Source organism: Streptococcus sp. HMSC056C01, from assembly GCF_001811305.1.
In the GTDB taxonomy this organism is placed as follows: Bacteria; Bacillota; Bacilli; order Lactobacillales; family Streptococcaceae; genus Streptococcus.
Window position 1 is genome coordinate 73,420 of record NZ_KV804214.1, and the last position, 57,671, is coordinate 131,090.

General features: G+C 38.7%; 54 protein-coding genes, 1 tRNA gene and 1 pseudogene. 50 read left to right on the plus strand and 6 right to left on the minus strand.

Going from position 1 to position 57,671, the window contains the following annotated elements:
- The first annotated feature begins 193 nt into the window (after window positions 1–193).
- From rpsA to HMPREF2795_RS08960, 10 genes are all read left to right on the plus strand, one after another.
- Window positions 194–1,396 (plus strand): 30S ribosomal protein S1, encoded by a 1,203-nt coding sequence (gene rpsA, locus HMPREF2795_RS08915; protein WP_001001618.1) that lies wholly within the window; start codon window positions 194–196, stop codon window positions 1,394–1,396.
- A gap of 85 nt (window positions 1,397–1,481) precedes the next feature.
- A complete protein-coding gene (locus tag HMPREF2795_RS08920) occupies window positions 1,482–1,979 on the plus strand; it encodes a GAF domain-containing protein (protein WP_075228679.1) in 498 nt (165 codons plus the stop codon).
- Window positions 1,979–3,643 carry a DNA polymerase III subunit gamma/tau gene (dnaX, locus tag HMPREF2795_RS08925; RefSeq protein WP_075228680.1) on the plus strand — a complete coding sequence of 555 codons (1,665 nt, stop codon included), beginning with the start codon at window positions 1,979–1,981 and terminating at the stop codon, window positions 3,641–3,643. Before HMPREF2795_RS08920 ends, dnaX begins: the two co-directional genes overlap by 1 nt.
- 22 nt (window positions 3,644–3,665) lie before the next feature.
- Entirely contained in the window at window positions 3,666–3,860 is a 195-nt protein-coding gene (locus HMPREF2795_RS08930) for a DUF3272 family protein (protein ID WP_049503772.1), read from the plus strand.
- Between the two features lie 152 nt (window positions 3,861–4,012).
- Window positions 4,013–4,783 carry a Fe-S cluster assembly ATPase SufC gene (sufC, locus tag HMPREF2795_RS08935; protein WP_075228681.1) on the plus strand — a complete coding sequence of 257 codons (771 nt, stop codon included), beginning with the start codon at window positions 4,013–4,015 and terminating at the stop codon, window positions 4,781–4,783.
- Between the two features lie 27 nt (window positions 4,784–4,810).
- Window positions 4,811–6,073, plus strand: a complete 1,263-nt coding sequence (sufD, locus tag HMPREF2795_RS08940; protein WP_075228682.1) for a Fe-S cluster assembly protein SufD — start codon at window positions 4,811–4,813, stop codon at window positions 6,071–6,073.
- Between the two features lie 10 nt (window positions 6,074–6,083).
- A complete protein-coding gene (locus HMPREF2795_RS08945; protein ID WP_075228683.1) occupies window positions 6,084–7,310 on the plus strand; it encodes a cysteine desulfurase in 1,227 nt (408 codons plus the stop codon).
- Complete coding sequence (gene sufU / locus HMPREF2795_RS08950) at window positions 7,297–7,737, plus strand: Fe-S cluster assembly sulfur transfer protein SufU (RefSeq protein ID WP_061863206.1); 441 nt, start codon at window positions 7,297–7,299, stop codon at window positions 7,735–7,737. Before HMPREF2795_RS08945 ends, sufU begins: the two co-directional genes overlap by 14 nt.
- 57 nt (window positions 7,738–7,794) lie before the next feature.
- Entirely contained in the window at window positions 7,795–9,207 is a 1,413-nt protein-coding gene (gene sufB / locus HMPREF2795_RS08955) for a Fe-S cluster assembly protein SufB (protein WP_061863205.1), read from the plus strand.
- A 282-nt stretch (window positions 9,208–9,489) separates the two neighbouring features.
- On the plus strand, window positions 9,490–10,887 hold the full coding sequence (locus tag HMPREF2795_RS08960; RefSeq protein ID WP_061863204.1) for an APC family permease: 1,398 nt from the start codon (window positions 9,490–9,492) through the stop codon (window positions 10,885–10,887).
- Window positions 10,888–11,118: 231 nt separating this feature from the next.
- Here HMPREF2795_RS08960 and pbp3 read toward each other — a convergent pair whose 3' ends face one another.
- Window positions 11,119–12,360, minus strand: coding sequence for a D-alanyl-D-alanine carboxypeptidase PBP3 (gene pbp3 / locus HMPREF2795_RS08965; protein ID WP_075228684.1), 1,242 nt, complete (start codon window positions 12,358–12,360; stop codon window positions 11,119–11,121).
- A gap of 105 nt (window positions 12,361–12,465) precedes the next feature.
- On the opposite strand from pbp3, the gene HMPREF2795_RS08970 reads away from it, so the two are divergent.
- From HMPREF2795_RS08970 to HMPREF2795_RS09040, 15 genes are all read left to right on the plus strand, one after another.
- Window positions 12,466–13,575 (plus strand): AI-2E family transporter, encoded by a 1,110-nt coding sequence (locus tag HMPREF2795_RS08970; RefSeq protein WP_075228685.1) that lies wholly within the window; start codon window positions 12,466–12,468, stop codon window positions 13,573–13,575.
- Between the two features lie 413 nt (window positions 13,576–13,988).
- Window positions 13,989–15,185 (plus strand): elongation factor Tu, encoded by a 1,197-nt coding sequence (tuf, locus tag HMPREF2795_RS08975; RefSeq protein WP_001040718.1) that lies wholly within the window; start codon window positions 13,989–13,991, stop codon window positions 15,183–15,185.
- A gap of 156 nt (window positions 15,186–15,341) precedes the next feature.
- Complete coding sequence (gene proB, locus HMPREF2795_RS08980; RefSeq protein WP_075228686.1) at window positions 15,342–16,451, plus strand: glutamate 5-kinase; 1,110 nt, start codon at window positions 15,342–15,344, stop codon at window positions 16,449–16,451.
- A gap of 8 nt (window positions 16,452–16,459) precedes the next feature.
- Window positions 16,460–17,722 carry a glutamate-5-semialdehyde dehydrogenase gene (locus HMPREF2795_RS08985; RefSeq protein WP_075228687.1) on the plus strand — a complete coding sequence of 421 codons (1,263 nt, stop codon included), beginning with the start codon at window positions 16,460–16,462 and terminating at the stop codon, window positions 17,720–17,722.
- Between the two features lie 3 nt (window positions 17,723–17,725).
- Window positions 17,726–18,523 carry a pyrroline-5-carboxylate reductase gene (gene proC, locus HMPREF2795_RS08990; protein WP_075228688.1) on the plus strand — a complete coding sequence of 266 codons (798 nt, stop codon included), beginning with the start codon at window positions 17,726–17,728 and terminating at the stop codon, window positions 18,521–18,523.
- Between the two features lie 118 nt (window positions 18,524–18,641).
- On the plus strand, window positions 18,642–19,280 hold the full coding sequence (tmk, locus tag HMPREF2795_RS08995) for a dTMP kinase (RefSeq protein ID WP_075228689.1): 639 nt from the start codon (window positions 18,642–18,644) through the stop codon (window positions 19,278–19,280).
- Complete coding sequence (locus HMPREF2795_RS09000; RefSeq protein WP_075228690.1) at window positions 19,277–20,167, plus strand: DNA polymerase III subunit delta'; 891 nt, start codon at window positions 19,277–19,279, stop codon at window positions 20,165–20,167. The genes tmk and HMPREF2795_RS09000 overlap by 4 nt, the downstream gene beginning before the upstream one ends.
- Before the next feature lie 29 nt (window positions 20,168–20,196).
- On the plus strand, window positions 20,197–20,514 hold the full coding sequence (yabA, locus tag HMPREF2795_RS09005; protein WP_001034369.1) for a DNA replication initiation control protein YabA: 318 nt from the start codon (window positions 20,197–20,199) through the stop codon (window positions 20,512–20,514).
- 2 nt (window positions 20,515–20,516) lie between these two features.
- Window positions 20,517–21,395, plus strand: a complete 879-nt coding sequence (rsmI, locus tag HMPREF2795_RS09010; RefSeq protein WP_075228691.1) for a 16S rRNA (cytidine(1402)-2'-O)-methyltransferase — start codon at window positions 20,517–20,519, stop codon at window positions 21,393–21,395.
- 235 nt (window positions 21,396–21,630) lie between these two features.
- Window positions 21,631–22,965, plus strand: coding sequence for a methylenetetrahydrofolate--tRNA-(uracil(54)-C(5))-methyltransferase (FADH(2)-oxidizing) TrmFO (trmFO, locus tag HMPREF2795_RS09015; RefSeq protein WP_075228692.1), 1,335 nt, complete (start codon window positions 21,631–21,633; stop codon window positions 22,963–22,965).
- Between the two features lie 86 nt (window positions 22,966–23,051).
- Window positions 23,052–23,786 carry a UMP kinase gene (gene pyrH, locus HMPREF2795_RS09020; RefSeq protein WP_000433488.1) on the plus strand — a complete coding sequence of 245 codons (735 nt, stop codon included), beginning with the start codon at window positions 23,052–23,054 and terminating at the stop codon, window positions 23,784–23,786.
- 9 nt (window positions 23,787–23,795) lie between these two features.
- Window positions 23,796–24,353, plus strand: a complete 558-nt coding sequence (gene frr, locus HMPREF2795_RS09025) for a ribosome recycling factor (protein WP_001262232.1) — start codon at window positions 23,796–23,798, stop codon at window positions 24,351–24,353.
- A gap of 60 nt (window positions 24,354–24,413) precedes the next feature.
- Window positions 24,414–25,268 carry an RNA-binding virulence regulatory protein CvfB gene (cvfB, locus tag HMPREF2795_RS09030; protein WP_075228693.1) on the plus strand — a complete coding sequence of 285 codons (855 nt, stop codon included), beginning with the start codon at window positions 24,414–24,416 and terminating at the stop codon, window positions 25,266–25,268.
- 8 nt (window positions 25,269–25,276) lie between these two features.
- Window positions 25,277–25,492, plus strand: a complete 216-nt coding sequence (locus HMPREF2795_RS09035) for a YozE family protein (RefSeq protein ID WP_001232087.1) — start codon at window positions 25,277–25,279, stop codon at window positions 25,490–25,492.
- A gap of 154 nt (window positions 25,493–25,646) precedes the next feature.
- Window positions 25,647–26,633, plus strand: coding sequence for a PhoH family protein (locus HMPREF2795_RS09040; protein ID WP_075228694.1), 987 nt, complete (start codon window positions 25,647–25,649; stop codon window positions 26,631–26,633).
- Here HMPREF2795_RS09040 and HMPREF2795_RS10415 read toward each other — a convergent pair.
- A pseudogene (locus HMPREF2795_RS10415) lies at window positions 26,532–27,516 on the minus strand (transposase). The gene HMPREF2795_RS09040 and the pseudogene HMPREF2795_RS10415 sit on opposite strands and share 102 nt — an antisense overlap.
- Window positions 27,517–27,984: 468 nt before the next feature.
- Here HMPREF2795_RS10415 and HMPREF2795_RS09055 point away from each other — a divergent pair.
- Window positions 27,985–34,560, plus strand: a complete 6,576-nt coding sequence (locus HMPREF2795_RS09055) for a S8 family peptidase (RefSeq protein ID WP_075228697.1) — start codon at window positions 27,985–27,987, stop codon at window positions 34,558–34,560.
- A 349-nt stretch (window positions 34,561–34,909) separates the two neighbouring features.
- On the opposite strand, the gene ald is transcribed toward HMPREF2795_RS09055, so the two are convergent.
- Window positions 34,910–36,022, minus strand: coding sequence for an alanine dehydrogenase (gene ald, locus HMPREF2795_RS09060; protein WP_049528166.1), 1,113 nt, complete (start codon window positions 36,020–36,022; stop codon window positions 34,910–34,912).
- Between the two features lie 168 nt (window positions 36,023–36,190).
- Between ald and HMPREF2795_RS09065 the strand changes: the two genes are divergently transcribed.
- The 13 genes from HMPREF2795_RS09065 (at window position 36,191) to HMPREF2795_RS09120 (ending at window position 47,966) form a co-directional block, all read left to right on the plus strand.
- Window positions 36,191–36,760 (plus strand): GNAT family N-acetyltransferase, encoded by a 570-nt coding sequence (locus HMPREF2795_RS09065; protein ID WP_049528167.1) that lies wholly within the window; start codon window positions 36,191–36,193, stop codon window positions 36,758–36,760.
- Window positions 36,761–36,825: 65 nt separating this feature from the next.
- Window positions 36,826–37,467, plus strand: coding sequence for a helix-hairpin-helix domain-containing protein (locus HMPREF2795_RS09070; protein WP_075228698.1), 642 nt, complete (start codon window positions 36,826–36,828; stop codon window positions 37,465–37,467).
- The gene (locus HMPREF2795_RS09075) at window positions 37,451–39,670 is read left to right on the plus strand and encodes a ComEC/Rec2 family competence protein (RefSeq protein WP_075228699.1); all 2,220 of its coding nucleotides are present in this window, start codon (window positions 37,451–37,453) and stop codon (window positions 39,668–39,670) included. The genes HMPREF2795_RS09070 and HMPREF2795_RS09075 overlap by 17 nt, the downstream gene beginning before the upstream one ends.
- 125 nt (window positions 39,671–39,795) lie before the next feature.
- Window positions 39,796–41,082 carry a peptidase U32 family protein gene (locus HMPREF2795_RS09080; RefSeq protein ID WP_075228700.1) on the plus strand — a complete coding sequence of 429 codons (1,287 nt, stop codon included), beginning with the start codon at window positions 39,796–39,798 and terminating at the stop codon, window positions 41,080–41,082.
- Window positions 41,083–41,095: 13 nt separating this feature from the next.
- On the plus strand, window positions 41,096–41,407 hold the full coding sequence (locus HMPREF2795_RS10425) for a CHY zinc finger protein (protein WP_083303357.1): 312 nt from the start codon (window positions 41,096–41,098) through the stop codon (window positions 41,405–41,407).
- Between the two features lie 228 nt (window positions 41,408–41,635).
- Window positions 41,636–41,836, plus strand: a complete 201-nt coding sequence (locus HMPREF2795_RS09085) for a F0F1 ATP synthase subunit C (protein WP_001054551.1) — start codon at window positions 41,636–41,638, stop codon at window positions 41,834–41,836.
- 32 nt (window positions 41,837–41,868) lie between these two features.
- Window positions 41,869–42,585, plus strand: a complete 717-nt coding sequence (atpB, locus tag HMPREF2795_RS09090) for a F0F1 ATP synthase subunit A (RefSeq protein ID WP_075228701.1) — start codon at window positions 41,869–41,871, stop codon at window positions 42,583–42,585.
- Between the two features lie 18 nt (window positions 42,586–42,603).
- Window positions 42,604–43,098, plus strand: a complete 495-nt coding sequence (gene atpF, locus HMPREF2795_RS09095) for a F0F1 ATP synthase subunit B (RefSeq protein ID WP_070461027.1) — start codon at window positions 42,604–42,606, stop codon at window positions 43,096–43,098.
- Window positions 43,098–43,634: a F0F1 ATP synthase subunit delta gene (locus tag HMPREF2795_RS09100; RefSeq protein ID WP_060955847.1), complete on the plus strand. Its 537-nt coding sequence runs from the start codon at window positions 43,098–43,100 to the stop codon at window positions 43,632–43,634. The genes atpF and HMPREF2795_RS09100 overlap by 1 nt, the downstream gene beginning before the upstream one ends.
- Before the next feature lie 14 nt (window positions 43,635–43,648).
- Window positions 43,649–45,154, plus strand: a complete 1,506-nt coding sequence (atpA, locus tag HMPREF2795_RS09105) for a F0F1 ATP synthase subunit alpha (RefSeq protein WP_000996628.1) — start codon at window positions 43,649–43,651, stop codon at window positions 45,152–45,154.
- Between the two features lie 15 nt (window positions 45,155–45,169).
- The gene (locus HMPREF2795_RS09110) at window positions 45,170–46,048 is read left to right on the plus strand and encodes a F0F1 ATP synthase subunit gamma (RefSeq protein ID WP_075228702.1); all 879 of its coding nucleotides are present in this window, start codon (window positions 45,170–45,172) and stop codon (window positions 46,046–46,048) included.
- A gap of 81 nt (window positions 46,049–46,129) precedes the next feature.
- Complete coding sequence (gene atpD, locus HMPREF2795_RS09115) at window positions 46,130–47,536, plus strand: F0F1 ATP synthase subunit beta (RefSeq protein WP_000094353.1); 1,407 nt, start codon at window positions 46,130–46,132, stop codon at window positions 47,534–47,536.
- A 10-nt stretch (window positions 47,537–47,546) separates the two neighbouring features.
- The gene (locus HMPREF2795_RS09120) at window positions 47,547–47,966 is read left to right on the plus strand and encodes a F0F1 ATP synthase subunit epsilon (protein WP_049503620.1); all 420 of its coding nucleotides are present in this window, start codon (window positions 47,547–47,549) and stop codon (window positions 47,964–47,966) included.
- A gap of 189 nt (window positions 47,967–48,155) precedes the next feature.
- On the opposite strand, the gene HMPREF2795_RS09125 is transcribed toward HMPREF2795_RS09120, so the two are convergent.
- Window positions 48,156–49,163, minus strand: a complete 1,008-nt coding sequence (locus tag HMPREF2795_RS09125) for a lactonase family protein (RefSeq protein ID WP_075228703.1) — start codon at window positions 49,161–49,163, stop codon at window positions 48,156–48,158.
- Between the two features lie 208 nt (window positions 49,164–49,371).
- On the opposite strand from HMPREF2795_RS09125, the gene HMPREF2795_RS09130 reads away from it, so the two are divergent.
- The 5 genes from HMPREF2795_RS09130 (at window position 49,372) to HMPREF2795_RS09155 (ending at window position 53,809) form a co-directional block, all read left to right on the plus strand.
- Window positions 49,372–50,535 carry an AI-2E family transporter gene (locus HMPREF2795_RS09130; RefSeq protein WP_000435438.1) on the plus strand — a complete coding sequence of 388 codons (1,164 nt, stop codon included), beginning with the start codon at window positions 49,372–49,374 and terminating at the stop codon, window positions 50,533–50,535.
- Complete coding sequence (locus tag HMPREF2795_RS09135; protein WP_000071915.1) at window positions 50,525–51,757, plus strand: tetratricopeptide repeat protein; 1,233 nt, start codon at window positions 50,525–50,527, stop codon at window positions 51,755–51,757. The genes HMPREF2795_RS09130 and HMPREF2795_RS09135 overlap by 11 nt, the downstream gene beginning before the upstream one ends.
- A 170-nt stretch (window positions 51,758–51,927) precedes the next feature.
- A complete protein-coding gene (locus tag HMPREF2795_RS09140; RefSeq protein ID WP_000195454.1) occupies window positions 51,928–52,764 on the plus strand; it encodes a DegV family protein in 837 nt (278 codons plus the stop codon).
- A gap of 106 nt (window positions 52,765–52,870) precedes the next feature.
- Window positions 52,871–53,146, plus strand: coding sequence for an HU family DNA-binding protein (locus HMPREF2795_RS09145; RefSeq protein ID WP_001284633.1), 276 nt, complete (start codon window positions 52,871–52,873; stop codon window positions 53,144–53,146).
- Between the two features lie 342 nt (window positions 53,147–53,488).
- Complete coding sequence (locus HMPREF2795_RS09155) at window positions 53,489–53,809, plus strand: heavy metal-binding domain-containing protein (RefSeq protein WP_075228704.1); 321 nt, start codon at window positions 53,489–53,491, stop codon at window positions 53,807–53,809.
- 45 nt (window positions 53,810–53,854) lie between these two features.
- Here the strand turns inward: HMPREF2795_RS09155 and HMPREF2795_RS09160 are convergent, their stop codons facing one another.
- Both HMPREF2795_RS09160 and HMPREF2795_RS09165 read right to left on the minus strand, forming a co-directional pair.
- On the minus strand, window positions 53,855–54,097 hold the full coding sequence (locus HMPREF2795_RS09160) for a type B 50S ribosomal protein L31 (protein ID WP_000710764.1): 243 nt from the start codon (window positions 54,095–54,097) through the stop codon (window positions 53,855–53,857).
- Window positions 54,098–54,193: 96 nt separating this feature from the next.
- The gene (locus HMPREF2795_RS09165; protein WP_000401747.1) at window positions 54,194–55,129 is read right to left on the minus strand and encodes a DHH family phosphoesterase; all 936 of its coding nucleotides are present in this window, start codon (window positions 55,127–55,129) and stop codon (window positions 54,194–54,196) included.
- A gap of 103 nt (window positions 55,130–55,232) precedes the next feature.
- On the opposite strand from HMPREF2795_RS09165, the gene HMPREF2795_RS09170 reads away from it, so the two are divergent.
- The 6 genes from HMPREF2795_RS09170 (at window position 55,233) to HMPREF2795_RS09195 (ending at window position 57,333) form a co-directional block, all read left to right on the plus strand.
- Window positions 55,233–55,676 carry a flavodoxin gene (locus HMPREF2795_RS09170; protein ID WP_001162134.1) on the plus strand — a complete coding sequence of 148 codons (444 nt, stop codon included), beginning with the start codon at window positions 55,233–55,235 and terminating at the stop codon, window positions 55,674–55,676.
- A gap of 116 nt (window positions 55,677–55,792) precedes the next feature.
- Window positions 55,793–56,059 (plus strand): chorismate mutase, encoded by a 267-nt coding sequence (locus HMPREF2795_RS09175; RefSeq protein ID WP_000362432.1) that lies wholly within the window; start codon window positions 55,793–55,795, stop codon window positions 56,057–56,059.
- Window positions 56,056–56,430 carry a fluoride efflux transporter CrcB gene (gene crcB / locus HMPREF2795_RS09180; RefSeq protein ID WP_000712088.1) on the plus strand — a complete coding sequence of 125 codons (375 nt, stop codon included), beginning with the start codon at window positions 56,056–56,058 and terminating at the stop codon, window positions 56,428–56,430. The genes HMPREF2795_RS09175 and crcB (HMPREF2795_RS09180) overlap by 4 nt, the downstream gene beginning before the upstream one ends.
- Complete coding sequence (gene crcB / locus HMPREF2795_RS09185) at window positions 56,424–56,753, plus strand: fluoride efflux transporter CrcB (protein WP_000236254.1); 330 nt, start codon at window positions 56,424–56,426, stop codon at window positions 56,751–56,753. Before crcB (HMPREF2795_RS09180) ends, crcB (HMPREF2795_RS09185) begins: the two co-directional genes overlap by 7 nt.
- 118 nt (window positions 56,754–56,871) lie before the next feature.
- Window positions 56,872–57,219: a 50S ribosomal protein L19 gene (rplS, locus tag HMPREF2795_RS09190; RefSeq protein ID WP_001068670.1), complete on the plus strand. Its 348-nt coding sequence runs from the start codon at window positions 56,872–56,874 to the stop codon at window positions 57,217–57,219.
- A gap of 42 nt (window positions 57,220–57,261) precedes the next feature.
- Window positions 57,262–57,333: transfer RNA gene (locus tag HMPREF2795_RS09195), tRNA-Arg, on the plus strand.
- Window positions 57,334–57,671: the final 338 nt, after the last annotated feature.

The window sequence follows — 57,671 nt, forward strand, 5'->3', positions numbered from 1 at the left end:
CTCATGCGTTGGTTCGAATCCAGCTACCCCAGTTCTTAGGTAATAAATTCAAGATAAAAAGAAAAATATCTTAGGGTATTTTATTTTTATAATTGAAGGACGTGAACGATATAACATGTCTTTGCGGGTGCTTAGGAAAAAATTATAAGTATGTCAAGTTTAAGAAAAACTTGATTGTTGGAGGATTTTTTAGATGAACGAATTTGAAGATTTGCTAAATAGCGTTAGCCAAGTTGAGCCAGGTGATGTTGTTAGTGCTGAAGTATTGACAGTTGATGCTACTCAAGCTAATGTTGCAATCTCTGGAACTGGTGTTGAAGGTGTCTTGACTCTTCGCGAATTGACAAACGATCGCGATGCAGATATCAATGACTTTGTAAAAGTAGGTGAAGTATTGGATGTTCTTGTACTTCGTCAAGTAGTTGGTAAAGATACTGATACAGTAACATACCTTGTATCTAAAAAACGCCTTGAAGCTCGCAAAGCATGGGACAAACTTGTAGGACGTGAAGAAGAAGTTGTTACAGTTAAAGGAACTCGCGCTGTTAAGGGTGGACTTTCAGTAGAATTTGAAGGTGTACGTGGATTTATCCCAGCTTCAATGTTGGATACTCGTTTTGTACGTAACACTGAGCGTTTTGTAGGTCAAGAGTTTGATGCTAAAATCAAAGAAGTTGATCCTAAAGAAAACCGCTTCATCCTTTCACGTCGTGAAGTTGTAGAAGCAGCTACTGCAGCAGCTCGTGCTGAAGTATTCGGTAAATTGGCTGTTGGTGATGTTGTAACTGGTAAAGTTGCACGTATCACAAGCTTCGGTGCTTTCATCGACCTTGGTGGTGTTGATGGATTGGTTCACTTGACTGAATTGTCACACGAACGTAACGTTTCACCAAAATCAGTTGTAACTGTTGGTGAAGAAGTTGAAGTGAAAATCCTTGATCTTAACGAAGAAGAAGGACGTGTATCACTTTCACTTAAAGCTACAACACCTGGACCATGGGATGGCGTTGAGCAAAAATTGGCTAAAGGTGATGTTGTAGAAGGTACAGTTAAACGTTTGACTGACTTCGGTGCATTTGTTGAAGTATTGCCAGGTATCGATGGACTTGTTCACGTATCACAAATTTCACACAAACGTATTGAAAATCCAAAAGAAGCTCTTAAAGTTGGTCAAGAAGTTACTGTTAAAGTTCTTGAAGTTAACGCTGATGCAGAACGTGTATCTCTTTCTATCAAAGCTCTTGAAGAACGTCCAGCTCAAGAAGAAGGACAAAAAGAAGAAAAACGCGCTCCACGTCCACGTCGTCCAAAACGTCAAGAAAAACGTGATTTTGAACTTCCTGAAACTCAAACAGGATTCTCAATGGCTGACTTGTTCGGAGACATCGAACTTTAATCCATTCGAATTTGTATAAAATCCTTTGTTTTTAAAACAAGGGATTTTTCTTTTTTCTACTAGCATTTTTTGATATAATGGTCTTATGTTATATTCAGAAAAAGAATCACTTTATCAAACAACAATTGAACAGCTCTCTTATCTTTTAGAAGGAGAGCCCAATGTGTTGGCTAATCTATCAAATGCCAGTGCTCTGCTAAAAACAAGTTTTCCCAATACTGTTTTTGCAGGTTTCTATCTATTTGATGGGAATGAACTGATCTTGGGACCCTTTCAAGGTGGAGTTTCATGTGTACGAATCGCTCTTGGAAAAGGTGTTTGTGGAGAGTCTGCAGCTAGTCGTCAAACAGTGATTGTTGGTGATGTTAAAACCTACCCAAACTATATTTCTTGTGATAGTAGTGCTCGTAGTGAAATTGTTGTGCCGATGGTTAAAGAGGGACGTCTTCTGGGCGTTCTAGATTTAGATTCATCTCTTGTTGATGATTATGATGACTTGGATCTGAAATATCTAGAAGAGTTTGTTGCTATTTTGTTAGAGAAAACCGAATGGAATTTTTCAATGTTTGAGGAGAAAGCGTAATGTATCAGGCCCTTTATCGAAAATATAGAAGTCAAACATTTTCACAGTTAGTAGGCCAGGAAATTGTTGCAAAAACTCTGAAACAAGCCGTAGAGCAGGAAAAGATTAGCCATGCCTATCTATTTTCAGGGCCTCGTGGAACTGGAAAAACCAGTGTAGCCAAAATTTTTGCCAAGGCTATGAACTGCCCTAATCAAGAGGGAGGAGAACCTTGCAATAACTGTTATATCTGTCAAGCTGTAACAGATGGTAGCTTGGAAGACGTTATCGAAATGGACGCGGCATCTAACAATGGGGTGGATGAAATTCGTGATATCCGTGACAAATCAACCTATGCTCCAAGTATAGCTCAGTATAAGGTCTATATCATTGATGAGGTTCATATGCTTTCAACAGGAGCCTTCAATGCCCTTTTGAAAACTCTTGAAGAACCAACTCCTAATGTTGTTTTTATCCTAGCAACAACAGAGCTTCATAAGATTCCTGCAACCATTTTGTCTCGTGTTCAACGCTTCGAGTTCAAATCTATTAGAACTCAGGATATTCGAGATCATATTTTCCATATTTTAGAGAAGGAAGGGATTGCTTATGAGTCTGAAGCTGTCGAGATTATTGCTCGTCGAGCCGAAGGTGGTATGCGGGATGCTTTGTCCATTTTAGACCAAGCATTGAGTTTGACTCAAGATGCTAGATTAACAACAGCAGTTTCTGAGGAAATTACTGGGACTATTAGTTTAAGTGCTTTGGATAATTATGTGGCTGCCTTGGCACAAAAAGATGTGACTCGTGCTTTGGAAAATCTTAATTTGATTTTTGATAACGGAAAGAGCATGACACGATTTGTAACGGATTTGTTGCAATACTTGCGAGATATTTTGATCGTCCAAACTGGTGGGGAGAATACTCACTATAGTGATCTCTTTAAGGATAACTTAGGTCTTTCACAGGCTGTTTTGTTCGAGATGATTGGAATTGCAACAAGTAGTTTAGCTGATATTAAGGCTAGCTTACAGCCTAAGATTTATGCGGAAATGATGACCATTCGTTTGACAGAACTTGATTCCCAACCAGGACTTTCAGGTGATGTGGCTGAGGAATTATCTTCTCTTAGAGAAGAAGTTACTCGATTGAAACAGGCTCTGGCAAATGTTAACACAAGTCCCAAACAGACTACACCAACACCGAGTCGTCCAGTTAACAGCAAGTCAATTTATCGCGTAGATCGCAATAAGGTTCAGTCTATTCTTCAAGAAGCTGTTGAAAATCCTGATTTAGCCCGTCAAAATCTAATCCGTCTCCAAAATGCTTGGGGAGAAGTTATTGAAAGCTTATCAGGTCCAGATAAGGCGCTTTTAGTAGGTTCTCAACCTGTTGCGGCTAATGAGCATCACGCGATTCTTGCTTTTGAATCTAACTTCAATGCTGGCCAAACCATGAAACGTGATAATCTGAACACCATGTTTGGCAATATACTCAGTCAAGCAGCGGGATTTTCACCAGAGATTCTTGCTATTTCCATGGAAGAATGGAAAGAAGTCAGGGCTGATTTCTCAGCTAAGGCTAAATCGTCACAAGGTCAACCAGTTAAGGAAGAAGTGGAAGAATCTGTCCTTCCTCAAGGATTTGAATTTCTAGCGGATAAAGTGACCATAGAAGAAGATTAAAAGGATATTGTGACATAATACGATGAACAGACAACAATTTATAATCATGGCCTTATTTACTGCTGCTGAGACCTATTTCCTTAATGAATCCATCATGGAGCAACGGTATATTATGGCCTTGCTTTGGGCTATTTTAATCCTAAGAAATTTTAGAGTCAGCTATATTATGGGTAAAATTGTCAACGCTATTGATGACCATTTTCGAGGAAAGAAGTAACCCTCAGCTTCTAGACAAAATTAAAGCCTTTTAGGCTTTTTTTTGTTATACTATTAAAGTATATTTATTGACATTTTATCGTTTTTTACTAGAAAAATAAGGACAATTTTCTAGCGAAAATGGTAAAACGGATTGAAAAGAAAGGAATTATCATGTCAGTATTAGAGATCAAAGATCTTCACGTTGAAATTGAAGGAAAAGAAATTTTAAAAGGGGTTAACCTGACCCTGAAAACAGGCGAAATCGCCGCTATCATGGGGCCAAATGGAACTGGGAAATCAACTCTTTCTGCCGCTATCATGGGAAATCCTAACTATGAAGTAACCAAGGGTGAGGTTCTACTTGACGGCGTAAACATCCTTGAATTGGAAGTGGATGAGCGTGCGCGTATGGGGCTTTTCCTGGCTATGCAATACCCATCAGAAATTCCAGGAATTACCAATGCAGAATTCCTTCGTGCAGCTATAAATGCTGGTAAAGAAGATGATGAGAAGATTTCAGTGCGTGAGTTTATCACTAAGCTAGACGAAAAAATGGAATTGCTCAACATGAAAGAAGAAATGGCAGAGCGTTACCTCAACGAAGGTTTCTCAGGTGGTGAGAAAAAACGTAACGAAATTCTTCAACTCTTGATGTTGGAACCAACTTTCGCTCTTCTTGATGAGATTGACTCAGGTCTTGATATTGACGCTCTTAAAGTTGTTTCTAAAGGTGTTAATGCTATGCGTGGTGAAGGCTTTGGTGCTATGATTATTACTCACTACCAACGTCTTTTGAACTATATCACGCCAGACGTGGTACACGTTATGATGGAAGGTCGTGTTGTTCTTTCTGGTGGTCCAGAATTGGCGGCACGTTTGGAACGTGAAGGATACGCAAAATTAGCTGAAGAACTTGGCTATGACTACAAGGAAGAATTGTAATTCCCTCGTATCTTTTAGGAGAAGTAAATGACTAAAGAAACTATTAAACTTTTTTCAGAAATGCACGCTGAACCAAGCTGGTTGTCTGAACTCCGTCAAAAAGCTTTTGACAAAATTGAAAGCCTAGAATTACCAGTCATTGAGCGTGTTAAATTTCACCGTTGGAATCTTGGTGACGGAACTATCACAGAAAGCGAACCCTCAGCAAATGTTCCTGACTTCACAGCTTTAGATAATCATTTAAAGTTGGTGCAAGTTGGAACCCAAACTGTTTTTGAGCAAATTCCAGTTGAGTTGGCTGAACAGGGTGTTGTCTTCACAGACTTTCATTCAGCTTTAGAAGAAATTCCAGAGCTGATCGAAGAATTCTTCATGTCATCTGTTAAGTATGACGATGATAAATTAGCAGCCTACCACACAGCTTATTTCAATAGTGGTGCTGTTCTCTACATTCCTGATAATGTTGAGATTGCAGAACCAATCGAAGGAATTTTCTACCAAGATAGTGATAGCGATGTGCCGTTTAACAAGCATATTATGATTATCGCTGGTAAAAATTCTAAGATTAGTTATCTGGAACGTTTAGAGTCACGCGGTGAAGGAAGTGCCAGAGCAACTGCTAATATCACAGTAGAAGTAATTGCACGTTCTGGTGCTCAAGTAAAGTTTGCTGCGATTGACCGTCTAGGTGAAAACGTCACTGCTTACATTAGCCGTCGTGGTAAATTAGGCAACGATGCAAGTATTGACTGGGCTATCGGTGTCATGAACGAAGGAAATGTTGTTGCTGACTTTGATAGTGACCTATTTGGAAATGGTAGCCATGCAGACCTCAAGGTCGTAGCTCTTTCAAGCGGTCGTCAGGTGCAAGGGATTGATACTCGAGTAACTAACTATGGTTGCAACTCTATCGGTAATATCCTTCAACATGGAGTAATTCTTGAAAAAGCAACTTTGACCTTCAATGGTATTGGTCACATCATCAAGGGTGCTAAGGGAGCAGATGCCCAACAAGAAAGTCGTGTTCTCATGCTTTCAGATCAGGCTCGTTCAGACGCCAACCCAATTCTTTTGATTGATGAAAATGATGTCACTGCAGGACACGCAGCGTCTATCGGACAAGTTGATCCAGAAGACATGTATTACCTCATGAGTCGTGGATTGGATAAGGCAACTGCAGAACGTTTGGTTGTTCGTGGTTTCCTTGGATCAGTAATCGTTGAGATCCCAGTCAAGGAAGTTCGTGATGAAATGATTGCGACAATTGAAGAAAAATTGTCAAAACGCTAAGGGGAAGCCTATGTTAGATGTAGAAGCGATTCGCAAGGATTTTCCGATTTTAGATCAGATTGTCAATGACGAACCTCTGGTTTATTTGGATAATGCTGCGACGACACAAAAACCACTAGCTGTTCTTGAAGCGATTAATCACTACTATGAGCAGGACAATGCCAATGTTCACCGTGGGGTTCATACCTTGGCTGAAAGGGCGACAGCATCTTATGAAGCCGCTCGTGAAACCATTCGGAAGTTTATCAATGCAGACTCCACAAAGGAAGTTCTCTTTACCAGAGGTACGACAACTAGTCTTAATTGGGTAGCACGTTATGCTGAAGAAATCTTGACTGAGGGAGATCAGGTCTTGATTTCTGTCATGGAACATCACTCCAATATTATCCCATGGCAGGAAGCTTGCCGAAAGACTGGGGCAGAGCTTGTCTATGTCTATCTCAAGGATGGAGCTCTGGATATGGATGATTTGCGAGTTAAATTGACTGATAGAGTCAAGTTTTTCTCCCTAGCTCACGCCTCAAACGTTCTTGGAGTGGTTAATCCTATCAAAGAAATCACACAAATGGCTCACGAAGTTGGAGCCATCATGGTGGTAGATGGTGCTCAATCTACGCCTCATATGAAGATTGATGTCCAGGATTTGGATGTGGACTTCTTTGCCTTTTCAGGTCACAAGATGGCTGGTCCGACAGGCATCGGTGTTCTTTATGGCAAAGAAAAGTATTTGGAACAAATGTCACCAGTTGAATTTGGTGGCGAGATGATTGATTTTGTTTATGAACAATCTGCAAGCTGGAAGGAATTGCCTTGGAAATTTGAGGCTGGAACTCCCAATATGGCAGGTGCGATTGGCCTTGCGGCTGCAGTCGATTACCTAGAAAACATTGGTATGGATGCCATTGAAGCTCATGAACAAGAATTGATTGCATATGTCTTTCCAAAATTGCAGGCAATTGAGGGATTGACCATTTATGGTTCGCAAGATTTGGCTCAGCGTTCAGGAGTCATTGCCTTTAATCTAGGTGATCTTCATCCTCACGACCTTGCGACAGCTCTGGATTATGAAGGAGTAGCGGTTCGTGCCGGTCACCATTGCGCTCAACCTTTGCTCCAGTATTTAGAAGTTCCAGCAACAGCTCGTGCAAGTTTTTATATTTACAATACCAAGGCAGATTGCGACAAGTTAGTCGATGCTTTACAAAAGACAAAGGAGTTTTTCAATGGCACTTTCTAAACTAGATAGCCTCTATATGGCAGTGGTAGCAGACCATTCGAAAAATCCTCATCACCAAGGAAAGTTGGAAGACGCTGAGCAAATCAGTCTCAACAATCCAACCTGTGGAGATGTCATCAATCTCTCTGTCAAGTTTGATGCAGAGGATCGTTTAGAAAATATCGCTTTTCTAAATTCAGGCTGTACCATCTCAACTGCCTCTGCAAGTATGATGACAGATGCCGTTTTAGGAAAAACCAAACAAGAAATCTTAGAACTTGCGACTATCTTTTCTGAAATGGTCCAAGGACAAAAAGATGAGCGTCAAGACGAGCTTGGAGACGCAGCTTTCTTATCAGGTGTTGCTAAGTTCCCTCAACGGATCAAGTGCGCAACCCTCGCTTGGAACGCCCTTAAGAAAACAATAGAAAATCAAGAAAATAAATAAGACAAGTTTCTTTTGTCTTATGAATCGTTAGAATTAAAGAATGAAAGAAAGGATATTATGGCTGAAGAAAGAGTAGAACCAAAACCAATTGACCTTGGTGAATATAAATTTGGTTTCCATGACGATGTAGAGCCTGTCCTATCGACAGGAAAAGGATTGAATGAAGATGTCATTCGTGAACTATCAGCTGCCAAGGGAGAACCTGAGTGGATGTTAGAATTCCGTTTGAAGTCTTATGAAACCTTCAAAAAAATGCCCATGCAAACTTGGGGAGCAGACTTGTCAGAGATTGACTTTGATGACTTGATCTATTACCAAAAACCATCTGATAAACCAGCCCGTTCTTGGGATGAAGTTCCTGAAAAGATTAAAGAAACCTTTGAACGTATCGGGATTCCGGAAGCTGAGCGTGCTTATCTAGCAGGTGCCTCTGCCCAGTATGAGTCAGAAGTAGTTTACCATAACATGAAGGAAGAATTTGAGAAGTTAGGAATTATCTTTACAGATACAGATTCTGCCCTCAAAGAATACCCAGACTTGTTTAAACAATACTTTGCGAAGTTGGTTCCGCCGACAGATAACAAGTTGGCAGCCCTCAACTCAGCAGTGTGGTCAGGTGGAACCTTTATCTACGTACCAAAAGGTATCAAGGTTGATATTCCACTTCAAACTTACTTCCGTATCAACAACGAAAATACTGGTCAGTTTGAACGTACCTTAATTATCGTTGATGAGGGAGCAAGTGTCCACTACGTTGAAGGATGTACAGCACCAACTTATTCAAGCAACAGCCTGCATGCTGCTATTGTCGAAATCTTTGCTTTGGATGGAGCTTACATGCGTTATACAACCATCCAAAACTGGTCTGATAACGTCTATAACTTGGTAACAAAACGTGCTAAAGCTTTGAAAGATGCGACAGTTGAGTGGATTGATGGGAACTTGGGTGCCAAAACAACTATGAAATATCCATCTGTTTACCTTGATGGAGAAGGGGCGCGTGGAACCATGCTTTCTATTGCCTTTGCTAATGCAGGGCAACATCAGGATACTGGTGCCAAGATGATCCACAACGCTCCACATACCAGTTCGTCTATCGTGTCTAAGTCTATTGCAAAAGGTGGAGGTAAGGTAGACTACCGTGGACAAGTAACCTTTAATAAAAACTCTAAGAAATCTGTTTCTCACATCGAGTGTGACACCATTATCATGGATGACTTGTCAGCATCAGATACTATTCCGTTTAATGAAATCCACAACTCGCAAGTAGCTTTGGAACACGAAGCTAAGGTTTCTAAGATTTCAGAAGAACAATTGTATTACCTCATGAGTCGTGGATTGTCAGAATCCGAGGCAACAGAGATGATTGTCATGGGATTTGTGGAGCCCTTCACCAAAGAACTTCCAATGGAATATGCAGTTGAGCTGAACCGCTTGATTAGCTACGAAATGGAAGGATCAGTTGGATAATTTTTATAAAGAAAAACTGAGGCTGGGACAAAAGTCCTAGCCTCTTAATTGGCTTTGGATTGTCGAGCAAGACGCAGTGGTTGAGTGGGCTCTACTACGCTTATTTCATCAGCTTTTACATCCTTACTCAACTGTGCGGAGGTGGGACGACGAAATCGTATTCTAACGAATTACCGATTTCTGTCCCACTCTCAGTTTTTTTGGTTTATGAGGCTAATAAATATTCACAAAAATCCTTATATATGATAAAATAATACAATCTTATAAATTTGGAGATGAATGATGAATATTTTTAGAACCAAGGACGTTAGTCTAGGTAAAACAGAAATGCATCGTCATTTAAAACTATGGGATTTAATTCTTTTGGGAATTGGTGCTATGGTGGGAACTGGTATTTTCACCATTACAGGAACAGCTGCAGCAACACTAGCAGGGCCTGCTCTTGTTGTATCTATCGTGATTTCTGCGATTTGTGTGTCCTTATCCGCCCTCTTTTTCGCAGAATTTGCCTCTCGTGTTCCTGCAACGGGTGGAGCATATAGTTATTTATATGCAATTTTGGGTGAATTTCCAGCTTGGATAGCTGGTTGGTTAACCATTATGGAATTTATGACAGCAGTTTCAGGTGTTGCCTCTGGTTGGGCAGCCTATTTTAAAGGTTTGCTAAGTCATTATGGAATTTCCTTGCCACAAGTCTTGAATGGAACTTTTAATCCTGAACATGGTACTTATATTGATTTTTTACCAATTTTAGTAATTCTACTTGTTACAGGTGTTGTACTTTTAAATTCGAAAGCAGCTCTTCGTTTTAATTCTATTCTTGTTGTTTTAAAATTTTCTGCTCTTGCCTTATTTATCCTGGTTGGTATTTGGTACATTAAACCTGAAAATTGGTCAGATTTTGCACCATTTGGTTTTGGTCAGATTTATGGAGGAAGCACTGGAATTATGGCAGGTGCTTCACTCATGTTCTTTGGATTCTTAGGTTTTGAGTCCATTTCTATGGCAGTTGATGAAATTCAAAGCCCACAAAAGAATATTCCACGTGGGATTGTTTTATCCTTAACCATTGTAACCATTCTGTATGCCTTGGTTACCTTGATATTGACAGGTATCGTTCACTATAGCAAGCTCAATGTTGATGATGCAGTGGCTTTTGCTCTTAGAAGTATTGGTATTGGTTGGGCAGCTAATTATGTTTCACTTGTTGCAATTTTTACCTTGATTACGGTATGTATTTCCATGACCTATGCCTTGTCACGAATGATTTATAGCTTGGCCCGAGATGGACTATTACCTCAAAGCTTCAAACAAGTAACCAAGACTAGTCGCGTTCCAAAGAATGCAACCATTTTGACAGGTGGAGTTTCAGCGATAGCAGCTGGGATCTTCCCTCTGGCAAGTATCGCAGCCTTTCTCAATATCTGTACTTTAGCCTATCTTATTCTCTTAGCCTATGGAATTATCAAATTGAGAAAAGATAAGGGTATGCCCAAAGAGGGAGAATTTAAAACTCCCCTGGTTCCTTTTTTACCAATCTTGTCTATTCTGATTTGCCTCTCATTCATGCTTCAGTATACCCTTGAAACATGGATGGCATTTGGCCTTGCTTTATTAATAGGAATTGTAATTTACTTTGTTTATGGATATAACCATTCGACTGTAGCTGAAAATGAATAAAGAAAAAATCTTGAATTGCCATGATTTAGAACGTAGATAACAGCCTATCTGTAATTGAAAAATTGTCCTTATAGGCTTATAGGATGGTTGGCTACCATATAGTGAAAACTCTTAGAAATGCTGAGAAAATGCTATTTTTAAGAGTTTTTTATTTTCCCTAATAAAAAAGATTGAAGAAAATTATCCAAAATGGACTTTTTCTTCAATCTGAACCTTGAATTCTAGTAATTTTTATAACTTTTCATTTACGAATTGAACAAATCGATTCCACCAAATCTTTAAGAAGAAAGCTTTTCCGACATTTTTTTCTGCGACCATATCAAAACTAGGTTTATCACTTGTAATGTATCCTTGACCAACTAGATCCTTGTCTTCGTAGGTCAGATGTCCAACGACAGTTCCGGCCTCAAGTGGAGCAGTGTGTTCAGTTGTGTCTGCTGTGTAAGTGATAGTTGATTGTGTACGACTACCAAGACGTTGAACGATTTTGATATCTTCTTTTGCAACAGCCGTAACAGTACCTTCCTTCCCATCTAATACAGGTGATTTACTATCTTCATAACTTTCTCCTTGCTTGACGATTGTCTGTAGAGAAAAGTTTGATGAGATGTAATCTAAAATAGAAGAAGTAGCTGTGAAGCGTGCATATGGATTAGTATCTTGGTTGTCAGCGTTTAAGACAACAGTGATAATACGCATTCCTTTTTCTACAGTCGTACCTACAAAGGATGCTCCAGCTTTATCAGTCGTACCAGTTTTAAGTCCATCAACACCACCACGATAGGCAGGCATTCCTTCCAACATATAGTTAGTAGAATGAATGGTCATCCCTGCAAAAGTAGAAGAAGGCTTCTTTGTGATTTCTAACACTTGAGGATACTTAAGGATGAGATTGCGAGCAACGACAGCAACATCATAAGCGCTCAATTTGTTTTCATCATCTTTTTTAGATCCTGGATAGATATTATTTCCAAGAGTTTCATTATTGAGTCCAGTTGTGTTGACAAGTGTAGCATCTTGAATCCTCCATTCTTGGAGTTTGGCCTTCATCATATCTACAAAGTCCTTCTCAGAACCAGCAATTTTTTCAGCTAAGGCAATAGCAGCACTGTTAGCGCTAGATACCAAAGTCACTTCTAGTAACTCTTCAACAGTGTAATTTCTAGCTTCCATGGGAACATTACTAGCTGCAGAATTAGTTGTCAACTGGTAGGGATAATCAGAAATTTCTACAGGAGTAGAAAGAGAGATTTTCCCCTGTTCCAAGGCTTCGTAAACTAGATAAACAGTTAGCAATTTGCTAATAGAAGCAATTTCAACAGGTTGAGTAGCATCCTTTTCATATAAAATCTTACCACTATTAGCTTCAACAGCAATAGCATGTTTTGCAGCTACATCAAAATCCTGGGCAGCAACAGTTGTTGCTGAAGCAAATGAAAAGAGCGTTATTAAGGTTAAAAATAATTTCTTCATAGTAACTTTATTCTATCATAAAGACAAAAGATATTCTTGTTTTTTTGATGAAAGTTATCAATCTTTTTTGAAATATGGTAAAATAGTGTAAAGAGGAGGTGGCCTATGTTTCGGAGAAACAAACTATTCTTCTGGACAACTGAAATTTTATTAATAACCTTAATTTTCTATCTATGGAAAGAAATGGGTGCTATTATTACACCCTTTGTTAGTGTTGCGAATACTATCATGATTCCTTTTTTATTGGGAGGATTTTTGTATTACCTAACCAATCCAATTGTTATTTTTTTAGAGAAGGAATGTAAAATCAATAGAATTATTGGAATTTTGTTAACCCTTTGTGCCTTAGTTTGTGCAATCGTACTTAGTTTTTTCTATTTGCTACCGATTTTGATTAATCAGTTGAGTAGCTTAATTTACTCGAGTCAAAACATTTATGGTCGTCTTCAGGATTTAGTCATTGAGTTATCAAAACATCCAGCACTTCAAAATTTAGATATCCAACAAACTATTCAGCAACTGAATCTCTCTTATGTTGATATTTTGCAAAATATCTTAAACAGTGTGACAAATAGTGTTGGGAGTGTTCTATCTGCACTCGTAAGTACTGTATTGATAATCATCATGACACCAGTTTTCTTGATTTACTTCCTACTTGATGGGCATAAATTTTTACCAATGCTAGAGAGGACTGTCCTAAAACGAGATAAACTGCATATATCTGGTTTATTAACAAATTTGAATACAACTATTTCTCGTTATATTAGCGGTGTTTCAATCGATGCAGTCATTATTGGATGTTTGGCTTTTATTGGCTATAGTGTGATTGGATTGAAGTATGCCTTGGTGTTCGCTATTTTTTCTGGTTTGGCTAATTTGATTCCATATGTTGGACCAAGTATTGGTTTGATCCCAATGATTATCTCAAATCTCTTTACAGATCCCCATAAAATGATTATTGCTGTCATTTATATGTTGATTATTCAGCAAGTTGATGGAAATATTTTATATCCACGTATCGTGGGTGGGGTTATGAAGGTTCACCCAATTACTATTTTAGTCTTACTTTTATTATCAAGTAATATTTATGGTGTGATTGGGATGATTGTTGCTGTTCCAACCTACTCAATTTTAAAAGAGATTGCTAAATTCTTAGCCAGATTGTATGAAAATCATAAGGAAGCACAAGAAGTTGAAAAGCACTTATCAGAATAAAGATGTCGGGATAAAAAATCCCGACCTTTTTTTGATCATTGTATCTTTGGCGCTGTAGTTGATCAACCTTTTTATTGGTTTTCAAACTCTCAAATCTCTTATAATGAAACTTTAATTTTTCTATACATAAATTTTTTACAAACAACTGAATGATTGAAGTCTTTCGGGGCTGGAAATAGGAGATTCAGACTTGGGTTATCAATTTATGGTCTATCGCCTTTTGCTAAAATAAGCCTATTTATAGATATTTTAAATAAATTGGTAGAGGAAGTAGAGCAAGAATAAGAATAATTCACAAAAACTTTGTAAAACACTTGCAATTTAGCTGAAATTTGATAAAATAGTAAGGAAAGTTAGACTGTATTGCCTACTGTCTATCTATAAAATATATTTTATTGGAGGCTTTTACTCAAATGGCAAAAGAAAAATACGATCGTAGTAAACCACACGTTAACATTGGTACTATCGGACACGTTGACCACGGTAAAACTACCCTAACTGCAGCTATCACAACTGTTTTGGCACGTCGCTTGCCTTCAGCAGTTAACCAACCTAAAGACTATGCGTCTATCGATGCTGCTCCAGAAGAACGCGAACGCGGTATCACAATCAACACTGCGCACGTTGAGTACGAAACTGAAAAACGTCACTACGCTCACATCGACGCTCCAGGACACGCGGACTACGTTAAAAACATGATCACTGGTGCCGCTCAAATGGACGGAGCTATCCTTGTAGTAGCTTCAACTGACGGACCAATGCCACAAACTCGTGAGCACATCCTTCTTTCACGTCAGGTTGGTGTTAAACACCTTATCGTCTTCATGAACAAGATCGACTTGGTTGACGACGAAGAATTGCTTGAATTGGTTGAAATGGAAATCCGTGACCTTCTTTCAGAATACGACTTCCCAGGTGATGATCTTCCAGTTATCCAAGGTTCAGCTCTTAAAGCTCTTGAAGGTGACTCTAAATACGAAGACATCATCATGGAATTGATGAACACTGTTGATGAGTACATTCCAGAACCAGAACGTGACACTGACAAACCATTGCTTCTTCCAGTCGAAGACGTATTCTCAATCACTGGACGTGGTACAGTTGCTTCAGGACGTATCGACCGTGGTACTGTTCGTGTCAACGACGAAATCGAAATCGTTGGTATCAAAGAAGAAACTAAAAAAGCTGTTGTTACTGGTGTTGAAATGTTCCGTAAACAACTTGACGAAGGTCTTGCAGGAGACAACGTAGGTGTCCTTCTTCGTGGTGTTCAACGTGACGAAATCGAACGTGGACAAGTTATCGCTAAACCAGGTTCAATCAACCCACACACTAAATTCAAAGGTGAAGTTTACATCCTTACTAAAGAAGAAGGTGGACGTCACACTCCATTCTTCAACAACTACCGTCCACAATTCTACTTCCGTACTACTGACGTTACAGGTTCAATCGAACTTCCAGCAGGTACTGAAATGGTAATGCCAGGTGATAACGTGACAATCGACGTTGAGTTGATCCACCCAATCGCCGTAGAACAAGGTACTACATTCTCTATCCGTGAGGGTGGACGTACTGTTGGTTCAGGTATGGTTACAGAAATCGAAGCTTAATTCGATTTAGTTCCCAGAAGAACAATTATTTAAGTCAGACACTAAAAGAATCTTGCTTTGCAAGGTTCTTTTTTTGCGGTCAGAGTGAGAGAGTTCCTTTTTTACAATTTCATAAAATCATGGTAAAATGGTTAAATATTAAATTTGGAGAAAAATATGAAGTACAAGCGTATCGTATTTAAAGTGGGGACTTCATCTTTGACTCATAAAGATGGAAGTTTATCTCGCAGTAAAGTAAAAGCAATTACACAGCAGCTTGCAATGCTACATGAAGCTGGTCATGAGCTGATTTTAGTATCTTCGGGGGCTGTTGCGGCAGGTTTTGGAGCCTTGGGATTTAAGAAACGACCGACAAAGATTGCGGATAAGCAGGCTTCAGCGGCGGTTGGTCAAGGATTGCTTCTGGAAGAATATACAACAAATTTGCTCTTAAGACAGATTGTTTCAGCGCAAATCTTGCTAACTCAGGATGATTTTGTCGATAAGCGACGTTATAAAAATGCCCATCAAGCTTTATCAGTCCTTCTTAATCGTGGTGCAATTCCTATTATCAATGAAAATGACAGTGTCGTTATTGATGAGCTCAAGGTCGGGGATAATGATACGCTCAGTGCTCAGGTAGCTGCAATGGTGCAGGCAGATCTTTTGGTTCTCTTAACAGATGTAGACGGTCTTTATACTGGTAATCCTAACTCGGATCCAAGAGCTAAACGCTTGGAGCGAATCGAGACCATCAATCGTGAAATTATCGATATGGCTGGCGGAGCAGGTTCATCTAATGGAACTGGAGGTATGCTGACTAAGATAAAGGCAGCGACCATTGCGACAGAGTCAGGAGTTCCTGTTTATATCTGCTCATCCTTGAAAGCTGATGCCATGATTGAGGCGGCTGAGGAGACCAAGGACGGTTCTTACTTTATTGCACAGGAGAAGGGGCTCCGTACCCAGAAACAATGGCTAGCCTTTTATGCCAAAAGTCAGGGAGCAATTTGGGTTGATAAAGGAGCTGCAGAAGCTCTCTCTCAACATGGTAAAAGTCTACTTTTATCAGGTGTTGTAGATGTTGAGAGCAACTTTTCTTATGGCGATATTGTTACGGTTTTTGATAAGGAGACTGGAAAATCACTCGGAAAAGGTAGAGTACAACTAGGTGCATCGGGGCTGAAAGATGTCCTTCGATCTCAAAAAGCCAAGGGGGTCTTGATCCACCGTGATGACTGGATTTCCATTACTCCTGAAATCCAACTACTCTTTACAGAATTTTGAGGTAAACTATGGTAAGTACACAAGAACAATTTGAACAGGTACAGGCTGTTAAAAAATCGATCAATACAGCTAGTGAAGAGGTGAAAAACCAAGCCTTGCTAGCCATGGCTGATCACTTATTAGCAGCTACTGAAGAGATTTTAACAGCTAATGCTAACGATATGGAAGCGGCCAAAGGTAAAATCTCAGATGTTATGCTGGATCGTCTTTATTTGGATGCAGGGCGTATAGAAGCTATGGCAACTGGGATTCGTGAAGTAGTTGCTTTACCAGATCCAATCGGTGAAGTTTTAGAAACTAGTCAGCTTGAAAACGGCCTGGCCATCACCAAGAAACGTGTAGCCATGGGGGTTATCGGTATTATCTATGAAAGCCGTCCAAATGTGACGTCTGATGCAGCTGCTTTGGCTCTTAAGAGTGGAAATGCGGTTGTTCTTCGTAGTGGTAAGGATGCCTATCAAACAGCTCATGCTATTGTCATAGCCTTGAAAAAGGGCTTGGAGACAACGACTATTCATCCAGATGTCATTCAATTAGTAGAAGATACTAGCCGTGAAAGTAGTTATGCCATGATGAAGGCCAAGGGCTATCTAGACCTCCTTATTCCTCGTGGGGGTGCTGGTTTGATCAATGCCGTGGTTGAAAATGCTATTGTACCTGTTATCGAGACAGGGACTGGGATTGTCCATGTCTATGTGGATAAGGATGCAGACGAAGACAAGGCTCTGTCTATCATCAACAATGCTAAAACTAGTCGTCCCTCTGTTTGCAATGCCATGGAGGTTCTACTTGTTCATGAAGACAAGGCAGCAAACTTCCTTCCTCGCTTGGAGCAAGTTCTGGTTGCTGATCGAAAAGAAGCTGGGTTGGAACCAATTCAATTCCGCTTGGATAGCAAAGCAAGCCAGTTTGTTTCAGGTCAAGCAGCTGAGGCCCAAGACTTTGACACGGAGTTTTTAGACTATGTCCTTGCTGTTAAGGTTGTGAGCAGTTTAGAAGAAGCGGTTGCCCATATTGAAGCCCACAGTACCCATCATTCGGATGCCGTTGTGACTGAAAATGCTGAGGCTGCAACTTACTTTACAGATCAAGTGGACTCGGCGGCGGTTTATGTCAATGCCTCAACACGTTTCACAGATGGAGGCCAATTTGGTCTTGGCTGTGAAATGGGGATTTCTACTCAGAAGTTGCATGCGCGTGGTCCAATGGGCTTGAAGGAATTGACCAGCTACAAATATGTAGTTACTGGTGATGGACAGATAAGGGAGTAAGAGATGAAGATTGGATTTATCGGCTTGGGGAATATGGGGTCCAGCTTGGCTAAAGCTGTCTTGCAAGCAAAAACTGGTCATCAGATTCTCTTTGCTAATCGTAGTCAAGCCAAGGTGGAGGCTTTTATTGCTAATTATGGTGGTCTGACTTCTAGCAATGACGAAATCTTTACAGAAGCAGATGTGATTTTTCTAGGAGTAAAGCCAGCTCAATTCTCTGAACTGCTTACTCAATATCAGACCATCCTTGAAAAAAGAGAAAGTCTTCTTTTGATTTCCATGGCCGCTGGTTTGACCTTGGAAAAACTCGCTAGTCTTCTTCCAAGTCAGCACCGGATTATTCGCATCATGCCTAATACTCCTGTTGCTATTGGGCAAGGAGTGATTAGCTATGCCTTGTCTGCAAATTGTAATCCAGAAGACAATGAACTTTTTTGTCAACTTTTATCCAAGGCTGGCCAGTTAGTTGAAATAAGTGATGGTTTAATAGATGCTGCGACAGGGCTTGCAGGTTGTGGGCCTGCCTTTGTCTATCTTTTTATCGAAGCATTGGCGGATGCAGGAGTTCAGACAGGATTGCCAAGAGAAATGGCTCTGAAAATGGCGGCTCAAACAGTAGTTGGTGCAGGTCAAATGGTACTAGAAAGTCAGCAACATCCTGGAGTCTTGAAAGATCAAGTTTGTAGCCCAGGTGGTTCGACCATTGCTGGTGTAGCAAGTCTAGAAGAACATGCTTTTAGGGGAACCGTTATGGACGCTGTCAACCAAGCCTACAAAAGAACTCAAGAATTAGGCAAATAAGAGGTGAGAGTTAAAACTCAACCTCTTTTTTATTACAAAGAGCGAAATGAAAAAAGCTTTTCACAAATCCCTATTTTTTTGATAGAATAGAAGAGAGAAAAATAGAAATGAGTCAGACATGTCAAAAGGATTTTTAGTCTCTCTTGAAGGACCAGAGGGAGCGGGGAAAACAAGCGTTCTTGAAGCCATAATCCCTATATTAGAGGATAAGGGAATAGAAGTTTTAAGCACCCGTGAACCAGGCGGGGTTTTGATTGGAGAGAAGATTCGTGAAGTGATTCTAGATCCTAGTCATACTGAAATGGATCCTAAGACGGAGCTTCTCCTCTATATTGCCAGTCGTCGACAACACTTGGTGGAAAAGGTCTTACCAGCACTTGCAGCTGGAAAACTGGTTATTATGGACCGCTTTATTGACAGTTCAGTTGCCTATCAGGGATTTGGGCGTGGTTTAGATATAGAAGCGATTGATTGGCTTAATGAGTTTGCGACAGATGGACTGAAACCTGATTTGACTCTTTATTTTGATATTGAGGTCGAAGAGGGACTGGCACGTATTGCTGCCAACAGTAATCGGGAGATCAATCGTTTGGACATGGAAGGTCTGGATCTACATCGAAAAGTTCGTCAGGGTTATCTATCTCTTTTGGAAAAGGAAGCAGACCGCATTGTAAAAATTGATGCTAGTCTACCACTTGATCAAGTGATTGCGAACACGCAGCAACTACTTTTTGATAGGATGGGATTAAGGAGATGAAACAAGATCAATTAAGAGCTTGTCAACCTTTACAATTTGAACGTTTTGTTCATATTTTGGAGCAAGGGCAACTTAATCATGCCTATCTCTTTTCAGGTAATTTTGGAAGTTTAGAGATGGCTCTTTTCTTGTCTAAAAGTCTCTTTTGTAGTGAGAAAACTGGTATTTTTCCTTGTGAAAAATGTCGGAATTGTAAATTGATTGAACAAGAAGAATTTCCTGATGTGACCATGATCAAACCTCAGAATCAAGTTATTAAGACGGAGCGTATTCGGGAATTAGTCGGTCAATTTTCACAGTCTGGTATTGAAAATCAACGTCAGGTTTTTATTATCGAACAAGCGGAAAAAATGCATGTGAATGCTGCAAATTCACTCTTGAAGGTTATTGAAGAACCACAGAGCGAAATCTACATATTCTTTTTGACTGACGATGAGGAACAGATGTTACCAACGATTCGAAGTCGGACACAGATTTTCCAATTTAAGAAGCATGTCTCTACTTTAATGTCACAGCTTGAAGAGGCTGGTTTAGTAAAAAATAAAGCTAAACTATTGGCTCAATTCAGTCAGTCTCAGACCGAGGCTGATAAGCTTGTCCATCAAGCAGGATTTTGGACACTAGTAGATGAAAGTGAACGCCTCTTTTCTTGGCTTTTAGCCTCAAAAAAGGAATCTTACTTGCAAGTTGCAAAATTAACGAGTTTGGCTGATGATAAAGAAAAGCAAGATCAAGTGCTCAGGATTTTAGAGGTATTAGCTGGCCAGGAGGTTCTCAATGTTTCTGCGCGGAACATCTTGAAAAATCTCGTTCAAACTCGAAAAATGTGGCGGGCCAATGTTAGCTTTCAAAACGCTTTGGAATACCTGGTTTTACAAAAAAATTAAAGTGAAGATAGATTATAGAAAGGGCTGTAATGAATAAAAAAGAATTATTTGATGCTTTAGATGACTTTTCACAGCAATTGTTGGTAACCTTGGCAGACGTCGAAGCTATCAAGAAAAATCTCAAGAGTTTGGTAGAGGAAAATACAGCTCTTCGTTTAGAAAATGATAAACTGAGAGAACGTTTGGGAGAGGTTGAGGAGACTGCTCCAGCCAAAACGAAACATGTAAGGGAAAATGTCCGTCGCATTTATGAGGACGGTTTTCATGTTTGCCGTGACTTTTATGGTCAACGTCGAGAGCAAGATGCAGAATGTATGTTTTGTGATGAGTTGTTATTTAGGGAGTAAGTATGCAGATTCAAAAGAGTTTTAAGGGACAATCTCCCTATGGCAAGCTTTATCTAGTAGCAACGCCAATCGGTAATCTAGATGACATGACTTTTCGCGCTATTCAGACCTTGAAGGAGGTCGACTGGATCGCGGCAGAAGATACTCGTAATACTGGACTTTTACTCAAGCATTTTGAAATCTCAACCAAGCAAATCAGTTTTCATGAGCATAATGCCAAGGAAAAAATTCCTGATTTGATTGAGTTGTTGAAGCAAGGTCAAAATCTTGCCCAAGTATCTGATGCAGGGATGCCTAGTATTTCTGACCCGGGGCATGATTTGGTCAAGGCTGCCATTGAAGAAGATATCGCAGTTGTCACGGTTCCAGGAGCTAGTGCAGGAATTTCTGCCTTGATTGCCAGCGGCTTGGCACCACAACCCCACATCTTTTATGGTTTTCTACCACGAAAATCTGGTCAGCAAAAGCAATTTTTCGAAGCGAAAAAAGCTTATCCAGAGACTCAGATTTTCTATGAGTCACCTCACCGTGTGGCAGATACGCTAGAAAATATGCTAGAAGTCTATGGTGATCGCTCGGTGGTCTTGGTTAGAGAATTGACTAAAATCTTTGAAGAATACCAACGTGGAAAAATTTCAGAATTACTGGAAAGCATCGCTGAAACACCTCTCAAAGGCGAGTGCCTTATAATCGTAGAAGGTGCTAGTCAAGATGTTGAGGATAAGGATGAAGAGGATTTATTTTCTGAAATTCAAGAGCGTATCCAGCGAGGTATTAAAAAAAATCAAGCCATTAAGGAAGTTGCGAAGATTTACCAATGGAACAAAAGCCAGCTCTATGCTGCCTACCACGAATGGGAAGAACATCAGGAAAACAACTAGACAGGGAAGTTTGCCTTCTTCCCTTTTTTTGTTATACTAGAAGAAGAAAAAAATAGAAAGATTTGTGGGAGTGAAAAAGTCCTGTGGACTTTTTCAGCCTGAGCCAAGAAATTCGAAAGCGAAGTAAGTCCTGTGGACTTTTTCAGCCTGAGCCAAGAAATTCGAAAGTGAAGTAAGTCTGTGGACTTTTTCAATGTGAATTTTATCTTCTCACTCCCAAAGAGGTATTAGTGTCATGTCTCAATCTTATATCAATGTTATCGGTGCGGGATTGGCAGGTTCTGAAGCAGCCTACCAAATCGCGGAGCGTGGTATTCCAGTTAAACTTTATGAAATGCGTGGTGTCAAGTCAACACCTCAGCATAAAACTGACAATTTTGCCGAGTTAGTTTGTTCGAACTCACTGCGTGGGGATGCTCTTACAAATGCCGTAGGTCTCCTCAAGGAGGAAATGCGTCGCCTAGGTTCTCTTATCTTGGAATCGGCAGAAGCAACACGTGTTCCTGCTGGTGGTGCTCTAGCGGTTGACCGTGACGGTTTTTCTCAAATGGTTACTGAAAAGATTGCCAACCATCCCTTGATTGAGGTCGTTCGTGACGAAATTACAGAATTGCCAACGGATGCTATTACAGTTGTAGCGACTGGACCTTTGACTAGTGATGCCCTTGCTGAGAAAATTCACGCTCTTAATGGCGGTGACGGTTTTTATTTCTACGATGCTGCAGCGCCTATTGTGGATGTTAATACGATTGATATGAACAAGGTTTATCTCAAATCTCGTTATGATAAGGGAGAAGCAGCCTATCTCAATGCTCCTATGACCAAACAAGAGTTTATGGATTTCCATGAAGCCTTGGTCAATGCGGAAGAAGCTCCGTTAAATTCTTTTGAAAAAGAAAAGTATTTTGAAGGATGCATGCCAATCGAAGTCATGGCTAAACGGGGTATCAAAACCATGCTCTATGGTCCTATGAAACCAGTTGGTTTGGAGTATCCAGACGATTACACAGGTCCTCGTGACGGAGAATTTAAGACACCATACGCTGTAGTTCAGCTTCGTCAGGATAATGCGGCAGGTAGTCTTTACAATATCGTTGGTTTTCAAACTCACCTTAAATGGGGCGAACAAAAACGTGTCTTCCAAATGATTCCAGGTCTTGAAAATGCAGAGTTCGTTCGCTATGGAGTCATGCACCGCAATTCTTACATGGATTCACCAAATCTTCTTGAACAGACATACCGTTCTAAGAAACAGCCAAATCTATTCTTTGCTGGTCAGATGACGGGTGTGGAAGGCTATGTTGAGTCAGCGGCATCAGGTCTAGTAGCTGGTATTAACGCAGCTCGTCTTTTCAAGGGCGAAAGCGAGGCTATTTTCCCAGAGACAACGGCAATTGGAAGTCTAGCTCATTACATCACACATGCTGACAGCAAACATTTCCAACCAATGAACGTCAATTTCGGAATTATCAAGGAATTGGAAGGCGACCGCATTCGTGATAAGAAGGCTCGTTATGAAAAAATTGCAGAGCGTGCCTTGGCTGATTTGGAAAACTTTTTATCCGTTTAAAATTTTCAAAAGAATAACTCATGAGACTATAAAATTCTCAAAAAATGTGATAAAATAGTTTGAATAAAATAAAGGAGCGAAGTCAGGTGGAACCCAAATATAAACGTATTTTGATTAAGTTATCAGGTGAGGCCCTTGCTGGCGAGCGTGGTGTCGGAATTGATATCAAAACTGTTCAAGCAATGGCTCAAGAAATTCAAGAAGTACATAACTTAGGAATTGAGATTGCTCTCGTAATCGGAGGAGGAAATCTCTGGCGTGGAGAACCTGCTGCAGAAGCTGGAATGGATCGTGTACAAGCAGACTATACAGGAATGCTTGGAACCGTTATGAATGCTCTTGTGATGGCAGATTCATTGCAACAAGTTGGTGTGGATACACGTGTTCAAACAGCCATTGCTATGCAACAAGTAGCAGAACCTTACGTTCGTGGTCGTGCCCTTCGTCATCTTGAAAAAGGACGCATTGTTATCTTTGGTGCGGGAATTGGTTCACCATACTTCTCAACAGATACAACAGCAGCCCTTCGTGCAGCTGAAATTGAAGCGGACGCTATCTTGATGGCTAAGAATGGGGTTGATGGTGTCTACAATGCTGATCCTAAAAAAGATAAGACAGCCGTTAAATTTGAAGAATTGACTCACCGTGATGTCATTAACAAAGGGCTTCGTATCATGGACTCAACAGCTTCTACACTTTCAATGGATAATGATATTGACTTGGTAGTTTTCAACATGAACCAACCAGGAAATATTAAACGTGTTGTATTTGGTGAAAATATCGGAACTACAGTTTCAAATAATATCGAAGAAAAGGAATAAGAAATCATTATGGCAAACGCAATCGTAGAAAAAGCAAAAGAGAGAATGACCCAATCTCACCACTCACTTGCTCGTGAGTTTGGAAGTATTCGTGCTGGCCGTGCTAATGCTAGCTTGCTTGACCGCATCCACGTTGAGTACTATGGTGTTGAAACACCACTTAACCAAATTGCTTCTATCACAATCCCAGAAGCGCGTGTTTTGTTGGTAACACCATTTGACAAATCATCTTTGAAAGATATCGAACGTGCTTTGAATGCTTCAGACCTAGGTATCACACCAGCTAACGATGGTTCTGTTATTCGTTTGGTAATCCCAGCTCTCACAGAAGAAACTCGTCGCGACCTCGCTAAAGAAGTGAAAAAAGTCGGTGAGAATGCTAAAGTTGCTATCCGTAATATCCGTCGTGATGCTATGGACGAGGCTAAGAAACAAGAAAAAGCTAAAGAAATTACTGAAGACGAATTGAAGACTCTTGAAAAAGATATTCAAAAAGCAACAGACGATGCTGTAAAACACATCGACGAAATGACTGCCAACAAAGAAAAAGAAATCTTGGAAGTCTAAGAAATAAACAGAAAAACTCAGTTGGCATTGCTGGCTGAGTTTTATTCGAAAGAAGGAAACATGAATACAAATCTTGCAAGTTTTATCGTTGGACTCATCATCGATGAAAATGACCGTTTTTACTTTGTTCAAAAGGATGGTCAAACATATGCCCTAGCTAAAGAAGAAGGTCAGCATACAGTTGGTGATACGGTCAAAGGTTTTGCTTACACAGATATGAAGCAAAAATTGCGCCTCACTACTACAGAAGTGACTGCAACTCAGGAACAATTTGGTTGGGGAACCGTAACAGAGGTTCGTAAGGACCTTGGGGTTTTTGTTGATACAGGATTACCAGACAAGGAAATCGTTGTGTCACTAGATATTCTCCCTGAACTGAAAGAACTCTGGCCAAAGAAGGGCGACAAACTCTACATCCGTCTTGAAGTAGACAAGAAAGACCGTATCTGGGGCATCTTAGCTTATCAGGAAGACTTCCAACGATTGGCTCGTCCTGCCTACAATAACATGCAGAATCAAAATTGGCCAGCCATTGTTTACCGTCTTAAGTTATCGGGAACCTTTGTCTATTTACCGGAAAATAATATGCTGGGCTTCATCCATCCAAGTGAGCGTTATGCAGAACCTCGTTTGGGGCAAGTGTTAGATGTACGTGTTATTGGCTTCCGTGAGGTGGATCGCACACTTAATCTTTCACTTAAACCTCGCTCTTTTGAGATGTTGGAGAACGATGCGCAGATGATCTTGACTTACTTGGAAAGTAATGGTGGATTTATGACCTTAAATGACAAATCTTCACCAGATGACATTAAAGCGACTTTTGGTATCTCGAAAGGTCAGTTTAAAAAAGCGCTTGGTGGTTTAATGAAAGCTGGCAAAATTAAACAAGACCAGTTTGGTACTGAATTAATTTAGGGAGGCTTATGAGAAAATCATTTTATACTTGGCTCATGACCGAGCGCAACCCTAAAAGCAATAGTCCCAAAGCAATTTTAGCGGATCTTGCCTTTGAGGAATCCGCTTTTCCGAAACATACAGATGATTTCGATCAAGTGAGTCGATTTTTAGAAGAACATGCTAGCTTTTCCTTTAATATGGGAGACTTCGATCGTATCTGGCAGGAATATTTAGAACATTAAGTCTACTAGATGAGGTTTGGGATAGTAATTTCTCAGCCTCTTTGCTATAATATAGTCATTCAGTTTAACTTTTACTAGGTCCTAATCGACTTTTTAACTACTAAAAGCAAACGAAACATTATATAAAATTAAAAGAGTTAGAGAGGTTCTTTATTTGAAGGAACATTCAATAGACATTCAGCTTAGTCATCCAGATGATTTATTTCATCTTTTTGGTTCTAATGAGCGCCATCTTCGTTTGATGGAGGATGAGTTAGATGTCATCATCCATGCTCGTACAGAGATTGTACAAGTCTTGGGGGAGGAGTCGGCTTGTGAGGAAGCCCGCCAAGTTATCCAAGCCTTGATGGTCTTGGTCAATCGTGGAATGACTGTTGGAACTCCGGATGTGGTGACAGCCATTACAATGGTTAAGAATAATGAAATCGATAAGTTTGTCGCCCTTTATGAAGAAGAGATTATCAAGGATAATACAGGTAAGCCCATCCGTGTTAAAACCCTGGGTCAAAAGCTTTATGTGGATAGTGTCAAGCAACACGATGTGACCTTTGGTATTGGGCCGGCAGGAACAGGTAAGACCTTCTTAGCAGTGACTTTGGCCGTAACAGCCCTCAAGCGTGGACAAGTCAAGCGAATCATACTGACACGTCCAGCAGTAGAAGCAGGAGAGAGCCTAGGATTTCTTCCAGGAGATCTCAAGGAAAAGGTTGATCCTTATCTTCGTCCAGTTTATGATGCCTTGTATCAGATACTTGGGAAGGATCAAACAACCCGTCTCATGGAACGTGAAATTATTGAGATTGCACCTTTGGCCTATATGCGTGGACGTACCTTGGATGATGCCTTTGTTATATTGGATGAAGCCCAAAATACAACTATCATGCAGATGAAGATGTTCTTGACACGTCTTGGATTCAATTCAAAAATGATTGTTAATGGGGATATTAGCCAGATTGACCTACCTCGTAATGTCAAGTCAGGTTTGATTGATGCTCAAGAAAAACTCAAGAATATTCACCAGATTGACTTTGTTCATTTCTCAGCTAAGGATGTGGTTCGCCATCCAGTTGTAGCTCAGATTATCAGAGCCTATGAACCTCGACCTGTCAAAGCTGAAGAAAGTGAAGAAGAAAGAGAATAAGGAAAAAGAACCTAGGCAAAAACTAGCTTCTAAATAAAACCACACAGTGATTTCAGTCTTGAATACAATCAAGCTGAAAGAAACACTGTGTGGTTTTTGAATAGGTGAACGTTTTAGATGCTAGATTCTTTGCCAATTTGGTGAGATTCATGCTCATGAAGAAGAATGCTATCTCTGTTGAGACGGTTTGTTTGCCTCTGACATGCACTCTGCGCACGCCGAAAACTACCAAAAATGGGTTCAACATCAATTTTCCGTTTGGCATAAATTTGAGAGCTTTCTTCACTATGTAATGTTTGCGTAAGGAGTTCCTTAAAGTAATTCCAAGTTTGATTATAATGGATTTGTTTCTGATTTCCACTATCTGTTTTAGTCAACTGTTCTAACTCAGGAGTATCTTGAATTTTATCCACCTCATAAATCTTGAAATCACGTTGAAAGCCATACTTATCCGTTCGACTAGAGTAGTTCTTAAAGGAATAAACTAGGCCGTCGGGCTTTATAAACTGGTCCGTGTCCTCAAGATATTCCCAGTTCATTGGGTTATCTGTCTCGTTTAGTACTTTTAGCCAATTTTGATTAGGTTGTTGGCATGTTTACTGGAGCGGAAGTTATTAATCGTTTTATAGCTAACATAGGTATCTTGGCTCAACCATTTCATGGAAATGACTTCTTCGTTCATTTGAACGATTTTACGTCCAAAGAACACTTGACGACCATAAGCGAATATGGTCATCTTCATGAGCATGGTTGGACGAAAGGCAGGGCGACCAGTGTGAGAGGTCTATTTCAGTAATACTTGACTAGGGATATTGTCAACAAATAGGCTAATCATTCTCGCTTCGTGAGTTGATGGAATACCGTAGGAATGATTTACTTCCAAACTTAAATGATTTTAGTGGTTCAACTTGATTCCTACTATTTTTGATGGTGTGAATGTACCTATAATGTATCTCAGCTAACTACGAAAGTTTTGGACTCTATAATTTTAACATACGTTAAAAAATAAATTAACGTGTGTTAATTTTTCTTGACTTAAATTTTTTTAATTGATATACTATTTTTCAGAGAGCTAACAATTATATATAAATGTACTACTCTATTTCCTAGATAATACTTATACTCAATGAAAATCAAAGAGCAAACTAGAAAGCTAGCCGCAGGTTGCTCAAAGCACTGCTTTGAGGTTGTAGATAGAGCTGACGAAGTCAGTGACATATATACGGCAAGGCGGCGTTGACGCAGTTTGAAGAGATTTTCGAAGAGTATTAGTAAAACTTTTTATAACAAAGGCTAGCAAGGTTAAAGTTTTCTATCTATTGGAAGTTAAATAAATATGTAAGGAATTAAAATGAAAAAAAGTACAGTATTGTCATTAACTGCAGCTGCAGTTATTTTAGCAGCATATGTCCCTAATGAGGTAGTCTTAGCAGACACATCTAGCTCTGAAGATGCTTTAAATATCTCTGATACAGAAAAAGTAGTAGTAGATAAGGAACCAGAAAATAAAGAAAAACATGAAAATATTCATAATGCTATAGAAACTTCAAAGGATACTGAAGAGAAGAAAACAACAATTATTGAGGAAAAAGAAGTTGTTAGTAAAAATCCTGAGATAGATAATAAAACTAGCAATGAAGAAGCAACAATCAAAGAAGATTCCAATCAATCCCAAGGAAATAAAGCGGACTCGTCTGCAAGTAAAGACCCAGAAAGTCCCAAAAAAGAGGATAAACTTGTCTATATTGCTGAATTTAAAGATAAATCATCTGGAGAAAAAGCAATCAAGGAATTATCCAATCTTAAGGATACAAACGTTTTATATACCTATAATACGATTTTTAATGGTGTTGCAATAGAAGCAACTCCAGATAATCTGGACAAAATTAAACTAATAGAAGGTATCTCATCGGTTGAACGATCACAAAAAGTCCAGCCAATGATGAATCATGCTAGAAAGGAAATTGGAGTTGAAGAGGCAATTGATTACCTAAAGTCTATCAATGCTCCATTTGGTAAAAATTTTGATGGCAGAGGTATGGTCATCTCAAATATCGATACCGGGACAGATTATAGACATAAGGCCATGAGGATTGATGATGATGCTAAAGACTCAATGAAATTTAAAAAAGAAGACTTAAAAGGTACTGATAAAAATTTCTGGTTGAGTGATAAAATCCCTCATGCGTTCAATTATTATAATGGTGGTAAAATCACTGTAGAAAAAGCTGATGATGGAAGCGATTATTTTGATCCACATGGGATGCATATTGCAGGGATTCTTGCAGGAAATGATACTGAAAAAGATATTAAAAACTTTAACGGAATAGATGGAATTGCGCCTAATGCACAGATCTTCTCTTATAAAATGTACTCTGACGCAGGATCTGGGTTCGCAGGGGATGAAACAATGTTTCATGCTATTGAAGATTCGCTCAAACACAATGTCGATGTTGTTTCGGTATCATCTGGCTTTACAGGAACAGGTCTTGTAGGTGAGAAATATTGGCAAGCTATTAGAGCATTAAGAAAAGCAGGCATTCCAATGGTTGTAGCTACGGGTAACTATGCAACTTCTGCTTCAAGTTCTTCATGGGATTTGGTGGCAAATAATAATCTGAAAATGACCGACACTGGAAATGTAACACGAACTGCAGCACATGAAGATGCGATAGCAGTTGCTTCTGCTAAAAATCAAACAGTTGAGTTTGATAAAGTTAAGATTGGAGGAGAAAGTTTTAAATACAGAAATATAGGGGCCTTTTTCGATAAGAATCAAATCATAACAAACGAAGATGGTTCAAAAGCTCCTAGTAAATTGAAATTTGTATATATAGGCAAAGGTCAAGACCAAGATTTGATAGGATTGGATCTTAAGGGCAAAATTGCAGTAATGGATAGAATTTATACCAAGGATTTAAAAAATGCTTTTAAACGAGCAACGGATAAGGGTGCACGCGCCATTATGGTTGTAAATACTGTAAATTACTACAATAGAGATAATTGGACAGAGCTCCCAGCTATGGGATATGAGGAGGATGAAGGAACTACTAGTCAAGTTTTCTCAATTTCAGGAGATGATGGTGTAAAGTTATGGAACATGATTAACCCTGATAAAAAAACTGAAGTCAAAAGAAATAATAAGGATGATTTTAAAGATAAATTGGAGCAATACTATCCAATTGATATGGCAAGCTATAATTCTAATAAACCGAATGTAGGTGACGAAAAAGAGATTGACTTTAAGTTTGCATCTGACACAGACAAAGAACTGTATAAAGAAGATATCATAGTACCAGCAGGATCCACATCTTGGGGGCCAAGAATAGATTTACTTTTAAAGCCTGATGTCTCAGCACCAGGTAAAAATATTAAATCTACTCTTAATGTCATTAATGGTAAATCAACTTATGGCTATATGTCAGGGACTAGTATGGCAACTCCAATCGTAGCAGCTTCTACTGTTTTGATTAGACCCAAGTTAAAGGAAATGCTTGAAAGACCTGTGTTGAAAAATCTTAAGGGAGATGACAAAATAGATCTTACAAGTCTTACAAAAATTGCCCTACAAAATACTGCACGCCCTATGATGGATGCGACTTCTTGGAAAGAAAAAAGTCAATACTTTGCATCACCTAGACAACAGGGAGCAGGTCTAATTAATGTTGCCAATGCTTTGAGAAATGAAGTTGTAGCTACTTTCAAAAACAAAGATTCTAAAGGTTTGGTAAACTCTTATGGTTCTATTTCTCTTAAAGAAATAAAAGGAGATAAAAAATACTTTACAATTAAGCTTCACAATACATCAAACAGACCTTTAACCTTTAAAGTTTCAGCATCAGCGGTAACTACAGATGCTCTAACTGATAGACTCAAACTGGATGAAACATACAAAGATGAAAAATCTCCAGATGGGAAGCAAATTGTTCCAGAAATTCACCCAGAGAAAGTAAAAGATGCAAATATTACATTTGAGCATGACACTTTCACTATAGGCCCAAATTCTAGCTTTGATTTAAATGCGGTTATAAATGTTGGAGAGGCTAAAAACAAAAATAAATTTGTAGAATCATTTATTCATTTTGAGTCTGTGGAAGAAATGGAAGCTCTAAACTCCAATGGGAAGAAAACAAATTTCCAACCTTCTTTATCGATGCCTCTAATGGGATTTGCTGGGAATTGGAACCACGAACCAATCCTTGATAAATGGGCCTGGGAAGAAGGATCAAAATCAAAAACAATGGAAGGTTATGATGATGATGGTAAACCAAAAATTCCAGGAACCTTAAATAAGGGAATTGGTGGAGAACATGGTATAGATAAATTTAATCCAGCAGGAGTTATCCAAAATAGAAAAGATAAAAATACAACATCTCTAGATCAAAATCCAGAATTATTTGCTTTCAATAACGAAGGGATCAACGCACTATCATCAAGTGGTTCTAATATTGCTAAAATTTATCCTTTAGATTCAAATGGAAATCCTCAAGATGCTCAACTTGAAAGAGGGTTAACACCTTCTCCACTTGTATTAAGAAGTGCAGAAGAAGGAATGATTTCAATAGTAAATACAAATAAAGAGGGAGAAAATCAAAGAGACTTAAAAGTCATTTCGAGAGAACACTTTATTAAAGGAATTTTAAACTCTAAGAGAAATGATGCAAAGGGAATCAAATCTTCTAAGCTAAAAGTTTGGGGCGATTTGAAATGGGATGGACTCATTTATAACCCTAGAGGTAGAGAAGAAAATGCACCAGAGAGTAACGATAACCAAGATCCTGCTACTAAGATAAGAGGACAATTTGAACCGATTGCAGAAGGTCAATATTTCTATAAATTTAAATATAGATTAACTAAAGATTACCCATGGCAGGTTTCCTATATTCCAGTAAAAATTGATAACACAGCCCCTAAGATTGTTTCGGTTGATTTTTCAAATCCTGAAAAAATTAAGTTGATAACAAAGGATACTTATCACAAGGTAAAAGAGCAATACAAGAATGAAACCCTATTTGCAAGAGATCAAAAAGAACATCCTGAAAAATTTGACGAGATTGCAAACGAAGTTTGGTATGCTGGCGCCGCTCTGGTTAATGAAGATGGAGAGGTTGAGAAAAATCTTGAGGTAAATTACGCAGGTGAGGGTCAAGGAAGAAATAGGAAACTTGACAAAGACGGAAATACCATTTATGAAATTAATGGTGCAGGAGATTTAAGAGGAAAAATCATTGAAGTCATTGCATTAGATGGCTCTAGCAATTTCACAAAGATTCATAGAATTAGATTTGCTGATCATGCTGATGAAAAGGGGATGATTTCCTATTATCTAGTAGATCCTGATCAGGATTCATCTAAATACCAAAAACTTGGAGAGATTGCCGAATCTAAATTTAAAAATTTAGAAAATAGAAAAGAGGATAGTCTTAAAAAAGATACAACTGAGGAAGAAAATCATCAAGAAAATGAAGAGTCTAACGAAGAAAAATCTAGTTTTACTATTCATAAAACTATTTCAACAATTAGAGATTTTGAAAGCAAAGACTTAAAGAAACTCATTAAAAAGAAATTTAGAGAAGTTGATGACTTTACAAGTGAAACTGGTAAGAGAACAGAGGAATACGATTATAAATACGATGATAAGGGAAATATCATTGCTTATGACGATGGTAGCGCCTTACAATATGAAACTGAAAAACTTGACGAAATCAAATCAAAAATTTATGGTGTTCTAAGCCCGTCTAAAGATGGACACTTTGAAATTCTTGGAAAGTTCAGTAATGTTTCTAAAAATGCCAAGGTATATTATGGAAATAGCTATAAATCTATAGAAATCAAAACGACCAAGTATGATTCCCACTCAAAAATGATGACATTTGATTTATACGCTAATATTAATGATATTGTGGATGGATTAGCTTTTGCAGGAGATATGAGATTCTTTGTTAAAGATGGTGATCAGATAAAAGCTGAAACGAAGATTAGAATGCCTGAAAAAAATAAGGAAACTAAAACAGAATATCCCTATGCATCAAGTTATGGGAATGTAATAGAATTAGGAGAAGGTGATCTTTCAAAGAACAAACCAAATAATTTAACGGAAATGGAATCTGGTAAAATCTATTCTGATTCAGAAAAACAACAATATCTATTAAAAGATAACATCATTCTAAGAAAAGGCTATGCACTAAAAGTGACTACCTATAATCCTGGAAAAACGGATATGTTAGAAGGAAATGGAGTCTATAGCAAGGAAGATATAGCAAAAATACAAAAGGCCAATCCTAATCTAAGAGTCCTATCAGAAAAAATAATTTATGCTGATAGTAGAAATGTTGAAGATGGAAGAAGTACTCAATCCGTATTAATGTCGGCTTTGGACGGCTTTAACATTGTAAAATATCAAGTGTTTACCTTTAAAATGAACGATAAAGGGGAAGCTATTGATAAAGATGGAAATCTTGTAACAGATTCTTCTAAACTGGTATTATTTGGTAAGGATGGTAAAGAGTACACTGGAGAGGATAAGTCCAATGTAGAAGCCATAAAAGAAGATGGCTCTACGTTATTTATTGATGCAAAACCAGTAAATCTTTCAATGGACAAGAACTACTTTAATCCATCTAAATCTAATAAAATTTATGTACGAAATCCAGAATTTTATTTAAGAGGTAAGATTTCTGATAAGGGTGGTTTTAACTGGGAGTTGAGAGTTAATGAATCTGTTGTAGATAATTATTTAATCTACGGAGATTTACACATTGATAACACTAGAGATTTTAATATTAAGCTTAATGTTAAAGACGGTGACATCATGGACTGGGGAATGAAAGACTATAAAGCAAACGGATTTCCAGATAAGGTAACAGATATGGATGGAAATGTTTATCTTCAAACTGGCTATAGCGATTTGAATGCGAAAGCGGTTGGAGTACACTATCAATTTTTATATGATAATGTTAAACCAGAAGTAAACATTGATCCTAAGGGAAATACTAGTATCGAATATGCTGACGGAAAATCTGTAGTCTTTAATATCAATGATAAAAGAAATAATGGATTTGATGGTGAGATTCAAAACAAACATATTTATGTAAATGGAAAAGAATACAAATCATTTGATGATATTAAACAAATAACAGACAAGACACTAAACATTAAGATTGTTGTAAAAGATTTCGCAAGAAATACGACCGTAAAAGAATTCATTTTAAACAAAGATACGGGAGAGGTAAGCGAATTAAAACCTCATACGGTGACTGTGACCATTCAAAATGGAAAAGAAATGAGTTCTAAGATAGTGTCGGAAGAAGATTTCATTTTACCTGTCTATAAGGGTGAATTAGAAAAAGGATATCAATTTGATGGCTGGGAAATTTCTGGTTTCGAAGGAAAAAAAGACGCTGGCTATGTTATTAATGTATCAAAAGATACCCTTATAAAACCTGTATTCAAGAAAATAGAGGAGAAAAAGGAGGAGGAAAATAAACCTACTTTTGATGAATCGAAAAAGAAAGATAAGGTGCAAGTTAATCATAATCAATTAGATAAAAGTCACAGAAAAGAGGATTTACAAAGAGAAAATCATTCACACAAATCTGATTCAACTGAAGGTGTCAAAGCTACAGTTCCTGTACAAGTAAATTATAATCAATTAGATGAAAGTCAAAGATCTGATTCAACTAAGGATGTTACAGCTCCAGTTCCTGATAAAAATGATAAAAACTTTGAAAATAAGAAAGAAGTTTATCTTAATGAACCAGAGAACATAGCTAATAAACATACTAATATTGATAGTAAGTCAACTACTAATAATACTGATAGATTACCAAAAACCGGAACAGTTAGCGAAGTCTTCACGTCATTGGTTGCCGGAATAATGTTTACCTTAGGTGCATTTCTTGGATTAAAGAAAAAAGATCAAGATTAAGACAAAAGCTATAGAAAAATGGTTTGTGTACTGAGATTAGATAGTGTGATGATGAGACAATTTTGTGAAAATAGCCATTTATAACTCAATTATTTAGTTTGCTTTGATAGTGATACTCTTTTTGGATTTATTAATGGACTTAGCTTAGATAACTAATGAATTGATTGAAAGGGTTAATATTGACAAATAGTGATCACATTGATTAGAAACTAGAGTCTATCAAAATTTAAATTATAAAACATGACATGAGAAAACGAGCATCTCCAAGAACGGAAATGCTCGTTTTTGAGATTTAGAAGCTAGTTTTTATGTAGCTTCTTATTTTTGTAGTTTTAATTTGTAAATCATTTTAGACAAGTTTACTGATTGAAGTGAAGTCACGTTCCAAGCCTTCTGCAACTGGTTGGCTGGTGAGGTATCCTTGATAGGTTGTCACACCTTCAAGCAAGCCTGCGTCTTCTAGGATAGCTTTCTTAAATCCTTTTCCTGCCAAGGCTTCGATATATGGGAGAGTCACATTTGTAAGGGCGATAGTAGAAGTGCGAGCAACTGCTCCAGGAATGTTAGCAACGGCATAGTGAAGAACACCGTGTTTTTCATAGACTGGTTCATCGTGAGTTGTCACACGGTCAGCTGTCGCTATAACACCACCTTGGTCAACAGCAACGTCAACAATGACAGAACCAGGACGCATTTGTTGTACCATTTCATCTGTCACCAATTTTGGAGCTTTGGCACCAGGAATCAAAACTGCACCGATAACAACGTCTGCTTCACGCACACTTGCTTCAATATTAAATGGGTTAGACATCAAAGTTTGGATTTGGTGACCAAAGACATCTTCTAGGACAGAGAGGCGTTTAGCGCTGATATCAAGAATGGTTACTTGAGCTCCCAAACCTAGCGCAATGCGGGCTGCGTGTGTACCAACAACACCACCACCGATGATGGATACTTTTCCTTTTGGAACACCAGGGACACCACCGAGTAGAACTCCTGAACCACCAGCTTGTTTAGTCAAGAAATGAGCACCGATTTGGACTGCCATACGACCAGCTACCTCACTCATTGGAACGAGAAGCGGAAGTTGTCCTTGAGTATCACGGACTGTCTCATAAGCAACACCCGTTGCTTTAGCTGCAAGCATTGCATCTGCCAATTCTGGAGCAGCCGCCATGTGTAAGTAGGTGAAAAGAAGTAAATCCTCACGCAAGAACTGGTACTCACTAGCAAGGGGTTCCTTCACTTTAACAACTAATTCTGCTGACCAGGCTTCAGCAGCAGTAGCGACAATTTCAGCTCCTTGCTTTTCATAGTCAGCATCAGCAAAACCAGAACCAAGTCCAGCATTTGTTTCGATGAGGACTCGGTGACCACGACCAACAAGACTCTGTACACCAGCAGGTGTCAAAGCAACACGATTTTCATTATTTTTAATTTCCTTTGGAATTCCAATTAACATAGGATAACTCACTTTCTATTAAGCTATTTTAATTTATGTATCACATCATTCTTTAGAGTTTTTGTGATGACTTTATTGTATATGAAACCGTTTTAAATTGCAAGAAAAACTTGTAAACCTATTTCTTTTATGTTATTCTTTTAGCAACCTATTTTGGGAGGTGCAATCATGGAATCACTATTTATCAAACTAGCGAAGCATCCCATTATCGAAACAGAGCGCTTAGTACTTAGGCCTGTAACACTTGACGATGCAGAAGCTATGTTCGAGTATGCTTCAGATAAAGAAACTACGCGCTATACTTTTCCAACCAATCAAAGTTTAGAGGAAACTAAGAATAATATTGCTCAGTTTTATCTAGCCAATCCCTTGGGCCGATGGGGTATTGAACTAAAAAATAGTGGAGAGTTTATCGGAACTATTGACTTGCACAAGATCGATACTGTTCTTAAGAAGGCAGCCATTGGTTATATTATCCATCAAAAATATTGGAATCAAGGTTTGACAACTGAAGCCAATCGTGCCGTCATTAAACTGGCCTTTGAAGAAATTGGAATGAATAAGTTGACAGCCCTTTACGATAAGGATAATCCTGCTTCAGGAAAGGTCATGGAGAAATCAGGCATGCGCTTCTCTCACGAAGAACCTTATGCTCGTATGGACCAGCATGAAAAAGGTCGTATCGTGACAAGAGTGCATTATATCTTGACCAAGGAAGATTATTTTTCAAATAAGTAAGCAGTTGAAAAGATTTTTCAGCTGTTTTTTCTTTGCCTTACGAATAAGATAAGAGAGGAGAAAATATGGAAGAACTTATTGAGAAAATCAAAGAATATAAAATCATTGTTATCTGTGCTGGTTTGGGTTTGGTCTTGGGTGGATTTTTCCTGCTTAACCCAGCTAGGCAAACACCTGCTAAGGAAACAAAGGTGCAGACTGAAGTTGCAGCTGTTCCAAAGGATTCGACGGATGAAAAGGAAGATAAAAATCAGAAGGAAGAAGTGGTGAAGCAAGATCTAATTACTGTCGATGTCAAAGGTGCGGTCAAATCACCTGGAATCTATGATTTGCCAGTTGGAAGTCGTATCAACGATGCTGTCCAAAAAGCTGGTGGATTGACAGATAATGCTGATAGCAAGTCTATCAATCTTGCCCAAAGAATTAGTGATGAAGCACTTGTCTATGTTCCGAATAAGGAAGAAGCTACAAGCCAAGAGGCATATTTAAATGCTTCCAACAGCAAGGAAAATAAGAAAGTCAATCTCAATAAAGCTAGTTTAGAGGAACTGAAACAAGTTAAAGGCTTAGGTGCTAAACGTGCGCAAGATATTATTGACCATCGTGAGTCCAACGGTAAATTTAAGTCAGTTGATGATCTCAAAAAGGTTTCTGGTATTGGTACAAAAACGATAGAAAAGTTAAAAGAGTATGTCACAGTGGATTAGTCGCTTTCCCATCCCCAAAATCTATCTCAGTTTTCTTTTGCTATGGCTCTACTATGCAATCTTTTCCGCAAGTGTATTAGCACTTTTGGGCTTTGTTTTTTTACTGGTCTGCCTCTTTTTCCAATTTCCGTGGAAAACTGTGACCAAGGTCCTCTTGATTTGTGGACTTTTCGGGAGTTGGTTTGCATTTCAAAAATGGCAGCAAGAAGAAGCTAGTAAACATCTCGTTGACTCGGTTGATACGGTCCGAATCTTACCTGATACCATCAAGGTAAACGGGGATAGTCTTTCTTTTCGTGGAAAGGCTGACGGTAGACTCTTTCAGGTCTATTATAAACTTCAATCAGAAGCAGAAAAAGAAGACTTTCAACAACTAACTGATATTTATGAAATTACTTTAGAAGGGAAATTAGCTAGCCCTCAAGGAGCCAGTAATTTTGCTGGCTTTGACTATCGTAATTATCTAAAAAGTCAAGGGATTTACCAAACCTTGACTATTTCGAAAATTTCAGATAAGACAGCCACGAGCAGTTGGGATATTGGAGAAAATTTATCTAGTTTGCGAAGAAAAGCAGTTGTATGGATAAAAAGGAACTTTCCCGACCCCATGCGCAATTACATGACAGGTCTGTTATTAGGGCACTTGGACACAGACTTTGAGGAAATGAATGAACTCTATTCTAGCCTCGGAATTATTCACCTATTTGCTTTGTCAGGAATGCAAGTCGGATTCTTTATGGATGCATTTAGAAAGTCACTCTTGCGTTTGGGGATGACTCAAGAGAAGTTCAAATGGATTACCTATCCCTTTTCTTTGTTCTATGCAGGTTTGACAGGATTTTCAGCCTCTGTGATTAGAAGTCTTTTACAAAAAATCTTGGCCCAGCATGGTTTTAAGGGCTTGGATAACTTCGCTATAACAGTCCTCCTTTTATTTATAGTCATGCCAAATTTTTTCCTTTCAGCTGGAGGAGTTCTTTCCTGCGCCTATGCCTTTATCCTAACTATGACAAGTAAAGAAGGTCAAGGCATAAAAGCTGTTGTCAGAGAGAGTTGTATTATTTCTTTGGGAATTCTGCCAATTTTATCATTTTATTTTTCAGAATTTCAACCGTGGTCCATTCTCTTGACATTTGTCTTTTCATTCTTGTTTGACATGATCCTATTGCCACTTTTATCGATTCTCTTCTGTCTGTCATTTATATATCCCATCACCCAGTTCAACTTTCTCATTGAATGGTTAGAAAGTATCATACGCTTTGTTTATCAACTATCAAGTCGTCCGATCGTCTTTGGTCAACCGAGTCTTTGGATTCTGGTATTTCTTTTAATTTCTTTGGCGCTGATTTATGATTATAGAAAGAATTTGAAAAAAATATCTATGCTTGGCATAGTTGCCATCTCGTTCTTTTTAATTACCAAACATCCACTGGAAAATGAACTAACGGTCTTAGATATGGAGCAGGGGCGAAGCATTTTCCTAAGAGATCTGACAGGCAAGACCATTCTACTGGATGTCGGAGAGAAGTCTGAAGTTGAAAAAAAAGAAGCCTGGCAGGAGAAAGTCACCACGAGCAATGCCAAACGTAGCTTAATCCCTTATCTAAAAAGTAGAGGAGTCGCCAAGATTGATCAGCTTGTTTTAACGAAAAGTGAACCTAAGCAACTAGATCATGTGTTAGAAATCAGTAAAGCCTTCGAGCTTGGAGAGATTCTAGTAACTGAAGAAACTTTATCTAAGAGAGAATTTATGGATAAGCTGAAGGAAAGCAAAGTCAAGGTAGTTGCCATCAAAACTGGACAGCAGTTACCTATTTTTGGAAGTGGTTTGGAAGTAATCACAACTCAAAATAAGAATAAAAGTGATTCAATTACAATGTATGGAAAGTTACTAAATCAAACCTTTCTAGTTACTGGAAATATAGAGGAGAAGTTTTTAACGAGCTATTATCCAAGGCTGCAAGCAGATGTAGTGATAACTCATCAGCAAGTATCAAATAAAAAAACAAATATCGAAATCTTCAAAACTGTACACCCTAAAATCACTGTTATTTCAATAGACAAGAAAAAATCATTTAAAGTTAAAAATGGGGAGAATAACCAAGAAGATAAAGAACTTGAGAATTTGGTATTAAAAACTGACAAAAAGGGCGCCATTCGTTTCAAGGGATGGACTACTTGGAATGTTGAAACTGTTCAGTGAGGTTATTAGATGAAATTAAAAATTAAAATTGTCTAAACAATCATTCAAGGCTTGATTTTGAATCCTGTTTACTATAAAATAGTTAAGATTGGTGTCAAACTTTTATATTGCAAATAGGAGAAAAAATGACAAAAACTTTGAAACGTCCTGAGGTTCTATCACCTGCAGGAACACTAGAAAAACTAAAAGTAGCTGTTCAATACGGGGCAGATGCTGTCTTTATCGGTGGTCAGGCCTATGGTCTACGTAGCCGTGCGGGAAACTTCACTTTCGAACAAATGGAAGAAGGAGTACAGTTCGCGGCGAAGTATGGAGCTAAGGTTTATGTGGCTGCTAATATGGTTATGCACGAAGGAAATGAAGAAGGTGCCGGAGAATGGTTCCGTAAATTGCGTGATATCGGCATTGCAGCGGTTATCGTTTCTGACCCTGCCTTAATCATGATTGCAGCAACAGAAGCACCAGGACTTGAAATCCACCTTTCAACACAAGCCAGTGCAACTAACTACGAAACTCTTGAATTCTGGAAAGAACTTGGATTGACTCGCGTTGTTTTGGCGCGTGAGGTTTCTATGGAAGAATTGGCAGAAATTCGTAAACGTACAGACGTAGAAATTGAAGCCTTCGTACATGGAGCTATGTGTATTTCCTACTCTGGTCGTTGTACTCTTTCTAACCATATGAGTATGCGTGATGCCAACCGTGGTGGATGTTCACAATCTTGCCGTTGGAAATATGACCTTTACGATATGCCATTTGGTAAAGAACGTAAGAGCCTTAAAGGAGAAATTCCTGAAGAATTTTCAATGTCAGCCGTTGATATGTCTATGATTGACCATATCCCAGATATGATTGAAAATGGTGTGGATAGTTTGAAGATTGAAGGCCGTATGAAGTCCATCCACTATGTTTCAACTGTGACAAACTGCTACAAGGCAGCGGTTGATGCTTACCTTGAGAGTCCTGAAAAGTTTGAGGCTATCAAACAAGACTTGATTGATGAAATGTGGAAGGTAGCCCAACGTGAATTGGCTACAGGATTCTACTATGGAACTCCATCTGAAAACGAACAACTGTTTGGTGCTCGTCGTAAGATTCCAGAATACAAGTTTGTTGCTGAAGTAGTAGCTTATGATGATGCGACGCAAACAGCAACTATTCGCCAACGTAACGTTATCAACGAAGGTGACCAAGTTGAGTTTTATGGCCCAGGTTTCCGCCATTTTGAAACTTATATTGAAGACCTTCATGATGCTAAAGGTAATAAAATTGACCGTGCACCAAATCCAATGGAACTTTTAACCATCAAGGTTCCTCAACCAGTAGAAGCTGGTGACATGGTACGTGCTTTGAAAGAAGGTTTGATTAATCTTTACAAAGAAGATGGAACAAGCGTCACAGTTCGTGCCTAGATAAGGAAAAATCATGGTTCAAGCTCAGGGCTTACTAGTAGATCATGAAAGCAGATGTGTTCATTACCATAGTGATAAAGATATCGTAGCGCTTCAGTGTTATGAGTGTAAAAAATACTATGCCTGTTATCAGTGTCACAATGTACTAGAGAAGCACATATTTTCTCCTTATCCTTTATATCTAAGACAGGATAAACCTATCTTATGTGGTTCCTGTAAGAACACCCTAACTTATGAGGAGTATAGAGAAAAGGGGAGCTGTCCTTATTGTGCAGCACTCTTTAATCCAGCTTGCCAGAGTCATCACTCGTATTATTTCAAATAAGCAATTGTAAATCCAGGTTTTGAAACTTGGATTTTTCTTTTCGGAAAAATAGGAAAGATAAGGAAAATAATATGAAAAGACATTAAAATTTTCTATATAATTGTCTTGAAAATCGTAAAAATAGAAATAAATGATTAGAAACGCTTTCAATGCTAGTAAAAAGTTGACAAAAGCAAATTTTAGGACTAAACTAGGGAAGTAAATTTAATTTAAAAAGGAGAATTCGTCATGAATTTAACATTTTTCGGTCTATGTCTTGCCTGTATGGGTGTATCTCTTGCAGAAGGATTTTTGATGAACGGTTTGTTCAAGTCTGCAGCACGCCAACCAGATATCATCCCACAATTGCGTAGTTTGATGATCATGGGGATTGCCTTTATCGAAGGAACATTCTTTGTAACCTTGGCGATGTCATTTGTCATTAAATAGACAACTCTATTTAGAAATGGAGGTGTCAAACCATGGAAGAAAGTTTGAATCCAACCGTTAATATTGGACCAATATCCTTTGATTTGACCCTGCTTGCCATGTCTCTTGTAACTGTTTTGATGGTTTTTGCCTTTGTCTACTGGGCAAGTCGTAAAATGACCATCCGTCCAAAGGGTAAACAAAATGCTCTTGAGATGATTTATGACTTTGTGATTGGTTTTACCAAACCAAACATTGGAGAATCATACATCAAGGATTATTCCTTGTTTCTGTTTTCTCTATTTCTGTTTATCTTAGTTGCCAATAATATCGGCTTAATGGCAAAAGTACAAACAACAAACGGTTATAACTTGTGGACTTCCCCAACAGCCAACCTTGGATACGATTTATCCCTCTCATTATTGATCACTTTGATCGCCCATGTAGAAGGAGTTCGTCGTAGAGGTGTTAAAGAATATTTGAGTGCATTTGTTACACCTGGCTTCATGACTCCGATGAACATTTTAGAAGAGTTCACCAATTTTGCTTCCTTGGCGATTCGGATCTACGGAAATATTTTTGCCGGTGAGGTCTTAGCTGGATTGCTATTAGCCTTGTCACAAAATGCTTTGTATTGGTATCCTTTTGCCTTTATCGCAAACATGTTATGGACAGCCTTCTCAATTTTCATTTCATGTATCCAGGCTTATGTATTTACCATGTTGTCATCTATGTACATTGGTAAAAAAATAAATGAAGGGGAAGAGTAAGTAGAGGAGGATTAGAAGATGGATTTAACTATTAGTACCATTATCGGTGACTTTATTCTTATCGCTGGTTCCTTCCTTTTATTGATCTTTTTAGTGAAAAAATATGCTTGGGGAAATATTTCCAGCATCTTAGATGAACGTGCTGAAAAGATTTCTTCAGATATTGATGGTGCCGAGGAAGCCCGTAAAAAGGCTGAGGAACTGGCTAACAAACGTGAAGCTGAGTTAGCCGGTAGCCGTACCGAAGCTAAAACGATTATCGAGAATGCAAAGGAAACTGCAGAGAAAAGTAGAGCCGATATTTTAGCCGAAGCTAAACTTGAAGCAGGCCGCTTAAAAGAAAAAGCCAACCAAGAAATTGCGCAAAACAAAGCTGAGGCTTTACAAAGCGTTAAAGGTGAGGTAGCAGATTTGACAGTTAGTTTAGCTGGAAAAATCATCTCACAAAACCTTGACGGTCATGCCCATAAAGAACTCATTGATCAGTATATCGATCAGCTAGGAGAAGCTTAATGGACAAAAAGACAGTAAAGGTAATTGAAAAATACAGCATGCCTTTTGTCCAATTGGTGATTGAAAAAGGAGAAGAAGACCGTATCTTTTCAGACTTGACTCAAATTAAGCAAGTCGCTGAAGAAACAGACTTGCCTTCTTTTTTGACTCAGGTAGATGTTGATGAGTCTGACAAGGAAAAAACAGTCAGTTATTTCCAAGACTCTGCATCGCCATTATTACAAAACTTCATTCAAGTTCTGTTGTACAATCATCGATCAAATCTTTTTTATGATGTGATTGTAGATTGTTTAAACCGTCTTGAGAAAGAAACGAATCGTTTTGAAGTAACGATTATGTCTGCTCATCCTCTAACCGATGAACAGAAAGAACGTCTACTTCCTATTATAGAGAAAAAGATGTCTTTAAAAGTGCGTAGCATTAAAGAAGAAATCGACGATAGTTTAATCGGTGGTTTTGTCATTATCGCCAATCACAAGACAATTAATGTTAGTATTAAACAACAACTTAAAGTTGTTAAGGAAAATTTGAAATAGAAAGTGGTGTTCTTTTGGCAATTAACGCACAAGAAATCAGCGCTTTAATTAAGCAACAAATTGAAAATTTCAAACCCAATTTTGATGTGACTGAAACTGGTGTTGTAACCTACATCGGTGACGGAATTGCGCGTGCTCATGGCCTTGAAAATGCCATGAGTGGAGAGTTGTTGATTTTTGAAAATGGCTCTTATGGTATGGCGCAAAACTTGGAATCAACAGATGTCGGTATTATTATCCTTGGAGACTTTACAGATATCCGCGAAGGCGACACCATTCGTCGTACAGGAAAAATCATGGAAGTTCCAGTTGGTGATAGCTTGATTGGACGTGTCGTGGATCCACTTGGTCGCCCAGTAGATGGGCTTGGTCCAATCGACACAAACAAGACTCGTCCAGTTGAAGCACCAGCACCTGGGGTAATGCAACGTAAATCAGTATCGGAACCATTGCAAACTGGTTTGAAAGCTATTGATGCCCTTGTTCCAATCGGACGTGGTCAACGTGAGTTGATTATCGGTGACCGTCAAACAGGGAAAACAACCATCGCTATTGATGCTATCTTGAACCAAAAAGGTCAAGATATGATTTGTATATATGTAGCGATTGGTCAAAAAGAATCAACAGTTCGTACACAAGTAGAAACACTTCGCCAGTACGGAGCTTTGGATTACACAATCGTTGTGACAGCTTCAGCTTCACAACCATCTCCATTGCTCTTCCTAGCTCCTTATGCTGGGGTTGCCATGGCGGAAGAATTTATGTACCAAGGGAAGCATGTGTTGATCGTTTATGATGACTTATCTAAACAAGCGGTAGCTTATCGTGAACTTTCTCTCTTGCTCCGTCGTCCACCAGGTCGTGAAGCCTTCCCAGGGGATGTCTTCTACCTTCACAGTCGTCTACTTGAGCGTTCTGCTAAAGTTTCTGATGAACTAGGTGGTGGCTCTATTACAGCTCTTCCATTTATCGAGACACAAGCAGGAGATATCTCAGCCTATATCGCTACAAACGTAATCTCTATTACGGATGGACAAATCTTCCTTGGCGATGGACTCTTTAATGCTGGTATCCGTCCGGCTATTGATGCGGGTTCTTCTGTATCTCGTGTTGGTGGTTCTGCTCAGATTAAGGCCATGAAGAAAGTTGCTGGTACCCTTCGTATCGATCTTGCTTCATACCGTGAGTTGGAAGCCTTCACTAAATTTGGTTCTGACTTGGATGCAGCTACTCAGGCTAAATTGAACCGTGGTCGTCGTACTGTAGAAGTATTGAAACAACCAGTTCACAAACCATTACCTGTTGAGAAACAAGTTACTATTCTCTATGCTTTGACCCATGGTTTCTTGGATACAATTCCTGTAGACGATATCGTTCGTTTCGAAGAAGAGTTCCATATGTTCTTTGATGCTCAACATCCTGAGATTTTGGAAACCATTCGTGAAACAAAAGACTTGCCAGATGAAGCAGTCTTGGATGCTGCGATTACTGAGTTTCTCAATCAATCAAGCTTCCAATAAGAATAGAGGTGTCAGATGGCAGTATCTCTAAATGATATTAAAACAAAAATCGCCTCAACAAAAAATACTAGTCAAATCACTAACGCGATGCAGATGGTTTCTGCAGCTAAGTTAGGTCGTTCTGAAGAAGCAGCTCGTAACTTCCAAGTTTATGCACAAAAAGTGCGTAAGTTGGTTACAGATATCCTTCACGGAGATGGTGCTGGCGGATCAACAAATCCAATGTTGATTAGCCGCCCGGTCAAAAAAACAGGCTATATCGTCATTACTTCTGACCGAGGTCTAGTCGGTGGCTATAACTCTTCAATCTTGAAGGCCGTCATGGAAATTCAGAAGGAATACCATCCATCAGGTGATGATTTTGAAGTTATCTGTATCGGTGGTATGGGAGCAGATTTCTTCAAATCACGCGGTATTCAACCAATCTATGAATTGCGTGGACTTGCAAGTCAACCAAGCTTTGATGAAGTTCATAAGATTATCTCTAAAACGATTGAAATGTATCAAAATGAACTTTTTGATGAGCTCTACGTTTGCTATAACCACCACGTGAATACATTGACAAGTCAAATGCGTGTAGAACAGATGCTTCCAATCGTGGACTTGGATCCAAATGAAGCAGATGATAACTATAGCTTGACTTTTGACCTTGAAACAAGTCGTGAAGAAATCTTGGATCAATTGCTGCCACAGTTTGCAGAAAGTATGATTTATGGTGCTATTATTGATGCCAAGACAGCTGAAAATGCTGCTGGTATGACAGCCATGCAAACAGCGACAGATAATGCCAAAAAAGTGATTAATGATTTGACAATTCAGTATAACCGTGCCAGACAGGCGGCGATTACACAAGAAATCACAGAAATTGTGGCAGGAGCTAGTGCTTTAGAATAAAGCCATCCTGCTCACATCAATGAACTTAGGACCTAGTCATTCTAGGAACCGATAGTATCTTATATAGAATAGGAGAAGGAGATGAGTTCAGGTAAAATTGCTCAGGTTATCGGACCCGTTGTAGACGTTTTGTTTGCAGCTGGAGAAAAACTACCTGAGATTAACAATGCACTTGTCGTCTACAAAAATGACGAAAAGAAAACAAAAATCGTCCTTGAAGTAGCCTTAGAGTTGGGGGATGGTATGATTCGTACTATCGCCATGGAATCAACAGATGGTTTGACTCGTGGAATGGAAGTATTGGACACAGGTCGTCCGATCTCTGTACCAGTAGGTAAAGAAACCTTGGGACGTGTCTTCAACGTTTTGGGAGACACTATTGACTTGGAAGCTCCTTTTGGAGAAGATGCAGAGCGTCAGCCAATTCATAAAAAAGCACCTACTTTTGATGAGTTGTCTACCTCTTCAGAAATTTTAGAAACAGGGATTAAGGTTATCGACCTTCTTGCCCCATATCTTAAAGGTGGTAAGGTCGGGCTCTTCGGTGGTGCCGGAGTTGGTAAGACTGTCTTGATTCAAGAGTTGATTCACAACATTGCCCAAGAACACGGTGGTATTTCAGTATTTACTGGTGTTGGGGAACGTACTCGTGAAGGGAACGACTTATATTGGGAAATGAAGGAATCAGGCGTTATCGAGAAAACAGCCATGGTATTTGGTCAGATGAATGAGCCACCAGGAGCACGTATGCGTGTTGCCCTTACTGGTTTGACAATCGCTGAATACTTCCGTGATGTAGAAGGTCAAGACGTTCTTCTCTTCATTGACAACATTTTCCGTTTCACTCAGGCTGGTTCAGAAGTATCTGCCCTTTTGGGTCGTATGCCATCAGCCGTTGGTTACCAACCAACCCTCGCAACAGAAATGGGTCAATTGCAAGAACGTATCACTTCAACTAAGAAAGGTTCTGTAACCTCTATCCAGGCTATCTACGTGCCAGCGGATGACTATACTGACCCAGCGCCAGCAACAGCCTTCGCTCACTTGGATTCTACAACCAACTTGGAACGTAAATTGGTTCAATTGGGTATCTACCCAGCCGTTGATCCACTTGCTTCGAGCTCTCGTGCTTTAGCGCCTGAAATCGTTGGAGAAGAACACTACGCAGTTGCTGCTGAAGTTAAACGTGTTCTTCAACGTTACCATGAGTTGCAAGATATCATTGCGATCCTTGGTATGGATGAACTTTCTGATGAAGAAAAAACTTTGGTTGCTCGTGCCCGTCGTATTCAGTTCTTCCTTTCACAAAACTTCAACGTTGCGGAACAATTCACTGGTCAACCAGGTTCTTATGTTCCAGTAGCGGAAACAGTTCGTGGGTTTAAGGAAATTCTTGATGGAAAACACGATCATCTCCCAGAAGATGCCTTCCGTGGAGTAGGTTCAATCGAAGATGTTATTGCTAAGGCTGAAAAAATGGGATTTTAAGAGGTGATCTATGGCTCAGTTAACTGTCCAGATCGTGACACCAGATGGCCTCGTCTATGATCACCATGCCAGCTTTGTATCAGTTCGAACTCTGGATGGTGAGATGGGGATCTTGCCACGACATCAAAATATGATTGCGGTATTAGCAGTTGATGAAGTTAAAGTCAAACGTATTGATGATGATTCTCATGTCAACTGGATAGCAGTAAATGGAGGAATCATCGAGATTGCAAATGATGTGATTACTATCATTGCAGACTCAGCTGAGCGTGCTCGTGATATCGATATTAGCCGTGCAGAACGTGCCAAACTTCGTGCAGAACGTGAAATTGAAGAAGCACAAGACAAACACTTGATTGACCAAGAGCGTCGTGCTAAAATTGCATTACAACGTGCTATTAACCGAATCAATGTCGGAAATAAACTATAAAAAAATGAGGTTGGGACAAAAAGATCCCGACCTCACTTTTTATTAGCAACCAAACTTTGACGCGGTAGCTGATTGAACTTTTTGTTCGTCTTTTAGACTCCAAAAAGCTCCTAATCATCCTCGCGGGGCTGGGACTACGAAATCGAGATTTTGTCTATCGATTTCTGTCCCACCGCCATTTTTCTATGTTTAAAAAGTGACGCAAACCGCTTCAGGTACGTGAAAGTCATTGGAAAGTTCTGCAAGACGACCAGTTTCTGGATTGCGTTTAAAGACTGTTGCATTATCAGAATCCTGATGAACGGCGATGAGAAATTCTTGATCTGGTGAGAGAATAAAGTCTCGAGGAGTTTTCCCGTTTGTAGGAACGAATTCTAACAACTCTAAACTACCATCAGCTAGAATAGTGTAAACTACAATAGAATCATGACCACGGTTTGATGCATACAGATATTTTCCGTCTTTTGAAAGACGAATAGCTGCAGTTCCATTAAAGTCATTAAATCCATCTGGGAGTGTGGAAACAACTTGCATTTTTTCAAATGCACCGACGCCATCATAAATCAATACTTCAATCGTACTATTGAGCTCACAGATGAGATAAGCAATTTTGTAGTGATTATGAAAAACAAGGTGACGTGCCCCTGCACCAGGACTGCAGTTGTAGGTAGCTAGCTTATTTAGCTTACCTTCTGGATTAACATCATAGGTAGTAACTTCATCAGTACCTAAGTCACATGTGACTAAATATTGGTCTGGGGTTAAATCTGTAAAGTGTACATGTGGAGAAGCTTGATTTTCATGAGGACCATGACCGCTATGTTGAACAACGTCAGTTAATTCAAGACTGCCATCTTCTTTACGTTTATAAACCAGAACTTGTCCCTTGTGATAGTTAGCACCATATACTAGACCACGTTTCTCATCGACAGCCACATAACAGTGAGGTGCACCTTCAGCTACAACATGGTTTAGTAAAGTACCATCAGTTTGATAGGCAGCAATTCCCCCTTGTCCCTCTTTGCTACCGACAGTGTAGAGGTGATTTTCTTGATCAAATGCAAGATAGGTAGGACTTGGTTCAGCAGCAAAGAGTTTAAGATTGGATAATTGCCCAGTTTCTGTATCAAAATCAGCTTGATAAATCCCTTGGGATAAACGACGTGTGTAGGTTCCAAAATAAATTGTTTCAATCATATCTATACCTCTAAATAAAGATGTTTCTATTATATCATAAATTAGGAGACCTGAAGAAAATAGATAAAAAAGTATGAAACTTCTAAGTATGAAATCAGTAAAATACAAGATGGATTTTTTATAGTTTTCAATCGTTACTCCACACTTTTAAAACAGTTTATTCCTTGTAAAAATGGTATAATGAAAAGACAAAGGAAAGGAAGTAGATATGGAACAAAAAGAGAAACATTTTAATTTATCCTGGTTTTTTAAATGGTTTTTAGATAATAAGGCTGTTACAGTTTTTTTGGTAACCTTATTACTAGGTCTGAATATTTTTATTTTAAGTAAGATTAGTTTTTTATTTATCCCTGTCGTTGATTTTTTATCAGTGGTCATGTTGCCTGTTATTTTATCAGGATTGCTTTTTTATTTGTTAAATCCACTGGTAGATTTGATGGAGAAGTACAAGATAAATCGTGTCTTATCCATTAGTATTATCTTTGTCATTATTGGCATACTCTTGATTATTGGTCTGGCCGTTGCGATTCCAAATCTTCAACGTCAAGTGGTTATTTTTGCGCAAAATGTACCAAATTATCTCGAAGATGCTGACAGAGTTATTGATGATCTTGTAACCAAACGTCTACCAGATGACTTTAGACCTCAACTGGAACAGGTTCTAGCTCAATTCTCAACACAAGCAACTGCTTGGGCAAGTAATATTTCTTCAAAAGCTGTGAACTGGGTTAGTGCTCTTATTAGTGGAACGTCACAAGTCATTGTCGCTCTAATTATTATGCCGTTTATGCTCTTTTATCTCCTTAGAGACGGAAAAGGTTTAAGAGATCATGTCACTCAATTCTTACCAAATAAATTGAGAGAACCAGTAGGTAAGGTTCTATCAGAAGTAAACCAACAACTAGCTAACTACGTTAGAGGACAAATTACTGTTGCTGTTATCGTGGCGATTATGTTTATCATCTTCTTTAAAATTATTGGTTTGAGATATGCGGTGACCCTTGGTATTACTGCTGGGGTTTTAAATCTTATCCCTTATCTTGGAAGTTTCCTTGCCATGATACCAGCTCTGGTACTAGGCTTAATTGCTGGACCAGTTATGCTCTTGAAAGTTATTATTGTTTTTATCGTAGAGCAGACAATTGAAGGTCGATTTGTATCTCCATTGATTTTAGGTAGTCAACTCAATATTCATCCAATCACGATTCTATTTGTTCTGTTGACTTCTGGTTCTATGTTTGGTGTTTGGGGAGTCCTATTAGGAATTCCTGTTTATGCTTCAGCAAAAGTTGTTATTTCAGCGATTTTTGAATGGTATAAAAAAGTTAGTGGTCTGTATGAGTTAGAAGAGGAGGTCGAAGGTGAGCAATAGTCAAGAAATGCTTGAAGCTTTGGATCAGCAAGATTTAATAAGAGCTGATCATTATTTTCAAAAAGCATTGGTAGAAGACTCGGATGATCTTCTTCTGGAACTGGCTTATTATCTAGAAGGTATTGGTTTTTATCCACAAGCTCGTCAAATCTATGAAAAACTAGCTCCAATATTTCCAGAAGTAAATCTCAATCTAGCTAGTATCGCAAGCGAAGACGGACAAATTGAAGAAGCGTTTGCCTATCTAGAAGAAATTCAACCCAATAGCGATTCTTATGTATCTGCGCTTGTTTTAAAGGCTGATTTCTATCAAATGGAAGGCTTGACGGATGTCGCTCGAGAGAAGCTCTTAGAAGCTCTTCATTACTCTGATGATCCGCTACTGACGTTCGGGTTAGCAGAGCTAGATAGTGAACTAGGAAACGATTTAGAAGCGATTAAAGGCTATGCTCAACTGGATAACCGTGACATATATGAGCAGACAGGGATTTCGACTTATCAGCGGATTGGAACTGCCTATGCTCGACTTGGAAAGTTTGAATCAGCCATAGAGTTTTTAGAAAAAGCTTTAGAGTTAGAGTATGAAGATCAAACTGCTTTTGAATTAGCGAGTCTCTACTTTGACCAAGAGGAATATCAAAAGGCAGTTTTATATTTTAAACAGTTAGATACTATTTCTCCAGATTTTGAAGGTTATGAATATGGCTATAGCCAGGCTCTACATAAGGAACATCAAACTGAGCAAGCTTTACAGATAGCTCAACAAGGTTTGGAAAAAAATCCTTTCGAAACACGTTTGCTACTCCTGGCTTCACAATTATCTTACGAATTGCATCAACCTGAGCAGGCGGAATCTTATCTTCTTCAAGCTCAAGAAGATGCAGAGGACCAAGAGGAAATCCTCTTGCGACTAGCAACCCTGTATCAGGAGCAAGAACGGTATGAGGATATTTTAGACCTAGAAGTTTATGAGCCAGAAAATCTCTTAACTAAGTGGATGATTGCACGGAGTTACCAAGAAACTGAAGATTTGGATTCTGCCTATGAATCTTATCAGGTGTTGGTTCCAGAACTCAAGGAAAACCCAGAGTTTTTAGAACAATACATTCATCTACTACGCGAGCTTGGAAAATTTGAAGAAGCAAAAGAGCAGATTCAACACTATCTCAAGTTGGTTCCCGATGACATACAGATGCAAGATTTGTATGAACGTTTATTATGATACTAAAATAGTCGTCTTAGCAGGCGACTATTTTTATATAATTAAAAATTTATAAATTCCAACATAAAAATGAATAGATACAGTATGAATTTTTAGTTATTTTTTGATATAATTGTTATAGTTAAATTGAAAAATTCACTTAAAAAGTGAAACATAGAAAGATTTGAATTATGACACAAGTAAAAATCGTAACAGATTCTTCTGTTACCATTGAACCAGAAGTGGTCAAAGAATTAAATATTACCGTCGTTCCGCTCTCTGTAATGATTGATAGTGTTCTTTATTCGGATGCTGATCTTGAAGAAGGGGAATTTCTTCGCTTGATGCAAGGGAGTAAAAATCTGCCTAAAACAAGTCAACCTCCTGTTGGACTCTTTGCTGAAATCTTTGATGAGTTGAGTAAAGACGGTAGTCAAATTTTAGCTATTCATATGTCTCATGCCTTATCAGGAACTGTCGAAGCAGCTCGTCAGGGTGCCAGCCTATCGACTGCTAAAGTAACTGTAGTAGATAGTTCTTTTACAGACCAAGCCCTGAAATTTCAAGTGGTTGAAGCAGCTAAATTGGCTCAAGAAGGGCAAGACATAGAAACAATTGTGGCTCATGTTGAAGAGGTGAAGAAGAACACAGAACTCTACATCGGTGTTTCTACCTTGGAAAATCTTGTTAAAGGTGGACGTATTGGCCGTGTGACAGGTCTTCTAAGCTCTCTATTAAATATCCGTGTAGTTATGGAGATGAAGGATGACGAATTGCAACCAATTGTTAAAGGACGTGGAGCTAAGACCTTTAAGAAATGGTTGGATGAACTAGTTTCAAAATTGTCAGAACGTTCTGTTGCCGAAATTGGTATTTCCTATTCTGGAACTAGAGATTGGGCAGAAGAGATGAAAGAAATCCTACAACCATTCGTAGAAAAACCAATCTCTGTCTTAGAAACAGGGTCGATTATTCAGACCCATACAGGTGAAAATGCTTGGGCTATTTTGATCAGATATGAGCTCTAAAAAAATAAAGAAAATAGCAAGAAATAGCGTTTTTGACTTGACCTACAAGAGAATTTAGGATATGATTGTAATTGTTAATTAGAAATTATTTGGAGGAATTATTAACATGGCAAACAAACAAGATTTGATCGCTAAAGTAGCAGAAGCTACAGAATTGACAAAGAAAGACTCAGCAGCAGCAGTTGATGCTGTATTTGCAGCAGTAGCTGATTACCTTGCAGCTGGTGAAAAAGTTCAATTGATCGGTTTTGGTAATTTCGAAGTTCGTGAGCGTGCAGCACGTAAAGGTCGTAACCCACAAACTGGTAAAGAAATCACTATCGCAGCATCAAAAGTTCCAGCATTCAAAGCTGGTAAAGCTCTTAAAGACGCTGTTAAATAATGAATTTAGAAAAAGCCTATTGTATCAAGCTTTTTAGCTTGGTCGATAGGCTTTTTTTTGTGTATAGGGGGCATTTTTTGGGCAGGGTACAACAGCCTCTATTTGTCATTTTGGAGGAAAATTCAACAAGTTGGTAAAATAGGTGAGGTTGAAAAATATATCCCAAGCTAGGGTTCGCAAAGGATACATTCAAACATTTATCAGTACAATTGGCACTAAATGGATAGCAAACAAGGATGGTGAGAAGAGTTTCCTTTCAAGTATTGAGCCCCTTATAGTATTTCTTGACAGAGTTAGTGAAAGGGTTTACAATTATATAAAAGAAGTTAGGAGGAAAGGAAGATGATTATTTCAACTACGGGAATTGAAGGGAAAAAAATCCTAGCCTACAAAGGAATTGTCTTTGGTGAAGTAGTTGCTGGAGTTAATATGTTCAAAGATATGGCTGCTGGCTTCCGTAATGTTTTTGGAGGTCGAGCGAGTAGTTATGAAGGTGAATTGACTCAAGCAAGAGAAGAAGCTATAGCAGAAATGATGGAGCGTGCAAGTGAACGTGGAGCAAATGCTATTATAGGTATAAAAATGGACTATGAAACTTTAGGTGCTGAAAATGGTATGCTGATGGTCACTTGTAGTGGAACAGCAGTAATCGTTGATTCCTGATTTGAAGAAACAAAAAAAGAACAGCTAGAGCTGTTCTTTTTATGATTATTTGAGACCGTACTTTTTGTTGAAACGATCCACGCGTCCATCTGCTTGAGTGAACTTTTGACGTCCAGTGTAGAATGGGTGTGAGTCTGATGAAATTTCCACACGGATCAATGGGTAAGTTTCGCCTTCGAACTCAACAGTTTCGTTAGAGCGTTTTGTTGAACCGCTAAGGAATTGGTAACCAGTAGTTGTGTCCATGAAGACAACTGGGCGATATTCTGGATGGATATCTTTTTTCATTTTGCAATATTTCCTTTCTGCCATGGTCTCTTTGCGAGCCATAGATTGTTACCATACTAGTCTAACAGATTATGCTAAGTTTGGCAAGCTTTTTATCTATTTTTTCAGTAAGTTTTTTAATTTTTGGTAGATGACTTCATTTTCCTCTAGGCTATAGGAGTTAGCACCACTTGCAAGTGGGTGACCTCCACCATCATGTTCTTTTGCAACACCATTGATTGGAACGAATTTACTGCGAAGTCGAACGCGATAGTGGCCATCTGCTTGTTCCACAAATATTCCCCAAAGGTTAACAGTATCAATACGACCTGGAGCACCAACAATGGCTGCTGTTTCTGCGTCTGTTACTTGATATGTTTTTAGAATTTCTTGAGTCAGAATGACACGCGCAACACCGTTTTCATCAACTTCTAGGTGATCATAGACATAACCTTGGAGTTTGGCAATTTTGAAACTAATCGTGTCCATCTTACGAGTTAATTCTGTATAGTCAAAATTATGTTCGCGTAGATGGCTTGCGATACGAAGAGTACGACTAGAAGTAGAAGGATATAAGAAGCGACCTGTATCACCAATAATACCCGCACACAATAGTTTAGCAGCATAATCCGAAAGCTCAAGCTTTGTTTCTTCTGCAAAGAGGGCAATCATCTCACTAGCACTACTAGAGTTGGTGTCTACCCAGACCAAGTCCCCATAAACTTCATCATTTGGATGGTGATCAATCTTGATAACAGTTTCAGCCTGTTGGTAACGCTTATCATCAATACGAGCTGTATTGGCTGTATCACAGATAATTGCAAGAGCACCGTGGTAGTCACTATCTGCAACCTGATCCATCTTTGCAAGCCATGTTAGTGTTGGTTCATCATAGCCAACTACTTTGATGGTCTTTTCTGGGAAGTGATGTTCCAAGAGAGCCTTTAGTCCGACCTGACTTCCCAAGGCATCAGGGTCTGGTTTCATATGACGGTGAATGATAATGGTATCGTATGCTTTAATTTTTTCTAAAATTTGATGGCAAATTTCCATAAGTAACCTCAATTCTTTCTTATTTCATTGTAGCACAAGAGTTTTTATTTTTAAAATGAAAAAGATGTGATATAATGGAGGAAGATAAATTGAGGAGGACGATATGGCATTAGCAAAAATTGTATTTGCCAGTATGACCGGTAATACCGAAGAAATTGCAGATATTGTAGCAGATAAATTGCGTGAGTTGGGCTTAGAGGTAGATGTTGATGAATGTACAACTGTTGACGCATCTGACTTTCTTGAAGCAGATATCGCAATCGTTGCGACCTACACATATGGTGATGGAGAGTTACCAGATGAGATGATGGACTTCTACGAAGACCTAGCAGATCTTAATTTGAGTGGCAAGATCTACGGTGTGGTAGGATCAGGCGATACTTTCTACGATGAGTTCTGTAAAGCTGTTGATGACTTTGATCGTGTATTTGTGGCAACAGGAGCTGAAAAGGGATCAGAGTGCGTCAAAGTGGATCTCTCTGCAGAAGAAGAAGATATCGAACGCTTGGAACAATTTGCAGAAGAATTGGCTGCTAAAGTAGGATAAGCATGAAGTTGCACTGATGAAAGTTGTCAGTGCAGTTTTTGTTAGTTGTTCCTAAAAATGTACCATTCCATCTAGAAGATTTTTGCTAAAATCATTCAAATATAAAAGGAGACTCTATGGATTTAGATATTATTAGACAAGAAATCGATCAAATTGATGACCAAATTGTAAAACTCTTAGAAGAAAGAATGCATCTAGTTGAGGGTGTAGTGGCTTATAAAAAAGCTTCAGGAAAAGCTATTCTAGATATTAAAAGAGAAGAAGTTATCTTTGAAAAAGTCAGAAATCACGTAAGCAATAAAAAATACGAAGAGACAATCGTTGAGACTTTTTCAGACATTCTCAAACGTTCGCGCGATTATCAGGATAAAAACATCAAATGAAAAAAGAACAATTTTACCCACTAGGAATCTTTCTAGCTGCCATGCTAGGAGGTCTTGTCCGTTATTTGATTTCCAAATGGTTGCCAACCAGTCCAGCTTTTCCATGGGGAACACTAGTCGTCAACTATCTAGGAATTTTCTGTTTAGTCTATCTAGTCAAAGGTTATTTGGTTTATAAGGGGAGCAGTAAGGGTCTGATTTTAGCACTTGGTACTGGCTTTTGTGGCGGTTTGACCACTTTTTCTAGCCTCGTGTTAGATGCCGTAAAATTGCTGGATACAGGTTCTTATCCAAGTCTGATAATTTATCTAGTTCTGAGCATTGGTGGAGGGCTTTTATTGGCTTATTGTTTAGGGAGGAAGAAATGGTAATCATGTATTTAGCACTTGCTTGTGGCGTTGGAGCGCTTGTTCGTTATTTCCTTTCACGTTATAATCAGGGTTCAGTACTGCCACTAGGAACTCTCATAGCTAATCTACTAGGCTGTTTTTTGATTGGCTTATTTTACAATCATGTGGAGTCTAAAGAAGTCTATCTTATCCTTGCCACAGGATTTTGTGGAGGTCTAACCACTTTTTCAACCTTGAATGATGAACTCCAAAAACTCTTGGCTGATAAGAAGGTCTTTTACAGTTATTTTCTCTTGACCTACTTAGGTGGTTTGCTTGCTATTTTTTTAGGAATTTTACTGTAAATTTCTTTACTTTTTCTAGGAAATTTGGTAAACTGTATCTTGTGTGTAATGGACGCACAAAAATACAGTTTATCCGCTGAGGAAGTTTCCTCAAGATTGACAAAGATAGGAGAATAAAATGAATCCATTAATCCAAAGCTTGACAGAAGGTCAACTTCGTACTGATATCCCATCATTCCGTCCTGGTGACACTGTTCGTGTACACGCGAAAGTTGTCGAAGGTAACCGTGAACGTGTTCAGATCTTTGAAGGTGTCGTTATTGCACGTAAAGGTGCTGGCATCTCAGAAAACTACACAGTTCGTAAAATCTCTAACGGTGTAGGTGTTGAACGTATCTTCCCAATCCACACTCCACGTGTTGAAAAAATCGAAGTTGTTCGTTACGGTAAAGTACGTCGTGCGAAATTGTACTATTTGCGTGCTCTTCAAGGTAAAGCAGCTCGTATCAAAGAAATCCGTCGTTAATTCGACCAAAAAACTCTGCTCATTCGGCAGAGTTTTTCTCTAGCTCCCTTAGTTCAATGGATATAACAACTCCCTCCTAAGGAGTAGTTGCAGGTTCGATTCCTGCAGGGGGCATTTTTTGTAATGTAAAGAAAGACAAAGAAAATTCAAAGTGTTTATTTAAAGGCAATCATCACAAATTCATTTTTAAAAATAAATTAGTATTTTTTGTTTTTTTGACCAAATTTTGACCAAATTTTGACCAAAAATTATATTTTGGTCAATGATTATAGAATAAAATGGATCATGAAAATGTCTTTGTTTATAGTAGTGTTAAAAAGGACTTCCTTTATTGGAATGTCCTTATTTTTATTATGGAATTGACAAATGAGGTTAAAGTTTAGTTCTATGAATTAAGAAAACAAGCACAAAGCTTTAATCAGCTTTCAAAAAGATTTGGTATGGATATTTCT

Bases quoted from the DNA above. Each gene is read 5' to 3' on its own strand.
- rpsA (WP_001001618.1), top strand. From the start codon at position 194: ATGAACGAATTTGAAGATTTGCTAAATAGCGTTAGCCAAGTTGAGCCA.
- HMPREF2795_RS08920 (WP_075228679.1), top strand. From the start codon at position 1,482: ATGTTATATTCAGAAAAAGAATCACTTTATCAAACAACAATTGAACAG.
- dnaX (WP_075228680.1), top strand. From the start codon at position 1,979: ATGTATCAGGCCCTTTATCGAAAATATAGAAGTCAAACATTTTCACAG.
- HMPREF2795_RS08930 (WP_049503772.1), top strand. From the start codon at position 3,666: ATGAACAGACAACAATTTATAATCATGGCCTTATTTACTGCTGCTGAG.
- sufC (WP_075228681.1), top strand. From the start codon at position 4,013: ATGTCAGTATTAGAGATCAAAGATCTTCACGTTGAAATTGAAGGAAAA.
- sufD (WP_075228682.1), top strand. From the start codon at position 4,811: ATGACTAAAGAAACTATTAAACTTTTTTCAGAAATGCACGCTGAACCA.
- HMPREF2795_RS08945 (WP_075228683.1), top strand. From the start codon at position 6,084: ATGTTAGATGTAGAAGCGATTCGCAAGGATTTTCCGATTTTAGATCAG.
- sufU (WP_061863206.1), top strand. From the start codon at position 7,297: ATGGCACTTTCTAAACTAGATAGCCTCTATATGGCAGTGGTAGCAGAC.
- sufB (WP_061863205.1), top strand. From the start codon at position 7,795: ATGGCTGAAGAAAGAGTAGAACCAAAACCAATTGACCTTGGTGAATAT.
- HMPREF2795_RS08960 (WP_061863204.1), top strand. From the start codon at position 9,490: ATGAATATTTTTAGAACCAAGGACGTTAGTCTAGGTAAAACAGAAATG.
- pbp3 (WP_075228684.1), bottom strand. From the start codon at position 12,360: ATGAAGAAATTATTTTTAACCTTAATAACGCTCTTTTCATTTGCTTCA.
- HMPREF2795_RS08970 (WP_075228685.1), top strand. From the start codon at position 12,466: ATGTTTCGGAGAAACAAACTATTCTTCTGGACAACTGAAATTTTATTA.
- tuf (WP_001040718.1), top strand. From the start codon at position 13,989: ATGGCAAAAGAAAAATACGATCGTAGTAAACCACACGTTAACATTGGT.
- proB (WP_075228686.1), top strand. From the start codon at position 15,342: ATGAAGTACAAGCGTATCGTATTTAAAGTGGGGACTTCATCTTTGACT.
- HMPREF2795_RS08985 (WP_075228687.1), top strand. From the start codon at position 16,460: ATGGTAAGTACACAAGAACAATTTGAACAGGTACAGGCTGTTAAAAAA.
- proC (WP_075228688.1), top strand. From the start codon at position 17,726: ATGAAGATTGGATTTATCGGCTTGGGGAATATGGGGTCCAGCTTGGCT.
- tmk (WP_075228689.1), top strand. From the start codon at position 18,642: ATGTCAAAAGGATTTTTAGTCTCTCTTGAAGGACCAGAGGGAGCGGGG.
- HMPREF2795_RS09000 (WP_075228690.1), top strand. From the start codon at position 19,277: ATGAAACAAGATCAATTAAGAGCTTGTCAACCTTTACAATTTGAACGT.
- yabA (WP_001034369.1), top strand. From the start codon at position 20,197: ATGAATAAAAAAGAATTATTTGATGCTTTAGATGACTTTTCACAGCAA.
- rsmI (WP_075228691.1), top strand. From the start codon at position 20,517: ATGCAGATTCAAAAGAGTTTTAAGGGACAATCTCCCTATGGCAAGCTT.
- trmFO (WP_075228692.1), top strand. From the start codon at position 21,631: ATGTCTCAATCTTATATCAATGTTATCGGTGCGGGATTGGCAGGTTCT.
- frr (WP_001262232.1), top strand. From the start codon at position 23,796: ATGGCAAACGCAATCGTAGAAAAAGCAAAAGAGAGAATGACCCAATCT.
- cvfB (WP_075228693.1), top strand. From the start codon at position 24,414: ATGAATACAAATCTTGCAAGTTTTATCGTTGGACTCATCATCGATGAA.
- HMPREF2795_RS09035 (WP_001232087.1), top strand. From the start codon at position 25,277: ATGAGAAAATCATTTTATACTTGGCTCATGACCGAGCGCAACCCTAAA.
- HMPREF2795_RS09055 (WP_075228697.1), top strand. From the start codon at position 27,985: ATGAAAAAAAGTACAGTATTGTCATTAACTGCAGCTGCAGTTATTTTA.
- ald (WP_049528166.1), bottom strand. From the start codon at position 36,022: ATGTTAATTGGAATTCCAAAGGAAATTAAAAATAATGAAAATCGTGTT.
- HMPREF2795_RS09065 (WP_049528167.1), top strand. From the start codon at position 36,191: ATGGAATCACTATTTATCAAACTAGCGAAGCATCCCATTATCGAAACA.
- HMPREF2795_RS09070 (WP_075228698.1), top strand. From the start codon at position 36,826: ATGGAAGAACTTATTGAGAAAATCAAAGAATATAAAATCATTGTTATC.
- HMPREF2795_RS09075 (WP_075228699.1), top strand. From the start codon at position 37,451: ATGTCACAGTGGATTAGTCGCTTTCCCATCCCCAAAATCTATCTCAGT.
- HMPREF2795_RS09080 (WP_075228700.1), top strand. From the start codon at position 39,796: ATGACAAAAACTTTGAAACGTCCTGAGGTTCTATCACCTGCAGGAACA.
- HMPREF2795_RS10425 (WP_083303357.1), top strand. From the start codon at position 41,096: ATGGTTCAAGCTCAGGGCTTACTAGTAGATCATGAAAGCAGATGTGTT.
- HMPREF2795_RS09085 (WP_001054551.1), top strand. From the start codon at position 41,636: ATGAATTTAACATTTTTCGGTCTATGTCTTGCCTGTATGGGTGTATCT.
- atpB (WP_075228701.1), top strand. From the start codon at position 41,869: ATGGAAGAAAGTTTGAATCCAACCGTTAATATTGGACCAATATCCTTT.
- atpF (WP_070461027.1), top strand. From the start codon at position 42,604: ATGGATTTAACTATTAGTACCATTATCGGTGACTTTATTCTTATCGCT.
- HMPREF2795_RS09100 (WP_060955847.1), top strand. From the start codon at position 43,098: ATGGACAAAAAGACAGTAAAGGTAATTGAAAAATACAGCATGCCTTTT.
- HMPREF2795_RS09110 (WP_075228702.1), top strand. From the start codon at position 45,170: ATGGCAGTATCTCTAAATGATATTAAAACAAAAATCGCCTCAACAAAA.
- atpD (WP_000094353.1), top strand. From the start codon at position 46,130: ATGAGTTCAGGTAAAATTGCTCAGGTTATCGGACCCGTTGTAGACGTT.
- HMPREF2795_RS09120 (WP_049503620.1), top strand. From the start codon at position 47,547: ATGGCTCAGTTAACTGTCCAGATCGTGACACCAGATGGCCTCGTCTAT.
- HMPREF2795_RS09125 (WP_075228703.1), bottom strand. From the start codon at position 49,163: ATGATTGAAACAATTTATTTTGGAACCTACACACGTCGTTTATCCCAA.
- HMPREF2795_RS09130 (WP_000435438.1), top strand. From the start codon at position 49,372: ATGGAACAAAAAGAGAAACATTTTAATTTATCCTGGTTTTTTAAATGG.
- HMPREF2795_RS09140 (WP_000195454.1), top strand. From the start codon at position 51,928: ATGACACAAGTAAAAATCGTAACAGATTCTTCTGTTACCATTGAACCA.
- HMPREF2795_RS09145 (WP_001284633.1), top strand. From the start codon at position 52,871: ATGGCAAACAAACAAGATTTGATCGCTAAAGTAGCAGAAGCTACAGAA.
- HMPREF2795_RS09155 (WP_075228704.1), top strand. From the start codon at position 53,489: ATGATTATTTCAACTACGGGAATTGAAGGGAAAAAAATCCTAGCCTAC.
- HMPREF2795_RS09160 (WP_000710764.1), bottom strand. From the start codon at position 54,097: ATGAAAAAAGATATCCATCCAGAATATCGCCCAGTTGTCTTCATGGAC.
- HMPREF2795_RS09165 (WP_000401747.1), bottom strand. From the start codon at position 55,129: ATGGAAATTTGCCATCAAATTTTAGAAAAAATTAAAGCATACGATACC.
- HMPREF2795_RS09170 (WP_001162134.1), top strand. From the start codon at position 55,233: ATGGCATTAGCAAAAATTGTATTTGCCAGTATGACCGGTAATACCGAA.
- HMPREF2795_RS09175 (WP_000362432.1), top strand. From the start codon at position 55,793: ATGGATTTAGATATTATTAGACAAGAAATCGATCAAATTGATGACCAA.
- crcB (WP_000712088.1), top strand. From the start codon at position 56,056: ATGAAAAAAGAACAATTTTACCCACTAGGAATCTTTCTAGCTGCCATG.
- crcB (WP_000236254.1), top strand. From the start codon at position 56,424: ATGGTAATCATGTATTTAGCACTTGCTTGTGGCGTTGGAGCGCTTGTT.
- rplS (WP_001068670.1), top strand. From the start codon at position 56,872: ATGAATCCATTAATCCAAAGCTTGACAGAAGGTCAACTTCGTACTGAT.